51 protein-coding genes and 1 tRNA gene (2 of these 52 only partly in view) are annotated in these 57,671 nt (G+C 59.6%); 18 read left to right on the top strand and 34 right to left on the bottom strand.

From position 1 onward, the window contains the following. From ACZ5A6_RS01700 to ACZ5A6_RS01670, 7 genes are all read right to left on the bottom strand, one after another. A protein-coding gene (locus tag ACZ5A6_RS01700; protein WP_111804409.1) for a 3-phosphoshikimate 1-carboxyvinyltransferase crosses the window boundary here: on the bottom strand, positions 1-759 show its 5' portion. It extends 519 nt beyond the left edge of the window; only the first 759 of its 1,278 coding nucleotides appear in the window; its start codon is at positions 757-759; the stop codon falls past the left edge of the window. Between the two features lie 84 nt (positions 760-843). Beyond that, complete coding sequence (locus tag ACZ5A6_RS01695; protein ID WP_025592535.1) at positions 844-1,395, bottom strand: LemA family protein; 552 nt, start codon at positions 1,393-1,395, stop codon at positions 844-846. Positions 1,396-1,473: 78 nt separating this feature from the next. Further along, positions 1,474-2,436 (bottom strand): glycine--tRNA ligase subunit alpha, encoded by a 963-nt coding sequence (locus ACZ5A6_RS01690; RefSeq protein ID WP_013635520.1) that lies wholly within the window; start codon positions 2,434-2,436, stop codon positions 1,474-1,476. Between the two features lie 100 nt (positions 2,437-2,536). Beyond that, positions 2,537-2,731 carry an NfeD family protein gene (locus ACZ5A6_RS01685; protein ID WP_003515179.1) on the bottom strand — a complete coding sequence of 65 codons (195 nt, stop codon included), beginning with the start codon at positions 2,729-2,731 and terminating at the stop codon, positions 2,537-2,539. Between the two features lie 20 nt (positions 2,732-2,751). Further along, entirely contained in the window at positions 2,752-3,621 is an 870-nt protein-coding gene (locus ACZ5A6_RS01680; RefSeq protein WP_041694304.1) for a S49 family peptidase, read from the bottom strand. Between the two features lie 87 nt (positions 3,622-3,708). Beyond that, on the bottom strand, positions 3,709-4,509 hold the full coding sequence (locus ACZ5A6_RS01675) for a tRNA1(Val) (adenine(37)-N6)-methyltransferase (RefSeq protein WP_019564271.1): 801 nt from the start codon (positions 4,507-4,509) through the stop codon (positions 3,709-3,711). Positions 4,510-4,515: 6 nt separating this feature from the next. Then, positions 4,516-4,746, bottom strand: a complete 231-nt coding sequence (locus ACZ5A6_RS01670; RefSeq protein ID WP_003515173.1) for a putative signal transducing protein — start codon at positions 4,744-4,746, stop codon at positions 4,516-4,518. A gap of 111 nt (positions 4,747-4,857) precedes the next feature. Here ACZ5A6_RS01670 and ACZ5A6_RS01665 point away from each other — a divergent pair, with 111 nt between their 5' ends. The 4 genes from ACZ5A6_RS01665 (at position 4,858) to moaB (ending at position 9,373) form a co-directional block, all read left to right on the top strand. Beyond that, the gene (locus ACZ5A6_RS01665; RefSeq protein ID WP_013635517.1) at positions 4,858-5,874 is read left to right on the top strand and encodes a polyprenyl synthetase family protein; all 1,017 of its coding nucleotides are present in this window, start codon (positions 4,858-4,860) and stop codon (positions 5,872-5,874) included. Positions 5,875-6,065: 191 nt separating this feature from the next. Further along, entirely contained in the window at positions 6,066-7,910 is a 1,845-nt protein-coding gene (locus ACZ5A6_RS01660) for a tetratricopeptide repeat protein (RefSeq protein WP_013635516.1), read from the top strand. Between the two features lie 6 nt (positions 7,911-7,916). Continuing rightward, positions 7,917-8,801 carry a 4-(cytidine 5'-diphospho)-2-C-methyl-D-erythritol kinase gene (locus ACZ5A6_RS01655; protein ID WP_174061605.1) on the top strand — a complete coding sequence of 295 codons (885 nt, stop codon included), beginning with the start codon at positions 7,917-7,919 and terminating at the stop codon, positions 8,799-8,801. Between the two features lie 26 nt (positions 8,802-8,827). Then, on the top strand, positions 8,828-9,373 hold the full coding sequence (gene moaB / locus ACZ5A6_RS01650) for a molybdenum cofactor biosynthesis protein B (protein WP_003515169.1): 546 nt from the start codon (positions 8,828-8,830) through the stop codon (positions 9,371-9,373). 44 nt (positions 9,374-9,417) lie between these two features. Here the strand turns inward: moaB and ACZ5A6_RS01645 are convergent, their stop codons facing one another. The 5 genes from ACZ5A6_RS01645 to ACZ5A6_RS01625 form a co-directional block, all read right to left on the bottom strand. Then, positions 9,418-10,296, bottom strand: a complete 879-nt coding sequence (locus ACZ5A6_RS01645) for a dienelactone hydrolase family protein (protein ID WP_065661349.1) — start codon at positions 10,294-10,296, stop codon at positions 9,418-9,420. 110 nt (positions 10,297-10,406) lie between these two features. After that, positions 10,407-11,435 carry an alcohol dehydrogenase AdhP gene (adhP, locus tag ACZ5A6_RS01640; RefSeq protein WP_003515167.1) on the bottom strand — a complete coding sequence of 343 codons (1,029 nt, stop codon included), beginning with the start codon at positions 11,433-11,435 and terminating at the stop codon, positions 10,407-10,409. Between the two features lie 149 nt (positions 11,436-11,584). After that, the gene (locus ACZ5A6_RS01635) at positions 11,585-11,986 is read right to left on the bottom strand and encodes an MAPEG family protein (RefSeq protein WP_174061632.1); all 402 of its coding nucleotides are present in this window, start codon (positions 11,984-11,986) and stop codon (positions 11,585-11,587) included. Positions 11,987-12,100: 114 nt separating this feature from the next. Then, a complete protein-coding gene (gene guaB / locus ACZ5A6_RS01630) occupies positions 12,101-13,606 on the bottom strand; it encodes an IMP dehydrogenase (RefSeq protein ID WP_003515165.1) in 1,506 nt (501 codons plus the stop codon). Positions 13,607-13,890: 284 nt separating this feature from the next. After that, positions 13,891-14,892: an MBL fold metallo-hydrolase gene (locus tag ACZ5A6_RS01625; RefSeq protein WP_065658331.1), complete on the bottom strand. Its 1,002-nt coding sequence runs from the start codon at positions 14,890-14,892 to the stop codon at positions 13,891-13,893. Positions 14,893-15,085: 193 nt separating this feature from the next. Here ACZ5A6_RS01625 and ACZ5A6_RS01620 point away from each other — a divergent pair, with 193 nt between their 5' ends. Beyond that, positions 15,086-16,483: an MDR family MFS transporter gene (locus ACZ5A6_RS01620; protein WP_003515163.1), complete on the top strand. Its 1,398-nt coding sequence runs from the start codon at positions 15,086-15,088 to the stop codon at positions 16,481-16,483. On the opposite strand, the gene ACZ5A6_RS01615 is transcribed toward ACZ5A6_RS01620, so the two are convergent. From ACZ5A6_RS01615 to ACZ5A6_RS01605, 3 genes are all read right to left on the bottom strand, one after another. Further along, on the bottom strand, positions 16,484-17,224 hold the full coding sequence (locus tag ACZ5A6_RS01615; protein WP_003515161.1) for an RlmE family RNA methyltransferase: 741 nt from the start codon (positions 17,222-17,224) through the stop codon (positions 16,484-16,486). It abuts the gene before it with no gap. Then, positions 17,221-18,852, bottom strand: a complete 1,632-nt coding sequence (locus tag ACZ5A6_RS01610; protein WP_003515160.1) for a Ppx/GppA phosphatase family protein — start codon at positions 18,850-18,852, stop codon at positions 17,221-17,223. Before ACZ5A6_RS01610 ends, ACZ5A6_RS01615 begins: the two co-directional genes overlap by 4 nt. A gap of 166 nt (positions 18,853-19,018) precedes the next feature. Continuing rightward, a tRNA-His gene (locus ACZ5A6_RS01605) sits at positions 19,019-19,095 on the bottom strand. A gap of 361 nt (positions 19,096-19,456) precedes the next feature. On the opposite strand from ACZ5A6_RS01605, the gene ACZ5A6_RS01600 reads away from it, so the two are divergent. Both ACZ5A6_RS01600 and ACZ5A6_RS01595 read left to right on the top strand, forming a co-directional pair. Beyond that, positions 19,457-23,221, top strand: coding sequence for an ATP-binding protein (locus tag ACZ5A6_RS01600; RefSeq protein ID WP_464111032.1), 3,765 nt, complete (start codon positions 19,457-19,459; stop codon positions 23,219-23,221). Positions 23,222-23,306: 85 nt separating this feature from the next. Further along, positions 23,307-24,965, top strand: a complete 1,659-nt coding sequence (locus tag ACZ5A6_RS01595) for an ABC transporter permease (RefSeq protein WP_065703845.1) — start codon at positions 23,307-23,309, stop codon at positions 24,963-24,965. Between the two features lie 311 nt (positions 24,966-25,276). Here ACZ5A6_RS01595 and ACZ5A6_RS01590 read toward each other — a convergent pair whose 3' ends face one another. The 5 genes from ACZ5A6_RS01590 to ACZ5A6_RS01570 all read right to left on the bottom strand — a co-directional run bounded on the left by ACZ5A6_RS01590 (position 25,277) and on the right by ACZ5A6_RS01570 (position 31,016). Beyond that, positions 25,277-26,089 (bottom strand): ABC transporter permease, encoded by an 813-nt coding sequence (locus ACZ5A6_RS01590; protein ID WP_003515157.1) that lies wholly within the window; start codon positions 26,087-26,089, stop codon positions 25,277-25,279. 4 nt (positions 26,090-26,093) lie between these two features. Continuing rightward, positions 26,094-27,002 (bottom strand): ABC transporter permease subunit, encoded by a 909-nt coding sequence (locus ACZ5A6_RS01585; protein ID WP_003515156.1) that lies wholly within the window; start codon positions 27,000-27,002, stop codon positions 26,094-26,096. Between the two features lie 11 nt (positions 27,003-27,013). Beyond that, positions 27,014-28,171 carry an ABC transporter ATP-binding protein gene (locus tag ACZ5A6_RS01580; protein ID WP_174061607.1) on the bottom strand — a complete coding sequence of 386 codons (1,158 nt, stop codon included), beginning with the start codon at positions 28,169-28,171 and terminating at the stop codon, positions 27,014-27,016. Positions 28,172-28,351: 180 nt separating this feature from the next. Then, on the bottom strand, positions 28,352-29,449 hold the full coding sequence (locus tag ACZ5A6_RS01575; RefSeq protein ID WP_003515154.1) for a polyamine ABC transporter substrate-binding protein: 1,098 nt from the start codon (positions 29,447-29,449) through the stop codon (positions 28,352-28,354). 151 nt (positions 29,450-29,600) lie between these two features. Then, positions 29,601-31,016: a helix-turn-helix domain-containing protein gene (locus ACZ5A6_RS01570; protein WP_464111031.1), complete on the bottom strand. Its 1,416-nt coding sequence runs from the start codon at positions 31,014-31,016 to the stop codon at positions 29,601-29,603. Positions 31,017-31,270: 254 nt separating this feature from the next. Between ACZ5A6_RS01570 and aceA the strand changes: the two genes are divergently transcribed. Together aceA and ACZ5A6_RS01560 are read left to right on the top strand one after the other, a co-directional pair. Further along, complete coding sequence (gene aceA, locus ACZ5A6_RS01565) at positions 31,271-32,560, top strand: isocitrate lyase (protein WP_013635503.1); 1,290 nt, start codon at positions 31,271-31,273, stop codon at positions 32,558-32,560. Between the two features lie 83 nt (positions 32,561-32,643). Beyond that, a complete protein-coding gene (locus ACZ5A6_RS01560) occupies positions 32,644-32,901 on the top strand; it encodes an SMc00767 family acetate metabolism repressor (protein WP_003515151.1) in 258 nt (85 codons plus the stop codon). Positions 32,902-32,907: 6 nt separating this feature from the next. Here ACZ5A6_RS01560 and ACZ5A6_RS01555 read toward each other — a convergent pair whose 3' ends face one another. Then, positions 32,908-33,780: a LysR family transcriptional regulator gene (locus ACZ5A6_RS01555; RefSeq protein ID WP_174061609.1), complete on the bottom strand. Its 873-nt coding sequence runs from the start codon at positions 33,778-33,780 to the stop codon at positions 32,908-32,910. A gap of 83 nt (positions 33,781-33,863) precedes the next feature. Here ACZ5A6_RS01555 and ACZ5A6_RS01550 point away from each other — a divergent pair, with 83 nt between their 5' ends. Further along, the gene (locus tag ACZ5A6_RS01550) at positions 33,864-34,211 is read left to right on the top strand and encodes a hypothetical protein (RefSeq protein WP_162696114.1); all 348 of its coding nucleotides are present in this window, start codon (positions 33,864-33,866) and stop codon (positions 34,209-34,211) included. Positions 34,212-34,321: 110 nt separating this feature from the next. Here the strand turns inward: ACZ5A6_RS01550 and ACZ5A6_RS01545 are convergent, their stop codons facing one another. Then, positions 34,322-35,503: a BaiN/RdsA family NAD(P)/FAD-dependent oxidoreductase gene (locus ACZ5A6_RS01545; RefSeq protein ID WP_112153173.1), complete on the bottom strand. Its 1,182-nt coding sequence runs from the start codon at positions 35,501-35,503 to the stop codon at positions 34,322-34,324. 129 nt (positions 35,504-35,632) lie between these two features. Here ACZ5A6_RS01545 and ACZ5A6_RS01540 point away from each other — a divergent pair, with 129 nt between their 5' ends. The 7 genes from ACZ5A6_RS01540 (at position 35,633) to ACZ5A6_RS01510 (ending at position 44,567) form a co-directional block, all read left to right on the top strand. Then, complete coding sequence (locus tag ACZ5A6_RS01540; protein WP_013635499.1) at positions 35,633-37,069, top strand: glutamine synthetase family protein; 1,437 nt, start codon at positions 35,633-35,635, stop codon at positions 37,067-37,069. 10 nt (positions 37,070-37,079) lie between these two features. Beyond that, a complete protein-coding gene (locus ACZ5A6_RS01535; protein ID WP_174061610.1) occupies positions 37,080-38,366 on the top strand; it encodes an NAD(P)/FAD-dependent oxidoreductase in 1,287 nt (428 codons plus the stop codon). 26 nt (positions 38,367-38,392) lie between these two features. Further along, the gene (locus tag ACZ5A6_RS01530) at positions 38,393-38,743 is read left to right on the top strand and encodes a hypothetical protein (RefSeq protein ID WP_013635497.1); all 351 of its coding nucleotides are present in this window, start codon (positions 38,393-38,395) and stop codon (positions 38,741-38,743) included. A 137-nt stretch (positions 38,744-38,880) separates the two neighbouring features. Further along, positions 38,881-40,356 carry a glucose-6-phosphate dehydrogenase gene (gene zwf / locus ACZ5A6_RS01525; RefSeq protein WP_003515142.1) on the top strand — a complete coding sequence of 492 codons (1,476 nt, stop codon included), beginning with the start codon at positions 38,881-38,883 and terminating at the stop codon, positions 40,354-40,356. A gap of 10 nt (positions 40,357-40,366) precedes the next feature. After that, positions 40,367-41,065, top strand: a complete 699-nt coding sequence (pgl, locus tag ACZ5A6_RS01520) for a 6-phosphogluconolactonase (protein ID WP_003515141.1) — start codon at positions 40,367-40,369, stop codon at positions 41,063-41,065. A 123-nt stretch (positions 41,066-41,188) separates the two neighbouring features. Further along, on the top strand, positions 41,189-43,009 hold the full coding sequence (gene edd / locus ACZ5A6_RS01515) for a phosphogluconate dehydratase (RefSeq protein ID WP_003515140.1): 1,821 nt from the start codon (positions 41,189-41,191) through the stop codon (positions 43,007-43,009). 193 nt (positions 43,010-43,202) lie between these two features. Then, the gene (locus ACZ5A6_RS01510; RefSeq protein ID WP_464111030.1) at positions 43,203-44,567 is read left to right on the top strand and encodes a metallophosphoesterase; all 1,365 of its coding nucleotides are present in this window, start codon (positions 43,203-43,205) and stop codon (positions 44,565-44,567) included. A gap of 21 nt (positions 44,568-44,588) precedes the next feature. Here ACZ5A6_RS01510 and ACZ5A6_RS01505 read toward each other — a convergent pair whose 3' ends face one another. The 6 genes from ACZ5A6_RS01505 to ACZ5A6_RS01480 all read right to left on the bottom strand — a co-directional run bounded on the left by ACZ5A6_RS01505 (position 44,589) and on the right by ACZ5A6_RS01480 (position 51,644). Further along, positions 44,589-44,945, bottom strand: a complete 357-nt coding sequence (locus ACZ5A6_RS01505; RefSeq protein WP_034501827.1) for a hypothetical protein — start codon at positions 44,943-44,945, stop codon at positions 44,589-44,591. A gap of 253 nt (positions 44,946-45,198) precedes the next feature. Further along, a complete protein-coding gene (locus tag ACZ5A6_RS01500; protein ID WP_174061612.1) occupies positions 45,199-46,287 on the bottom strand; it encodes an ABC transporter ATP-binding protein in 1,089 nt (362 codons plus the stop codon). A gap of 21 nt (positions 46,288-46,308) precedes the next feature. Continuing rightward, positions 46,309-47,964, bottom strand: coding sequence for a beta-galactosidase BglA (gene bglA, locus ACZ5A6_RS01495; protein ID WP_174061613.1), 1,656 nt, complete (start codon positions 47,962-47,964; stop codon positions 46,309-46,311). 36 nt (positions 47,965-48,000) lie between these two features. Beyond that, positions 48,001-49,161, bottom strand: a complete 1,161-nt coding sequence (locus ACZ5A6_RS01490) for a carbohydrate ABC transporter permease (protein WP_003515133.1) — start codon at positions 49,159-49,161, stop codon at positions 48,001-48,003. 1 nt (position 49,162) lies between these two features. After that, positions 49,163-50,176 (bottom strand): carbohydrate ABC transporter permease, encoded by a 1,014-nt coding sequence (locus tag ACZ5A6_RS01485; protein WP_003515131.1) that lies wholly within the window; start codon positions 50,174-50,176, stop codon positions 49,163-49,165. A 106-nt stretch (positions 50,177-50,282) separates the two neighbouring features. Next, positions 50,283-51,644, bottom strand: a complete 1,362-nt coding sequence (locus ACZ5A6_RS01480; protein ID WP_038489846.1) for an ABC transporter substrate-binding protein — start codon at positions 51,642-51,644, stop codon at positions 50,283-50,285. 275 nt (positions 51,645-51,919) lie between these two features. On the opposite strand from ACZ5A6_RS01480, the gene ACZ5A6_RS01475 reads away from it, so the two are divergent. After that, on the top strand, positions 51,920-52,945 hold the full coding sequence (locus ACZ5A6_RS01475) for a LacI family DNA-binding transcriptional regulator (protein ID WP_464111029.1): 1,026 nt from the start codon (positions 51,920-51,922) through the stop codon (positions 52,943-52,945). 9 nt (positions 52,946-52,954) lie between these two features. Here ACZ5A6_RS01475 and folD read toward each other — a convergent pair whose 3' ends face one another. From folD to ACZ5A6_RS01445, 6 genes are all read right to left on the bottom strand, one after another. Further along, positions 52,955-53,854 (bottom strand): bifunctional methylenetetrahydrofolate dehydrogenase/methenyltetrahydrofolate cyclohydrolase FolD, encoded by a 900-nt coding sequence (gene folD, locus ACZ5A6_RS01470; RefSeq protein WP_174061615.1) that lies wholly within the window; start codon positions 53,852-53,854, stop codon positions 52,955-52,957. 77 nt (positions 53,855-53,931) lie between these two features. Beyond that, positions 53,932-55,707 (bottom strand): GumC domain-containing protein, encoded by a 1,776-nt coding sequence (locus tag ACZ5A6_RS01465; protein WP_174061616.1) that lies wholly within the window; start codon positions 55,705-55,707, stop codon positions 53,932-53,934. 113 nt (positions 55,708-55,820) lie between these two features. Further along, positions 55,821-56,495: a WecB/TagA/CpsF family glycosyltransferase gene (locus ACZ5A6_RS01460; RefSeq protein ID WP_111794998.1), complete on the bottom strand. Its 675-nt coding sequence runs from the start codon at positions 56,493-56,495 to the stop codon at positions 55,821-55,823. Between the two features lie 177 nt (positions 56,496-56,672). Continuing rightward, a complete protein-coding gene (locus ACZ5A6_RS01455) occupies positions 56,673-57,209 on the bottom strand; it encodes a hypothetical protein (RefSeq protein ID WP_003515123.1) in 537 nt (178 codons plus the stop codon). Next, positions 57,209-57,577 carry a hypothetical protein gene (locus ACZ5A6_RS01450; RefSeq protein ID WP_003515122.1) on the bottom strand — a complete coding sequence of 123 codons (369 nt, stop codon included), beginning with the start codon at positions 57,575-57,577 and terminating at the stop codon, positions 57,209-57,211. Before ACZ5A6_RS01450 ends, ACZ5A6_RS01455 begins: the two co-directional genes overlap by 1 nt. Positions 57,578-57,606: 29 nt before the next feature. Further along, on the bottom strand, positions 57,607-57,671 hold the 3' end of the coding sequence (locus ACZ5A6_RS01445) for a rod-binding protein (protein ID WP_003515121.1). 493 nt of this gene lie beyond the right edge of the window; only the last 65 of its 558 coding nucleotides appear in the window; the start codon falls outside the window, past its right edge; the stop codon is at positions 57,607-57,609.

Raw genomic sequence — 57,671 nt, 5'->3', positions numbered from 1 at the left:
CAGAAGTTCCGCGCCCCAGAGATACGTGGCGGCGGATGCATCCGGTTCGATGTGGAAATCGGTCGCGGTGTAGCCGGTCGGATGCACGCGCCAGATGGCGTTGCTGACCCGCTCCACCTTTGCGCCGAAGGCTTCCATGGCTGATGTTGTGAGATCGATATAACCCTTCGCGCCGATTTCCTCGCCCTTGAGGATGATATCGACAGGCTTGTCGCCGCAGGCGGCCGCCATCAGAAGTGCCGACACATACTGGCTGGAGAGGTTGGCATCGATGGTGACGCTGCCCTTCGGGAAACCCATGCCCTTGCCCCGCACGGTAACTGGCGGGCAGCCGGTCGGCGCATCCGCTTCGACGCCGAGGGCGCGCAGCGCTTCCACCAGCGGCATGATCGGGCGTTTGCGCATGTGCTCGTCGCCGTCGATGATGACGGCGCCATCCACCAGTGCTGCAGCCGCAGTCAGGAACCGCGTGGCTGTGCCGGCATTGCCGAGAAAAAGCGGCTTTTCCGGCTGTTGAAGCACGCCTGTACCCTCCACCACGAAGGTCGTGGCGTCGGGTTCTGTCACCTTAACGCCCATGGCGCGCAGGGCTTCGGCCATATAGAGCGTATCATCGCTCTTCAACGCGCCGGTTAGGCGGCTTTTTCCCTTGGCGAGGCCAGCCAGCAGAAGCGCGCGGTTGGTGATGGATTTGGAGCCGGGCGGCTCTACCTTGCCGGAAAGCGGGTGGCCGGGCGGGGTGATGGTCAGTTCGATCATGATCGTCGTCTTGTCAAAGAATGCGGCAGAGAGCCGGGATATAGGAATGTCGGCGGGAGGATTTGGACCCGGGGAACGGTGGCCTTAGAATTTCACGGTCGGCACGGCGCGGTCTGCCGGGTTGTCGATCTCGAAATAAGGTGCCTTGGCAAAACCGAACTGGCCGGCGATCAGATTGGATGGGAAGCTTTCCACCCTGACGTTCAGATCGCGCGCGGCGCCATTGTAGTAACGGCGCGACATCTGCAGTTCGCCCTCGATGGTTTCCAGCGAGCGCTGCAATTCCAGAAAGTTCGTGTTGGCTTTCAGATCAGGATAGGCTTCAGCCAGCGCAAAGAGCTTGCCGAGCGCCTGCGACAGCATGCCTTCCGCCTGGGCGCGGCCTTCGACATCGCCAGCCGGCACGGCTTGGGCCCGGTTGCGCATGGCAATCACCTCTTCGAAGGTGCTTTTTTCATGCGCCGCGTAGCCCTTCACGGTCTCGATGAGATTGGGAATGAGATCGGCGCGGCGTTTCAACTGCACGTCGATGCCCGACCACGCCTCTTCCTTCATCTGCCTCGCCTTGACGAGCCCGTTATAGATGAAGACGACATAGAGCGCGATTGCCGCGATGATTGCCAGCGTGATGAACATTCCCGACCCCTCCTCAAGAGGCGCGAGCGCCGCAACGGCACCCGCACGTTAGACTGTTGCCCCGCCCTACATAAAGGTTCAGGCGGCCCTGTTCCAGTTCAACCCGCCCGCATCCGTGAGCAGGAAGGCTTCGCCGCAGGCTTTTGCCAGCGTGCGCACGCGCAGGATATAGCTCTGGCGTTCCGTCACCGAGATCACGCCGCGCGCATCCAGCAGGTTAAAGACATGGCTTGCCTTGATGCACTGGTCATAGGCCGGGAACACGCATTTATGCAGGCGCTGATTGTCATCATCACCCGGCGCGCCCGCAGCGAGAAGCGCCAGGCATTCCTTTTCCGCGTCGATGAAATGGCGATGCAGCATGCCGGTGTCGGCAAATTCGAAATTATGGCGGGAGTATTCCTGCTCGGCCTGCAGGAAGACGTCACCATAGGAGATCTTCTCTTCACCCTCGCGGCCGTTGAAGTTGAGGTCGTAGACATTGTCGACGCCCTGAACATACATAGCCAGACGCTCCAGACCGTAGGTCAGTTCGCCAGCGACCGGCGAGCATTCGATGCCGCAGACCTGCTGGAAGTAGGTGAATTGCGACACTTCCATACCGTCGCACCAGCACTCCCAGCCGAGACCCCAGGCGCCGAGCGTCGGGCTTTCCCAGTCGTCTTCGACGAAGCGCACATCATGCAGCAGCGGATCGAGACCGATGGCCTTCAGCGAACCGAGATAGAGTTCCTGAAGGTTGGAAGGGTTGGGCTTCAGAATGACCTGATATTGGTAATAATGCTGCAAACGGTTGGGGTTTTCACCGTAGCGACCATCGGAAGGCCGGCGCGAGGGCTGCACATAGGCAGCCTTCCACGGCTTCGGGCCCAGCGCGCGCAGCGTCGTTGCCGGATGAAACGTACCGGCGCCCACTTCCATATCATAGGGCTGCAATACCGCGCAGCCCTTGTCGGCCCAGTAATTGTGCAGCGTCAGGATCAGCGCCTGAAAGGAACGCTTGGGGTTCATATGGTCTGGAATATCGGTCATTGCAGTCATCGCGGCGTTGTGAGGATAAGTAAGCACTGACTTACTTCGGATGCGGACTGGTGCCACGGCATGGCGAAGGGGTCAAGGATTTATGCGTGGAGACACCGGCTTACGTCTCATCCTCACGCTTCACGCGGTATTCGCCGGTTTCGGGATCCTTGATCAGCGTGCCGATGGCGCCGGTTTCGCGTTCCTTTTCGCGCTGCTTCGATTTTGCCGAAAGCTTTTCCGCATCGCGAACGAAGCGGCGGTAGAGGATGACGGATCCCACCACCAGAAGAACAATTGTAATAAGCTGCGCCATAAGGCCCTATTCCTGCGACATCATAGACCGAAACGCGACCACAATGCCTTTTCTTCGGCAACTTCCGCAAGTCCCGAGACGGCGCCTGCCGCAAGCCTTTCGGCATTGAGGCCGAGTGCCGCATTCACGCCCGGCACTTTTTTGCCGAACAGCGAGCGCCCGCCGGTGACGAGCTGTAGCTTGACCTTCGTCCCGTAACGGCGGCGCAGAACTTCCCTCATGTCGCCCAAGCCGTCGATCAGGCCGAGATCCAGGCCACGCATACCGGTCCAGAACAGGCCGGAGAAGACCGTCTCATCGCCCTTCAATTTTGCACCGCGGCGCATCTTGACCATATCGATGAAAACATTGTGGATTTCGACCTGAAGCGACTTCAGATATTCGATGTCGCCCTCTTTTTCCGGCTGGAAGGGATCGAGGATGACCTTGTTCTCGCCGGCCGTATAGACGCGGCGCTCCACCCCGATCTTCTTCAGCATTTCAGGGAAACCGAATCCGCCGGAAACGACGCCGATCGAACCGACGATGGAGGTGGGGTCGGCGATGATCTCGTCGCCGGCAAGCGCGATCATGTAGCCACCGGAGGCCGCCACATCCTCAACGAAGATCAGGACCTTCTTGTCCTTTTCCTCGGCAAGCTGGCGGATGCGATTATAGATCATTCGCGCCTGCACCGGCGAGCCACCGGGAGAATTCACGGAAATGGCGACAGCTGGCGCGTCCTTGACGGCAAAGGCCTTTTCCAGCAGCGGTGCATAGGAGGCAAGATTGAGGGCGGGGCGGAACTGGTTGCCGCCAGCCATGATGGCGCCATGCATGCGCACAACCGGGATGACGAGTTCTTTTTTGCGAAAGCGTTTCGGCACCAGATACTTCAGAAAACCCACAATTCACTCCTCGCAGCATTTGCCTGTTCGTCACGGATGTATGTATTGCCCTGCAAAACACAATGGTTTGCGGCCGGAGGAACGGCGAATTTATAGGCCAGGCCCGATTGCCTTTACATTACGGCGATAGGCGGTGCGGCCATTATTCAGGTCATCCACGATGGGCGTGAAGGCATGGCTGCCGGTCTCGTGCATGACGAGCGGCGCCCGGAACGACAGCCGCGCCCGTGACCCCTTGATCGCCGTTACGAGCATGCGCACCGCGTCCTCGCCGGGGCGTGGGTGGATGAGTGTGATCTCGATGCCGCCGAAACGGCTGCCACACGCGGCAATGATCTCCGCCACCGATTGCGGCCGTGCAATAAGGGAAAGCTGCCCGCCTGGAACCGTGATCGCACCTGCGGTCCTGATCCAGTCCTCGAACAGGCCCTCCGTCATGGCGTGGGCCTCAGCCTTCAGCGCATCGGGCGTGCGGCGGTCGCCTGCATCATTATAGGGCGGGTTCATGATGACGTGGTGAAAATGCCCGTCCGGCAGACCGGCCTCGACGCGCGCCTTGCCACGCAGCGTCACGTCGGCCTCACGCACGCTGACACGGGCGGAAAAAGCGGCATTTTCCGGCAATGCCAGGCTGCGGCGGGCAAATTCCACCATTTCCGGCGAACGTTCGAACAGGGTCACTTCGGCCTTTTCAAGCCGCGTGGCAACCGCGAAACCTGCCGCGCCCGCGCCCGCGCCGAGATCGGCTATGCGGCAGGCGCGCTCGTCCGCCACCATCGAGGCAAGAAGCATGGCGTCCATGCCGGCGCGGTGCCCCCTGCCCTTGGGCTGGAGAATGTGAAAACGGCCCCGGTGAAACGCATCCAAAGTTTCCGAAATCTCGCCGCCCACGTTCGTTTACGCCTCTTCGTTGCGCAATTCGTCGCCCAGACCGGCATCCACGAGAATGCGGCGGGCCTCACCGGCGCGGTCTTCCTCCACCAGGAACCGGCGGGGCAAAAGACCGAGCGAACCTTCCAGAATGCTCATTGCCTGATCGGCGACAAGGCAATGGATGCCAGCGTCCTTCATCAGGCTTTCGGCGAAGGATAACAGCACGGCATCGTTGGTACGAATCAGTTCACGCATGGATAAGCCCCAAATTCCCATTTTTTTGAATGGCTAGCGGCAATTCGCCCCTTGCCGCGACAGGCGCCAGTTTTTATTGTCGAACTCAAATTCGAACAGGAGTCCTGTCCCTTGGGCGTCGTCATACCGCTTGAAGAAAGCAAAAACAAACTCGCATCCGTCAAGCCGCTTGTCGACCTGACCCGTGCCGACATGGAACGGGTGAACCAGCTTATCCTTTCCAGAGCCGGTTCCGATGTCCAGATGATACCTGAGGTGGCCAACCATCTGATCTCGTCCGGAGGCAAACGCCTGCGGCCGATGCTGACGCTGGCCTCTGCCTCGATGTTCGGTTACGAGGGCGACCACCATATCAAGCTCGCCACCAGCGTGGAATTCATGCACACGGCGACGCTGCTGCATGACGACGTGGTGGATGAAAGCGATCTGCGCCGTGGCAAGTCCACCGCCCGCACCATCTGGGGCAACCAGGCAAGCGTTCTCGTCGGCGACTTCCTGCTCGGCCAGGCCTTCCGCATGATGGTGGACGTCGGCTCGCTGGATGCGCTCGACGTGCTGTCCACCGCCGCTTCCGTCATCGCCGAGGGCGAAGTGCTGCAGCTTTCGGTCGCCAAGAACATGGAAACGACCGAGGACGATTATCTGCAGGTGATTCGCGCCAAGACGGCCGCCCTTTTTGCAGCGGCCGCGGAAGTTGGCCCCATCGTCGCCAAAACCGACAAGGCAAGCCGCAGCGCGCTGAAATCCTACGGCATGAATCTCGGCCTCGCCTTCCAGCTCGTTGACGACGTGCTGGATTACGGCGGCAAATCCGCCGATCTCGGCAAGAATACGGGTGACGATTTCCGTGAGGGCAAGATAACCCTGCCGGTCATCCTGTCCTATCGCCGCGGCACGCAGGATGAGCGCGCCTTCTGGCGAAACGCCATCGAAAACGGTGAAAGCAGCGACGAGAACCTCGAAAAGGCGCTCGGTCTCATCGCCAAATACAACGGTCTTGGCGATACGATCGGCCGCGCCACGCATTACGGCACCATTGCCCGCGATGCGCTTGCACCGCTGCCGGAAAGCCCGTGGAAAAACGCGCTTCTGGAAGTCATCGACTTCTGCATCGAGCGTCTCAACTGACGCTGGAGGCCTCAGGCAAACGGCGGATGGACAAGACCGTCCGCCGCTGTTTCGGACTGGGTGTCCCGCAAGGGGAGATTGTGGCGCGGGCCATAATTTCTTGCGGGGTTGCTTCAAAAAAGCCATTCTATCGTGACCAAACAATGGAAACTGATTTTTCCGTGCTTCTGCACAAAGGCAAGGGTTCCCTCATGCGGCGTAAACCAGCACTTCGTCTTCTCTGCAGCGCGGCTCTTGCCGCCGCTCTCGCACTTGGCGCGGGTGCAAGCCCCGGCTTTGCGGAGACGAAAACGGAAGCCAAGGCCGTTACGTTCGATCCTGCCAAGGTAAATACCTTCTCCGGCGCATTCCTTGCCGCGCGCAATGCCGATGTCGATCAGGATTACCCCACCGCGATTTCGCTCTACAAGAAGGCGCTGGAATTCGATCCGGCCAATTCGGAAATCCGCCAGCGCCTGATGATCGCCGAACTGTTGAGCGGCAATTTCGAGGCTGGCGCCAAGATTGCCGATTCGATGAAGGACGATACCTCCGTCGAACGCGTGACGACCATCGTGCGCGGCCTCGACGCCATCAAGGACAAGGAATTCGTCAAAGCCGAGAAAATCCTGAAATATACCGGCCCGAACGATCTCGACCGCATGGTCAACACGCTTCTGACGGCATGGGCGCGCGCCGGTTCAGGCAAGCCCAAGGAAGCACTGGCCCTCGTCAACAATATGAAGGGTCCGGGCTGGATTTCGATTTTCCAGAAATACAATGCCGCGGCGATCGCCCTTGTCTCCGGCAACACAGATGCTGCCCGCAAGAGCCTCAATGAGGCCGTGACGGATCGTGAAGGCGGGGCAACCGCTTCCGACACCTATATGCGCGCGGTGATGGCGCTTGCACGGCTGGAGGCTTCAGCCGGCAACAAGCAGAAGGCGCTGGACGCAATTGCGGTCGGCGACACTTTTGCGCCGAACTATGCGCCTCTCAAAGCGCTTCGCCAATCCATCGAGAAGGGCGAGAAGCCGCCGCAGCAGATCACCAATGCCGTTGAAGGCGCGGCTTCCGTGATGTTTTCGATCGCGGGCGCGCTGAACCGCGAAGGTGCCGAAGAGATCGTCACGCTTTACCTTCAGACGTCGCGGGCGCTCGATCCGCAAAGCGCCGATACGCTGATCCTTCTCGGCGGACTTGCCGAGGCGATGAAACAGCCCGACCGCGCCATCGCCTTCTACCGCGACGTGCCGAAGGATTCGCCGATGCACCGCATCTCCGAGCTGCAGCTCGGGCTAACGCTGGCGCAGACGGGCAAGGTGGAGGAAGCGCGCAACCACCTGCAATCCCTGCTGCAATCCGATCCGAAGGATATCCGTTCTTACCTCGCCTATGGCAGCGTGCTTTCCGACGCCAAGGACTACAAGGCCATGGCCGAAAACTACGACAAGGCTGTCGAGGTGATCGGTGCCGTGCCTCAGAAGTCGGACTGGACCGTGTTCTTCCAGCGCGCCATCGCCCATGAGCGCCTGAAGGAATGGGACAAGGCCGAGCCGGACTTCAAGCGTGCGCTCGAACTCAACCCGGAACAGCCGCAGGTGCTGAACTATCTCGGCTATTCCTGGGTGGACAAGGGTATCAACCTCGACGAAGCGATGAAGATGATCAGCCGCGCGGTCGAGCTTCGGCCGAATGACGGCTATATCGTCGACTCGCTTGGCTGGGCGCATTTCCGGCTGGGCGCGTTTGACCAGGCTGTCACCGAACTGGAGCGGGCAATCGAGCTCAAGGCCGGCGATCAGACCATCAACGATCATCTGGGCGATGCCTACTGGCGTGTCGGTCGCAAGATCGAGGCCGTGTATCAGTGGAACCGCGCGCTGATTGGCGACAATGACGATCTGGACAAGGCCAAGGTGAAGGAAAAGATTGCCAACGGCCTGCCGCCGCTGGAAAAGGACGCCGAAAACACCGCCAAGAAGGAGGCCGCGCCGCAGCCGCCGGCTCCGCCAGCACCGGCCCCTGTTGCCCCTGCCCCGGACAAGAAATCCTGACGCGACATGCGCGCGGATGACATTACCGGGGCTGTCGAAACAACCGAGGCGGCCCCGGCCAAGATCAATCTGGCACTGCATGTAACCGGTCAGCGGGCAGATGGTTATCATCTGCTCGAGACGCTGGTGACCTTCACCGAAGCAGGCGACGCGATCCATGTTCGCGATGCCGATGCCGACACTTTCTCCATCTCCGGCCCGTTTGGCGATCTGCTGCGGGCAGGCGATGGCGGCAACAATCTCGTCGTCCGTGCCAGAGACCTTTTGCGTGATGCGCTTGTGGCGGCAGGTCAATCGGCACGCCCGGTTGCCATCCATCTCGAAAAGAACCTGCCAGTCGCCTCCGGCATTGGCGGCGGCTCAGCGGATGCGGCAGCGACACTGCGGGCGCTGTTGCGGCACTGGAATGCCGGGATTGTTCCTGAAAATCTCGCACCCATCGCGCTTGCGCTTGGCGCTGACGTGCCGATGTGCCTTGAAAGCCGCACACTCATCGCACGAGGTATCGGCGAGGATATCGAGCCGGTCTCCGATCTGCCGGAATTCTTTCTGGTGCTGGCCAACCCTCTGAAAGCGGTCTCGACGCCGGAGATTTTTCGGCGATTGCTCGACAAGGCCAACCCGCCCCTGCCGGAGCGCAAAGAAGGCGGCTGGATGGATTTTCTGGCGCAAAGCCGCAACGATCTGGAAGTCCCCGCCAAGGCGCTCCTGCCGGAGATCGGCGCAATCGCCGGCATGCTGTCGCAGGAAGGTGCTTCCCTTGTGCGCATGTCCGGTTCGGGTGCCACCTGTTTTGGACTATTTCATTCCTTCGAGGCCGCCCGAAAAGCGGAAACATCGCTTCGAAACAAGCGCCCCGGCTGGTATTTTCAGGCGACGCGGACCATCTGAAGACAACACAATTCGAGGATAAGGCCATGGCAGGCGAAAGACCCTTCATTCCCCTCGGCATCGCGGTTCTGACCGTTTCGGACAGCCGCACGCTTGAGAATGACAAGTCCGGCGACACGCTAGTCGCACGCATAGAGGAAGCCGGACACAAGGTCGCCGCCCGCACCATCGTGGCAGACGACAAGGCTGCTATTTTCAACACCGTGCGCGACTGGACGCTCAACGGGAGCGTAGATGTGGTCATCACCACCGGCGGCACCGGCTTTACAGGCCGCGACGTGACACCCGAGGCGCTGGAACCCCTGTTCGAAAAGCGCATGGACGGCTTTTCCGCCATCTTCCATCGCATTTCCTATGAAAAGATCGGCACCGCCACCATCCAGTCACGGGCGACCGGCGGCGTGGCAAACGCCACCTTCATCTTCGTGTTGCCCGGCTCTCCCGGCGCCTGCAAGGATGCCTGGGACGGTATTCTCAAAGCCCAGCTCGATTACCGCCACCTGCCCTGCAATTTCGTTGAGATCATGCCCCGGCTTGATGAGCATTTGAAACGCGGGGCTGGCGGCGTCTAGAGTGGAATTTCAGGGGTTGTCCGTCACAGCGGACCAAAACCCCATCACGCCAGATATTTTTTGAAGAACTCCGTTGTCCGGCCCCAGGCGAGATCGGCCGCGGCCTTGTCGTATCGCGCCGAGGACGTATCGTTGTTGAAGGCGTGGTTGACGCCGTCATAAACGAAGATTTCGAAGGTCTTGCCGTTTTCCTCCAGCGCCTTTTTATAGGCGTCGATACCGGCATTGATGCGCTCGTCCAGACCGGCATACTGTAACAGCAGGGGCGCCTTGATAGCAGGCACATCGGCCGCCGGCGGTTGCTGGCCGTAATAGGCGACGCCGGCATTCAGGCCTGCCGATTTGGTGGCGAACCGGTTGACCAGCCCGCCGCCCCAGCAGAAACCGACCGCACCAACCTTGCCGTTCGCACCCTGCCTCGCAGCGAGCCACACCCGACCGGCTTCGGCATTGGCGACTGTTGCGTCCATATCGAGGCCGCTGAACATCTCCCGTGCCTTATCTTCATCCGAAGGCGTGCCGCCCTGCGGCGACAGGAAATCAACCGCAAGCGCCCTGAACCCCGCAAGCGCCACGCGTCTTGCCACATCGCGGATATGGTCGTTCAGGCCCCGATTTTCATGGATGACGATAACCGAGCCAATGGGGCCGGAAACCGATTTCGGCGTGACGAGATAGCCCTTCATCTCGCCACCGGGGGCGGGATAGGTCACCTCTTCCGCAACGATACCCGCATCATCAGGCGCGACGATTGCCGCACGGGCGCTGTTGGCCGAAAGAAGCGGCGCGATTGCGGCAGCAGCTGCGCCGGACCCGGCAAGCAGGCTGAGCTTTTCCATGAATTTGCGGCGATCGAGGCTGAGATGGGTATATTCATCGTAAGCGTCGATCATGGCCTGCGTAATCTTCGGCTTGTCGTCCATCGCTCTCTTCTCCCTGAACGCGCAGATGCACAGGGAGGATAGCGCAGATCGTCGCCCGGTGAACAAGCGGCGGCACACTTTTGCGTGAGCGCCGCCGCTGGTCATCTGTCTCAGGCGGCAAGGTCCACGACGATACGGCCGTCGATCTTGCCCTCTTCCATGCGACGGAAGATGTCGTTGATGTTTTCGAGTTTGTCCCAGGAGAAGTGAGCGGCTACCTTGCCTTCACCAGCGAAGGAAAGCGCCTCCTCCAGATCCTGCCTTGTGCCGACGATGGAGCCACGCACCGTGATGCGCTTCAGCACCGTTTCGAAAACCGGAATGGAGATGAAGCCCGGCGGCAGGCCAACAAGTGCCATCGTGCCCTTGGAGCGCAGGAAACCGTAGGCCTGCTCCATGGCTTTGGGCGAAACCGCCGTCACGAGCGCGCCGTGGACGCCGCCGGTCGCCTTCTGCACCTGTTCCACCGCATCCGGCGCCCGACCGTTGACGGTGAAATCCGCGCCCAGTTTTTTCGCAAGCTCCAGCTTGTCGTCATAAATATCGGCGGCAACGACATGCATGCCCATGGCCTTGGCATATTGCACGGCCATATGACCAAGCCCGCCAATGCCCGATATGACCACCCATTCGCCGGGCCTCACTTCGGTTTCCTTGAGACCCTTGTAGACGGTGACACCGGCGCAGAGCACGGGTGCAGCGGGACCAAATTCCAGATTGTCGGGAAGTCGGCCAACGAATTTCGGATCGGCAAGCCCGTATTCCGCAAAGCTACCATTGACGGAATAACCCGAGTTCTTCTGACTTGGGCAAAGAGTTTCCCAGCCGGTACGGCACGGAATGCAACATCCGCAGGCGGTATAAAGCCACGGCGTGCCGGCGCGGTCGCCTTCCTTGATGCCGGTCACGCCAGCGCCGATCTTGGCGACGTAGCCGACGCCTTCATGGCCGGGGATGAATGGTGGATTGGGTTTGACCGGCCAATCGCCCGTTGCGGCGTGCAGGTCCGTGTGGCAAATGCCGGTCGCCTTGTAATTGATGAGAATTTCACCCGGGCCGGGATCAGGTATCGCCACTTCCTCGATGGTCAGCGGTTTGCCAAATGCGCGGACAACCGCGGCCTTCATTGTTTTAGCCATGACATACTCCCTAATCTCTGCTCGCCTGAAATTCTCGACGGCGAGGCAGAGACTACCGGGGATGGGGCGTCACGGAATTGACCCATCGCAAATCGCAGCATTTTAGAGGCGCGATTGTCTCACTTATGAAGCAACCTTACGGTGCCATCTCACTCCAGCGCCAACCAGATGGCGAGCCAGCCCCAGAGGCAGACGAGAAGCGCGAAACCAATCGCGAACAATGGCGCACGATAACGCAAACGGTTGCTGGTGACGTGAACGAAGGAGTGCGCACAACGGGAAATCACGAACAGCCAGGCCAGAACGACGGTAACGATATTGTCCGCGTCGGTAATATAAAGCAGCAGGCAGACGGGGTGGAAGAGAACCGGAAGCTCGAACTGGTTGGCAATGTTTCGGTTGACCAGATAGCTTTCGCGCCCTTCCTGTCCCGTATCGCGATATCTGAGCGCGGTGTCGCGGTCCGTCAGCGTGTATTTTTTGCGGCGGTAAAGCAGTAGGGCGTAAAGAACGAACACGAGAAATGCATGGGCTATCATCGGCCAGAACATTGCGGTCGTTGGTGACATGCTTTCTCCTCCAATCACAATAACGCTCCCCGATCCGGCATGAATCGGGGAGCGCCAAATACTGAGACTATGTTGTTGCGGATTCGGCTCGAAAGATCAAACCGCGCCGGGGTAGTTCGGGCTTTCGCGGGTGATCGTCACGTCATGGGCGTGGCTTTCGCGCAAGCCCGCGCTGGAAATGCGCACGAAGGTGGCGCGCTCCTGGAATTCCTTGATCGTGCCGCCGCCGACATAACCCATGGCAGCCTTCAGGCCACCGGCCAGCTGGTGCAGGACGCCGGAGACCGGACCCTTATAGGGAACCTGACCTTCGATACCTTCCGGAACGAGCTTCAGCGTGTCTCGCACTTCCGCCTGGAAATAACGGTCGGCGGAGCCGCGCGCCATAGCGCCAACGGAACCCATGCCGCGATAGGCCTTGAAGGAACGGCCCTGATAGAGGAACACTTCGCCCGGGCTTTCATCCGTGCCGGCCAAAAGCGAGCCGATCATGACGGCGGAGGCGCCGGCGGCAATAGCCTTCGCCAGATCGCCCGAGAACTTGATGCCGCCATCGGCGATGACAGGAATATCTGCAGCATTGGCCACTTCGACCGAGGCCATGATCGCAGCAAGCTGCGGAACGCCAACGCCGGCGACGATACGGGTGGTGCAGATGGAACCAGGGCCGATACCGACCTTGACGCCATCGGCGCCGGCATCGATCAGTGCCTTGGTGCCGTCAGCGGTTGCAACATTGCCGGCGATGATGCGAACGGAATTCGACATCTTCTTGACCACCGAAACCGCATCGAGCACGCGCTGCGAATGGCCATGCGCGGTATCGACGACCAGAAGGTCAACACCGGCATCGATGAGGCGTTCTGCGCGCTCGATGGCATCGGCACCGACGCTGATTGCGGCAGCGGCGCGAAGACGGCCCTGCGCATCCTTGGTGGCGTTGGGGTTGAGCTGCGACTTCTCCATATCCTTGACGGTGATGAGGCCGACGCAATTGCCCTTTCCATCCACCACCAGCAGCTTTTCAATGCGGTGCTTGTGCAACAGACGGCGCGCTTCCTGCTGATCGACGCTGCTTTCCTTGACCGTAACAAGGTTTTCGCGGGTCATCAGTTCATAGATCTTCTGTTGCGGATCGGATGCGAAACGCACGTCGCGGTTTGTCAGAATGCCGACGAGACGGCCATTCTTGTGGCCGCCTGCACCGCCGTTTTCAACCACCGGAATGCCGGAAATGCCGTGCGCCTTCATCAAAGCCTGTGCTTCTGCCAGCGTGGCATCCGGGCCGATGGTGACCGGGTTGACGACCATGCCGCTCTCGAACTTCTTTACCTGCCGGACTTCTTCGGCCTGTTCGATGGGGGTAAGGTTGCGGTGGATGACGCCGATGCCGCCGGCCTGCGCCATGGCGATGGCAAGGCGGCCTTCCGTGACCGTGTCCATGGCGGAAGAGAGGATCGGCAGGTTGAGATCGATATCACGGGCAATGCGGGTGGCGATATTCGTCTGTCCCGGCATAACCTCGGAATGTCCGGGTTGCAGCAACACATCGTCAAATGTGAGAGCGTCCAAACCAGTGGGTGTTTGAATGATGCGTGCCATGACCAAATTCCTTCATAATGAAAATGCGTGGCCGTCCCGGAACGAAAAGTTCACCCCGGCGCCCTGCAAGGATTGCTTGGAAGTTGGCGAGGGCTGGTAACACGTTCATGACAGGAAGGAAATAGAAAAAACCCGGAATGACCTTCCGGGCTTATTCTGTTGCTGCATTGCAGCAGGCGTTAAAGAGCGTCCTGTGGATCCCTGTTCCGCACGACGCGCTTTAACTGCTTGTTTTTACGCATGTCGTTATCGCAAAACCGCTTAACGCTTTTGCGCGATATGCATCAGATGTCGAACTGGTAGGACTTCGGCACGAAACGGTACCCCGTATCCAGCTTTTCCGCGTAACCGACAGCCGGGAAAGGCATGTGATAGCCGAGGAACGGCAGCCGGTCCGTGGCGATCATGTCGTAGACCTTCTTGCGGGTTGCAGCGGCCGCCGCCTTGTCCATGTCGAACTTCACTTCCCAATCAGGCTTTTGCAGCGACAGGACGAAATGGTTGGCCGTATCAGCCGTCAGGATCAGCTGCTTGCCTTCGGATTCGACACGGAAGATCATGTGGCCCGGCGAATGGCCAAACGCCGCAATGCCGGTGATGCCGGAAACCACGTCAGCACCGTCGCCGATGAAGGTCGCCTTTTCCGCCAGCGGTTTGACGTTGGCGATGACGCCCTTCTGGCCGCCTTCGGCAGGCGTGCCAACCCGCTTCTCGTCCGTCCAGAAATCATATTCCGCCTGGCCGAAAACATAACGCGCCTTGGAGAAGGCCGGCGCGCCCTTTTCCATCAATCCGCCAATGTGGTCTCCGTGCATATGGGTCAGCACCACCACGGTCACGTCGTCAGGAGAGTAACCGGCAGCCGCCATGCCTTCGATAAGACGGCCATTACCAGCGCCACGGCCGGACTCGCCGAAACCCGTGTCGAACAGCACGAGGTCCGTGCCGGTATTTACGAGAACCGGCGAGAAGGAATTGACGAATTGCTCCTTCGGCAGAAAATTGTCTTCCAGCAGCTTGCCGACGGTTTCCGCCGACTGATCGGTGCCGAAGGTCTCGCCCGGATTGGGCGCGGCGCGCGCGCCGTCCTTCACGACAAGCACTTCGAAATTACCAAGCTTGAAGCGATTGGTTTCAGGCGGCATGGCGTGTTTGATCTCCATGGAAGTTTGCGGCTGGTTCGTCTGCGCCGTTGCGGTGCGCGCCATCAATAGCGGCGCGCCGAGAACGCTTGCTCCCGCCACACCGATAAGGCCGCGTCTGCTCATGCTCAAGGATTGAGTCATCATTTTTCTCCCGATTCTCGCCAATGTCACTTTGCCCAACGGACAATAGAGCGAGAAAGTTGCAAGAAAACCGGCCTCACGCAGGTTTGATCGGAACTTCAGAAATTGATAATTAACGTGTTGGCAAGTCGGCCCATCAGGCGTAGGAGGAACTGCGATACCATTGTCGCAGCGGAGAGCCGCAGGCAGCCTCATGAACCGCATCATTCCCCTGATCCTGGCAGTCGCTCTCTTCATGGAGCAGATGGACTCCACCGTCATCGCAACGTCGCTTCCGGCCATTGCGGCCGATCTTCATGTGGGTCCGATCACGCTCAAGCTCGCACTCACGGCCTATATGGTGTCGCTGGCGATCTTCATTCCCATCAGCGGCTGGATGGCCGACAAATACGGCGCGAAGAAAATCTTCCGTTTCGCCATCGGCGTCTTCGTCGTCGGTTCGATCTGCTGCGCGGTCTCGTCATCGGTATTCGAATTCGTCGTTTCGCGCTTCCTGCAAGGCATGGGCGGGGCGATGATGACGCCCGTTGGCCGCCTCGTCCTCCTGCGGACGACGCAACGCAGCGAACTGGTTTCCGCCATGGCGCTTTTGACGATACCGGCGCTTGTCGGCCCTCTGACCGGCCCGCCGATCGGCGGCTTCATCACCACCTATTTTTCATGGCACTGGATTTTCCTCATCAACGTGCCCATCGGCGTCATCGGCATCTGGCTGTCGACGATCTTCCTGCCGGAAATCGAGACCACCAATCCGCCACCGATGGACGGCAAGGGTTTCGTGTTATCCGGTCTCGCAGCATCGGGCGTGGTTTTCGGCGTGTCGGTCGTCAGCCTTCCGGCACTGCCGCCCGCCATCGGCATCGCCTCGACGGTCATCGGTTTCATCTGCGGCTTTCTTTATGTGCGCCACGCGGCAAACCACCCTGCCCCCATTCTGGATTTCCGGATTTTCCGCAACCCGACATTCCGGGCGGCCACCGTTGGCGGCACCGCCTTCCGCATTTCCACGGGCGCCATTCCCTTCCTGATGCCGTTGATGTTGCAGATCGGTTTCGGGCTCAACCCGTTTCAATCAGGCATGATCACCTTTGCCGGGGCAATCGGCGCGATCACCACGAAATTCATGGCCAAGCGGGTCTTTGCCGCAACGGGGTTCAGATCAACGCTGATCGGAGCCGGCATCGTCGGCGCCTTCACGACGCTCGCCAACAGCTTCTTCACGCCGGAAACGCCCTACCCGCTGATCATGATCTGCCTCGTCACGGCGGGCTTTGCCCGTTCCTTCTTCTTTACCGGATCCAACGCGCTCAGCTATTCCGATATAGACGACAGCCAGGCAAGTCAGGCAACTTCGATGGCATCCGTGCTGCAACAGATCAGCCTTGCGCTCGGCGTGGCTTTCGCAGCCGCCATCCTGGAAGTCAGCAGCATGTTATCCGGCTCGCATCTGCAGCTTGCCGATTTCCACGTTGCCTTCACCATCGTGGCGCTGGTCTCGCTGTTTGCAATCGTGCCGATCATCCGCATGGACGCGCAAGCGGGCGCGGCCGTTTCCGGCCACCGCGGCAAGGTCTCGCAACCGGCAGAATGATTAGTCTTCGTCCGCCTCATCCACGTGCATAACGGACTGCGTTTCGGCTGTCCGGCCCTTGAAATGCTTGGCGAGCAGGAACATTTCGACCGATTCCGAGCGCGAGGACGCCGGCTTGATATGCAGGACCTGCTTGAAGTTCTTCTTCAGCATGTCGAGCAATGCCTTTTCCGTGCCGCCCTGGAAGGTCTTGGCGAGGAAATGGCCGCCTTCCGCCAGCACCTGAACCGCGAAATCGGCCGCGACTTCGCACAGATGCATGGTGCGGATGTGGTCCGTCTTCTGGTGGCCCGTGGTTGGTGCCGCCATGTCGGACAGCACCAGATCCGGCGTGCCGCCAACGGCCTCCATCAACTGGTCCGGTGCGGTCGGATCGAGGAAGTCGAGCTGCAGGATCTTCACGCCGGGGATGGGATCGATTTCGAGAAAATCGATAGCGGCGACGCGGATATCATCCTCGGTGGAATCGGTAACCTTAGAAGCGATCTGCGACCAGCTTCCGGGTGCCGCACCAAGGTCGATGATGCGGGTGGCACCCTTCAGGATCTGGTGCTTGTCGTTGATTTCCAGAAGCTTGAAGGCGGCGCGGGCGCGATAGCCTTCCAGCTTGGCGCGCTGCACATAGGGGTCGTTGATATGACGTTCCAGCCAGCGGCGCGATGAGGCCTTGAGCTTGGTCTTCTTGACCTTCTGACCGATCTTTCGGCCGGTGCGATTGGTGCTTGTGGGCGCCTTGCTCATGTCAAACCTTCCGTTCTGTCCTGCCGTGCCATCTGCATGCGCCTTATCCGGTTACGCCGCCATGCGCCGTCATCCGCCATCATATCCGTCAACAGGCCTTCGCGCAGCCCGCGATCGGCCACACGCATGCGCCGCGCCGGCCAGCGACGGCGAATGGCCTCGAGGATGGCGCAGCCGGCCAGAACCAGATCGGCCCTGTCAGGACCGATGCAGGCATTGGCGGCGCGGCCGGCAAAATCCCATGCCAGAAGCTTGTCCTGCATCGCCGTCACCTCGGTATCTGAAAGCCAGAGGCCATCCACCTTGCGGCGATCGTAGCGCGGCAGGTCGAGGTGAACGCCGGCAAGCGTCGTCACCGTACCCGAGGTTCCGATCAGGTGAAAATCCTCGTGATGCGCAAGCGGCGCCAGAGGCGGGCACTGGAAGGCATCCAGCAGCCCTTCGACTTCCCGCACCATGGCGGCAAACACATCCGGCGTCACATCGCGGCCGCCATGGCGTTCCGAGAGGGTAACAACGCCGACCGGCAACGATGTCCAGTGGGTGATGTGGTTGGCGAGCCGGTTGGAACGGTTTTCGCCGACCTTGATGACCGCGATTTCCGACGATCCGCCGCCTATATCGAACAGCACCACCGAACGGGCTTCACGCCCGACCAGGGAGGCGCAACCCGAAACGGCGAGACGCGCTTCCGTCTCGCGGCTGATGATCTCAAGCTTGAGCCCGGTTTCCCGGGTAACCCGCTCCAGAAACTCCTCGCCATTGGTTGCTGCCCGGCAAGCTTCGGTGGCGATGAGGCGCATACGCCTGATCGGGCGTCCAGCAAGTTTCGAGGAGCAGACCTTGAGAGCCTCCACCGCGCGATCCATGGCATCGTCTGAAAGACGGCCGGTCGATACCAGCCCCTCGCCCAGCCGGACGATGCGCGAAAAGGCATCGACGACCCGGAACTGGCCGGGCCGTGTCGGCTGCGCGATCAGCAGTCGGCAATTATTGGTTCCGAGATCGAGCGCCGCATACATGTCCGTTGCGAATTCGGAGCCATGCTCTTGATGGCGGGCGCCGTGACGGGCGGACATTTCGGATTGTTGCCGGTGCGGTTCCTGAGCCGTCCCATTGGCGCGACCGTTCTGCTTGCCGACATGTCGGGGCGCATGGGAGGGAACCAGCGGGCGACCCTGCGGATCGCGGCTGCGCGGATCACGGTGAGCCCGCTTGCGGTTACGCGACTTGCGACCACCGGCAGGCGGCACGGAGGATGGATTGGTGGCATCCGTTGCGACGACAGCCTCTGGCTGTTCACTGGCAGCAGGCGGCGTCTGATGGGAGGTGCCTTTGCCACGGGAACGCCGACGCCGCTTTCTTTTGCGCGGTTCGGCATCCGGCTCGAGAGCCGATACATAGGGGGAACCGGCCGGAACATCCGCGGCAACATCATGCGACAGCACAGCAACGTCACGGGGTTTACCGTCACGCCTGTTTTTCTTGCCACGACGGGATCGCTTCGCTTTCCCTTTGTTTGCCACCGACGCCCCTTGTTCCGACGGCTTTGGGCCGTTTCCGGGGTCGATCACTGTCTTGTCCATTTCGCCGCGCACAAGCGTAGAGGCTATGCTGCTGGCTTTCATAAGGTTTCGTTGGGCGGACAATACCAGCGCAAGAGATTTTAGCCAAATGGTTTTTGGAAGGGAGGAAACCGCACCGTCGACGCGCAGCAAAGACATGCGTTTGCGATAACCCAAATCGGGTTTGAAATCGCTGCAATGATTTTCAGGAATTTTAGGAAATTGGAGATGGTACGGTTGGGGGGTCTCGAACCTCCGACCTCAGGTGCCACAAACCTGCGCTCTAACCAACTGAGCTACAACCGCACATCAAACGCCGAACCGGCGCCACGGGGGGTGACATAAAAGGTGTTTTCGCTATTTGCAAGTCCTTCAGCGAATTTTGCGAAAAAAGGCTTGGAAAGGCAAGCCGTTTTCACGGCGCCAGAGCTGGCAACAGTCGATAGCCGGGTATACCGCTTGCAATCTGGAACGGGGCCAGAACGGGTCTCGCCGGGCCTGTTCATGTTAACTCTATTTGGCGATTCATTCAGGCGGCGGTGGACCGCGCCGCCCTGTGAAGTTATTTAAAATTCTGTTAACGTGGTGCCTCAGCGGATTTACGTTTCAGCTTCATGAGGAAGCCGAAAGCCTCGCAAGGTCCGGTAGTGCCAGAATAGGTTTCGACATGCCCGCCGTCCAGTATCCCTTTATCGATATCGCAGTGCATGAACGGGTGCGCGAAGGTTTTGGGCGCGGCGAGGCGATGGCTTTGTTCTCGCTCGATCTTCAGAGCGCGCTCTGGGCCAATGGGCGCGGTGCAGCGCTGTTCGGCACGCCGATGGTCTATGATTTTCTGGAACAGGGACCCAAACGGCAGGACGTGACCTTCCGGCAGCTGGCCGCGACGGCGGCGCGTCTTTCGAAGACGGGCGACAGCCTGCCGTTTACCATTCGTATCAATGCGGGCTTCCGCAGCCTTGCCGTTACCGCCAAGGCGGAAATCATCGAGGCCGAACCGGGCCAGCCTGCTATTCTGTTTTCCGCCCTCACCGATCAGGCCGCACCTGACACGGCGGAATGCGCAAGGCGCATGATTGAAGGCTTTGACGATCCCGATATCCATATCGCTGTCATCAATGGCGATAACGAGGTCGTTGCCGCTTCGGCCAAGTTTGCGTCGCTCGGCATCACGCCGCATACGGCAAAGACGCTGGTTAGGATGGCCGCAGGCCAGGCTGGCCACCTCGTCAAACGGCCCGTGCCGACCGGCAAGGGTTACATGCCCGCCGCCGCCGGCCAGATCACGACATCGCCAGAACTCAATCTGTTGTTCGTGGTAGAAACCGCGCTCGGGACGCTCGATCCCGTTAACGGCTTTGCCGAAGACAAGCCGCAGGAAACCCCGGCCGCCGCCCAACCGGCTTTGCCGGTCGCCGAGACCGCGCCTGTTGCCGCAACGGCTGCCTCATTCGATTCCGTGCTCGACGCCGTCGCCGGGATAGAAGATGTGGAGGACGTGCCGGAACTGCCTTCCGACGTCGAAGACGAAGTGACTGTGGAACAGGATGAGGAAACCGTCCTGCCATTGCTTGCAGCAAAAGAAGAAACGGATGCTCCGGCGGATGTCCCGCTGGAGGATGCCGATACGGCTGCAAATGCGGCTATGACGGACGATATTGCCGATCTCTTCGAACTGGATGCGGATGAGGCAAAGGTTCCGGCAGCTGGTCAGGCTTCCAGCGAAGACCATACCGAACAGGCCCCGGACGTGGAGCGCGCAGAGGCGGAAGATGAGGTCGCTGAAACAATAGCGGCGCAGGACGCTGCACCCGTTGAAGAGGATGCCCCAGCGGCCGTGGAACAGACCGACGAACCCCAGCCTTTTGTCTTCAACGCCGGTGCGCGTGCATCCCGTTTCGTCTGGAAAATCGATGCCGAGGGCCGCTTCAGCTCGATCTCGCACGAATTTGCAGAAGCTGTGGGCGCGAAGGCGGCAGCTGTCGAAGGCATGAGTTTTGCCGATGTGGCGGCACTGTTCAATCTCGATCCGGAAGGCAAGATTCGCGAGCTTCTCGGCCGCCGTGATACCTGGTCTGGCAAGACGATCTATTGGCCGGTTGAAGGCACGTCTCTGATGGTGCCGATCGATCTCGCCGCCCTTCCCACCTATACGCGCTCGCGCGAATTTGACGGTTTCCGTGGTTTCGGCATCGTGCGGCTGGCCGATGCCGCAGAGGATCCGCACGCCACCGGCCTCACCTTCCTGCACGGCGAAGACATCCTTCAAACCGAGGTTTTGCCGCAGCCGACTGCCGAGGATGAAGACGAGGAATTGCTGGCTTTTCTCGATGAGCTCGATGAGGAAACCCCGGCCGCTGAAGATGCGCCAGCCGAGATTTCGGACGAAGAGCGGCCCCACGATTACAGCCCGCCGGAATTCGAAGTGCCGGCCTTGGCAATCGTACCGACCCCGGAACCAGAGCCGGAGCCGGAGCCGGAGCCGGAGCCAACCTACTCCGACAAGGTCGTCCATCTGGAAGAGCGCCGCTGGCGCTCCCGCGAGGGCCTGACCGCAGGCGAGCAGGCCGCCTTCCGCGAAATCGGCCGGACGCTGGCACCCGTAGATGCCGTTTCAGACGAAGGCCCGAAGGCGGAAGAAGACGCTCCTTCTACCGATCCGGCTGCACAGCATATCCAAGACGATATCGACGCGGTAACACAGGTGGACCTGCCGCCCGTGCTGGAAGAAGACGTTAATGCCGCAGAACCGGCTGAGGAAGACGATCTCTTCGCGGACTATGTTCGCGGCGAACGCCCTGCGGCCACGACCAAGCCTGCCGATGAAATCCACATCGAAGAAAAGACAGTCGCCTTCACTGAGGTGGTACCGGCGGCCGATATCGCCGCTGCGATGGTTAGCCCACCGCTGCGCCCCGCCGATGCGCTGAGCGCCGAAACGCTGGACCAGATGCCCGTGGCACTGCTGGTGCATGCCGGTGACAGGCTGATCCATGCCAATCCGGATTTCCTGCGGCTGACGGGCTACGGCTCTCTTGATGAATTGGACGAGGTCGGTGGACTGGAAGCCCTGCTGCAACGGCAGGAGCTTGAGGATATGCCTGATAACGAAGGCGGCATGGTCGTCGTCAGCGCCGAAAATGACATCATTCCGGTCAAGGCACGGCTGCAATCCATCCGCTGGGAAGACACCAAGGCGCTGATGCTGTCGCTGGTTCCGCTGGAAGAAAAGCAGGCACCGGTTACAGCAGCCAACGAGAATACGTCAGCGGCGGAAACCGCGAATGCCGACGCAGGCAGCGTTTCCGTATTGCAGGGCGAAGTCGAAGAACTGCATTCCATTCTTGAAACGGCAACGGATGGCGTGGTGCTTTTGGGAGACGACGGCGAAATCCGTTCGCTCAATCGCTCCGCCAGTGCGCTGTTCAACTATGACAATGGCGAAATCGCAGGAAAGCCCTTCGTCACCCTGTTTGCGCATGAGAGCCAGCGCGCGGTGCTGGACTATCTTTCCGGCCTTGCCAATAACGGTGTCGCCAGCGTGCTGAACGATGGCCGCGAGGTGATCGGCCGCGAGGCATCCGGCGGTTTTCTGCCGCTGTTCATGACGATCGGGCGACTCAAATCCTCGCACGGCTATTGCGTGGTCATCCGTGACATCACCCAGTGGAAGCGCACGGAAGAAGAGTTACGCAACGCCAAGCGCGCGGCGGAAACCGCCAATGCGCACAAGACCGATTTTCTTGCGCGTGTCAGCCACGAAATCCGCACGCCTCTCAACGCCATCATCGGCTTTGCGGACATGATGGCGACCGAGCGTTTCGGGCCAATCGGTCATCCGCGTTATGTGGAGTATTCCAATGATATCGGACGTTCGGGCCGGCATGTGCTCGATATCGTCAACGACCTCCTCGACATCTCCAAGATCGAAGCCGGGCAGATGGATGTCGATTTCATCGCGGTTCCGCTGAACGAGACGGTGGCCGAGGCGGTCTCGCTGGTGCAACCGCAGGCCAACAATCAGCGTGTCATCATCCGCACGGCGCTTTCGCAATCCGTTCCACAGATCGTTGCCGACCTGCGCTCGATCAAGCAGATCGTGCTCAACATCCTGTCGAACGCCATCCGCTTCACGCCATCAGGCGGCCAGATCGTGGTTTCCACCGCCTATGAGGCCAATGGCAGCGTCGCGCTGCGTATCCGCGATACCGGCATCGGCATGACCCGGGCTGAGCTGGAACAGGCCATGAAGCCGTTCCGGCAGGTGGCGTCATCGGGCAAGCGCGTGCGCGGCGATGGCACCGGGCTCGGCCTTCCCTTGACCAAGGCGATGGTGGACGCCAACCGCGCGAACTTCTCCATCACCTCGACACCGAACGAGGGAACGCTGGTGGAAATTACCTTTCCGTCGCAGCGGGTTCTTGCCAACTGAGGCCATGCGGGCGTAGCAATGCGGGAACCGCCGGCTAAACGGACAGCCGGTTGAGGCTTTCGCAGGACAGCAGGCTGGCTTTTCCATGACGGTTTCCATTCCGGCAACAAGACGCGTTTCATTGTTGCCCATCACGGCGGTCATCGTCGCAGCCATCGCCGCCATGCCTGTTCTGGCGGTCTTCTGGCTGGCGCTGACCGGCAGCACGGAAGGATGGCAACACCTTCTAGCCAATGTTCTGCCGCGCGCCGGGTTTCGAACCTTCCTGCTGCTGGCGATGACGGCCGCAACGACGGCATTCTTCGGCATTGTCTGCGCCTGGCTCGTCACCACATTCGAATTCCCTTTGCGGCGGGTATTGTCGGCGGCACTTGTCCTGCCGCTCGCCATTCCTTCGTATCTGGCAGCCTATGCTTTCGGCGAGTTCCTGGATTTCACCGGCCCGGTACAAAGCGCCCTTCGCGCCGTCTTCGGCTATCACAGCATCCGCGACTACTGGTTTCCGGACGTACGCTCGCTTGGCGGCGCCGTGGTGGTTCTGAGTTCGGTGCTTTACCCTTATGTCTATCTCTCGGCCCGCGCCGCCTTTTCCATGCAGGGACGGTTTGCGGCCGAAGCTGCGCGCACGCTTGGTGCGAAACCGCTTGGCGTATTCTTTTCCGTTCAATTGCCGATGGCGCGGCCGGCGATCGCCATCGGTCTTTCGCTGGTCCTGATGGAAACGCTGAACGATATTGGCGCTGTCGAATATCTCGGTGTCCAGACGCTGACTTTCACGATTTACGAGACCTGGCTCAATCGCGGCAATCTTGCCAATGCCACACAGATCGCCGCCGTCATTCTGCTCATCGTTGGCGCGTTGATCTTCATCGAACGCAACGCCCGCGAAAAACAGCGCTTTGCCGCTCCAAAAGCCACGACCATGGCGCAACGCCACCGGTTGAAAAGCCTTCGCGGCTGGCGGCGCTGGTCTGCAAGCCTCTTCTGCGTCGCTCCTGTGGCGAGTGGTTTCCTCATTCCCGTCATCGTTCTTGGCGGTTACGCCGCAAAAAGGCTGGATGCGCTGTTTGCGCCGAAGCTGCTGAAAGCACTCGGTCACAGTCTCGAGGTCTCGCTTTCCGCCGCCTTCGTCACCCTGATTGCGGCTTTCGTATTTTCCTATGCCATCCGCACCGAGCGCTCGCGCACGTCAAAGGTGGCCGCGCGACTTGGCTCCATGGGATATGGCGTGCCGGGAACGGTGCTCGCCATCGGCGTGCTCATTCCCCTGGCCGGTCTCGACAATCACGTCGACGGGTTTGTCCGCTCCCATTTCGGATTTTCGAGCGGCCTGCTGCTGTCAGGCACTGCCTTTGCCATCATCTACGCCCATTCGGTGCGCTTCATGACCATGGCGGAGGGAACGCTTGATGCCGGGTTCCAGAAGCTCTCGCCGCATATCGACATGGCCTCGCGAACGCTTGGGCGCAACCGGTTGCAGACACTGTTCAAGGTGCTGCTGCCGAATATGCGGCCTGCGGCGCTGACAGCCTTTCTTCTGGTACTGATCGAATCCATGAAGGAGCTGCCGGCGACGATCCTGCTGCGGCCCTTCGGCTTCAACACACTCGCCACGCTGGTCTATGAAGACGCGTCCCGCTCAAGGGTGCAGGATGCCGCCGTGCCGGCGATCATCATCATCATTGCCGGGCTTATCCCCGTGCTTCTCGTGTCGAAATCGATGGATCATCCGGAAAACCGCTGAAGGCAACGCGCATGGCGGCAAAAAGAAAGGCGGCCTCTCGGCCGCCTGTATTAGTTGTGCTTTTTTAACGAGAGAAAGGGGGACAACCTCGCCATATGGAAATTATCAATCCCGGCTATCTAAAGTTTGACAGCCCTGCGTTGGGATTTACTTTCCGCCAACTCCTATTAACAAGCGGTTAAAACCAAAATCGATCAATTACCGACGATAATTCCTATTTTGAGACCGTAAAAGTCGAAAACTAAATTACAGGTTTCTAATTTTATCGACGCCTCAACAGTAACGCGTAGAAATCGGAGAGGAATATTCGATCAGTTGCGCGCGGCTGCGTGTTCGTCCTTCATCCGCTGGAGTTCCGTGCGTTTGGAGGCGATGGAAGCGACAATCACGCCGATTGTGACAAGCCCGATAAGGATCGTGCAGATGGCGTTGATCTCAGGTGTGACGCCAAGACGAACCTGCGAATAAATCTTGATCGGCAGCGTCGTCGCACCCGGACCAGTGGCGAAACTTGCGATCACGAGATCATCGAGCGACAGCGTAAACGCCAGCATCCAGCCGGCGATGACGGCCGGGAAGATCAGCGGCAGGGTAATTTTGAAGAAGGTCTTGACCGGCGGGCAACCGAGATCGAGCGCTGCTTCCTCGAGGCTGCGATCAAAGGTCAACAGGCGCGACTGCACGACGATTGCCACATAACACATGGTGAAGGTGGTGTGGGCGATGACCACCGTCCAGAAGCCGCGATCCACCCCAACGGCCACGAACAGCAAAAGCAGCGACAGACCGGTAATGACCTCCGGCATAACGAGCGGCGCATAGATCATGCCCGAAAACAGCACGCGTCCCGGAAAGCGCGCAAAGCGCGTCAGAGACAGCGCCGCCAGCGTTCCGAGGATGGTGCCGATGGTGGCACTCAAAATACCGACACGAAGCGTCACCCAGGCTGCATCCATCAGCCCCTGGTTAGACCACATGGACTTGTACCATTGCAGCGAAAATCCGCCCCAGACGGTGACCAGCTTCGAGGCATTGAAGGAATAAACGATCAGGATGATTATTGGGATGTAGAGAAAGGCAAAACCGAGGGTCAGGACGGTGATGTCGAATTTTCCGCGTTTCATGGCCTCACCCGACTTTCTTCTGCTGGTTCTGGAAGATGGCGATGGGCACCACCAGCAACAGTAGAAGCAGCACCGCAACGGCGGATGCCAGGGGCCAGTCGCGGTTGCCGAAGAATTCAGTCCAGAGCGTCTTGCCGATCATCAGCGTCTGCGCACCGCCAAGCAGATCGGGAATGACGAATTCGCCGGTTATCGGGATGAAACAGATCATCGACCCGGCCACCACGCCCGGCAGCGACAGCGGGAAGGTAATCTTCCAGAAGGCTTTCCAGGGCGGGCAACCCAGATCGGCCGCCGCTTCCAGAAGCGTATTGTCGAATTTTTCCAGCGCCGAATAAAGCGGCAGCACCATGAACGGCAGATAGGAATAGACGATGCCGATGAAGATCGCCGTCTCGGTGCGGAAGATATTGACCTGCTGGTCCGGCCCCAGAAAACCGAGCCATTGGAACAGCACCGTCAGCAGACCTTCGGGCTTCAGAATACCGATCCAGGCGTAAACGCGGATAAGGAACGAGGTCCAGAACGGCAGGATGACCAGCATCACCAGCGTCGGGCGGATGGATGACGGCGAACGCGCCATGGCAAGAGCCATGGGATAACCGATCAACAACAGCAGGAAGGTGGAGATGAATGCGATGCGCAGCGACGAGAGATAGGCGTCGATGTAGAGCGGGTCTTCCGTCAGAAACAGGTAGTTTTCGAAATCCAGTTGCGAGAAGAACGCGCCAAGCTTCGAAAACCCTTCGAAGACCGGCGTATAGGGCGGCATGGATATCGCCGTATCCGAAAGCGATATTTTGAAAATGATGAAAAAGGGCGCTGCGAAAAACAGCATCAGCCAGAAATAGGGAACCGCGACGACCAGCCATCGCCAGGGACTTTGCCGGTTTTCAGGAGTGGTGATCGCCATAAAAGCCTCCCTCAGTGCGTTAGCACAAGACCGGAATCCTGTTTCCAGTTCAACCACACCATATCGCCGAAGGTGATCGGGCGATCCACGAGACGCGAGACATTCGCCTGCGCTGCACGGATGACACGGCCATCGGCAAGCTTGACGATGAACACCGAGAAGTCACCGAGATAGCCGATATCCCAGACTTCGCCATAAGCGGAATTGACGGCGCTGTCGGTGGGTTGATCGAGCGAGATGCGGACCTTTTCCGGGCGGATGGCGAAAGCCACCCGGCTTCCGGTGACAGCGGCGCATTCCTGCTCCACCGCAACTGCCAGCCCGTCGCAATCGAGCGTCACCAGTCCCGGCTTGCCGATATCGGACGCGTTAGTGACGACATTGGCGTCGAAAATATTGATGTCGCCGATGAAATCCGCCACGTAACGGCTGTTCGGCGCCTCGTAGATCTCGGCAGGCGTTGCCACCTGCACCACAATGCCCTTGTCCATGACCGCGATCCGATCCGACACCGTCATTGCCTCTTCCTGGTCATGGGTGACGATCAGGAAGGTGAGGCCGAGATTGGTCTGGATGTCCATCAGCTCGAATTGGGTTTCCTCGCGCAGCTTCTTGTCGAGCGCACCGAGCGGTTCATCCAGCAAAAGCACCTTCGGCCGCTTGGCAAGCGAGCGGGCAAGCGCCACGCGCTGCCGCTGGCCGCCCGAAAGCTGGCTCGGCTTGCGCTTGGCAAACTCGCTGAGCTTGACGAGCCGCAGCATTTCCTCGACCCGCGAGGATATTTCTGCCTTGGGCAGACCGTCCTGCTCCAGACCGAAGGCAATGTTCTTCTCCACCGACATATGCGGGAAAAGGGCGTAGGACTGAAACATCATATTGGTCGGGCGCTTGTAGGGCGGCACGCCGGAAATATCCTTGCCCTGAAGGAGAATACGCCCATTGGTCGGTTCCTCGAAACCGGCCAGCATGCGCATCAGCGTGGTCTTGCCGCAGCCGGAAGGACCGAGCAGCGAAAAGAACTCCCGCTCGTAAATATCGAGCGTCAGATTATCGACGGCGACGAAATCGCCAAACCGCTTGGTGACGTTTTCAAAACGGATGAAGGGAACCGCATCGGGATTGTCCCAAGGGCTAAATTTGCGTTTGACCGGCCCCAGAGTTTTCGCCATTCACCCTACCCTCAAATCCCGTTGAATTTTGTAGATTTGAGCATCGGATTTCCCGAAAACCGCGTCACACTTTTCGGTCCGATGCCATGAGGCGGGCAGCGCCGGCAGGTTGCGTGACCTGCCGGCAAGGTATCAGAGAAACAGGCCCGCCGGCCGTTTCTCAACCAGCGCGCGGAGCTATCAGCTACCGGTCTTTATCTGCGTCCAGACACGGTTCAAGACGCGCTGTTCCTTCGGTCCGTAGGGTGAGATGGTGAAGAGCTTCTTCATCGTCTCGGCATTGGGGTAGACCGCCGGGTTCTTGGCAACCGACGGATCCATCAGTGCCTGCGAGGCAAGGTTGCCGTTCGCATACTGAACATAGTTGGACGCCTTGGCGATGACTTCCGGGCGCATCAGGTAGTTTATGAAGGTGTGAGCTTCCTCGACATTCTTGGCATCCGCCGGGATGGCAAGGTTGTCGAACCACATATAGGTGCCTTCCTTCGGGATGACGTAGTTCACCTCGACGCCGTTCTTGGCTTCTTCGGCACGCTTTTTCGCCTGAAGAATGTCACCCGACCAGCCGATCGTGATGCAGCTGTCGCCATTTGCCAGCTCGTCGATATAGGCGGAGGAGTTGAAGGTCTTCACGAAGGGACGGATCTTCGAATAGACGGCACCGCCCGCTTCCAGATCGGCCGTTTCCTTGCTGTCCGGGTTCTTGCCGAGGTAATTCATCGCGATGGCGAAGGTCTCGTCCGATGCATCGAGAATATTGATGCCACAGGATTTCAGCTTTTCGGCATTTTCCGGCTTGAAGAGAATATCCCAGCTGTCGACCGGAACATCACCGAGAGCTGCCTTCACCTTGGCGACGTTATAGCCGATGCCTGTTGTGCCCCACATGTAGTTCACGGCATACTCGTTGCCGGGGTCGTATTTCGCCAGACGCTCGGAGACATCCGGCCACATGTTCTTCAGATTCGGCAACTTGGACTTGTCGAGTTTCTGGAAAACACCGGCATTGATCTGGCGGGCAAGGAAGGGGCCTGTCGGCACCACCACGTCGTAGCCGGAGCTGCCGGCCAGAAGCTTCGTTTCCACGAGTTCGTTGCTGTCGAATACATCGTAAACGACCTTTATGCCGGTTTCCTTGGTGAAATCGGTGAGGATCGATTCGTCGATATAATCCGACCAGTTAAAGACGTGAACGACCTTCTCCTGGGCCATTGCCGAGCCTGCAGCAACGAGCGCCGTCGTGAGAGCCAAAGTGAAACGGAGCGAACGGTTTTTCATGATTTCTCCTGTTAACGCATCCTCGTGACGGAAGCGTGATCCCCTTTTTTAGTGAGACTAGAAAGGAAAACAAAAGGGAGCAAGGGGGAAATGTGCAGCACAGCATTTTCAACCGAATGTGTTCCACCGGAAAAAAAGTAATGCGAAACCTCTACTGGAAGTCGAAAACACTAAGACCGGTCACCATTTCGTCCAGGCCGAGCGGCCTCGTCAGCGGGGCCTCCGCCCGCGACAGACAGCCCTGCCTTTCACACAGCCGGCACGAGGGACCAATGGCAATGGTCGGCCCACCTGCGCCGGCAGCCCCATAAACCGTCTCCCCGGCCTGGGCGAGATCGCAGCCCAGAAGCACGGCCGTTCGCCGCACCCTTTCGCCAAAACCGGCCTGCGGGCCTTCAAGCGTGCACGAAACAGTCAGGAAGGCGTCACCGTCAGGCATCTCCACCGGCTCCACCAGCACCTGCCCCGGCTGGGCAAAAGCTGCGTGGATATTAAGACGCGGACAGAGGCCACCAAACCGTGCCCTCGGGAAACCACCGGCGCCCGCAAGACGGAAACGGTTGCCGGCATTGTCAGTCTCCATCAAAAAGAACGGGATTGCCGCGGCCGTCGGCCTTTGCAGGCTGACGAGCCTGTTGGCGGCCTGCTCGAACGACACATTGAAGCGTGATCGCAGGACATCGAGATCGTATTTCGCGCGCTGGGCGGCACTCAAAAACGCACCATAGGGCATCATCAGGGCATGGGCGGCATAACGCGCCAGCTCGAAGCGGGCGATGCGCCGTGCCTCCTCCCCCTTCAGGCCAAGCGTCTCCAGCTCAGCGCCAATCTCCTCTCGAAGCGCCAGAAGACAGGTTTCCATCGCCATTTCCCTGAGCTGATCCGGCTGCGACAGGCGCTCGGACAAAAACAGCCGCATGGAATGGCGGTCATAACGCCGCCGCAGATTGGGCATGGCATGGACCGGCAGAGTTCTGACCACGATACCGTGGTTTTTCTGAAGCCATGCGCGAAGGCCCGCGGCGAGATCTTCGCCCGCCGACAATTGCCTGTGCAGTTCTTCTGCCGCCGTATCGATGGAATGGACATAGGCCGGCCGGTTTTCAAAGACGTGCCGCACCTCGTCGATCGGCAGACGGGTGGAGGAAAGCACCGTCTCATGTCCTTCGCGCGCCAGAAGATCCGAGAGGTCGGAAAGGCGCTGCGCCTGTTCCCGATAGGCCCTATACAGCTTGACGACGCCACTTGCCGCATTGGGCGCGGCATCTGCCACCTCGATCAGCTCCTGCGGCGACGGCACCTCGCCCACCAAGAGCGGATCGGCGAAGACCTCGCGCAATTGCCCGGCGGAACCGGCACTCTCGCCTTGCAGGTCGTCCAGATCCACCTTGTAGACTGAAGCGAGCTTCAAGAGCAGCTGCACGGTCAGCGGCCGCTGATTGCGCTCGATGAGATTGAGGTAGGAAGGCGAGATCGCCAGCGCCTCGGCCATGGCCGTCTGCGTCAGCGCCAGACCGTTGCGAATACGACGTACGCGCGGGCCAGCAAAAATCTTGTTTTCCGACACAGCATCAACCTCACATCGAAAGACTCATACAAGTCTGTTACAAATTCGCCGGGCATGAGGCTTTTACAAAATTTACAATTTTACAGCTCCACCCTGTCATGCATACTACAGCATAACCTCTTTCAAGTCACTGTTTTTATGTTTGTTCTGGCGCTCAAACTCATGAAAATGTAAATGTAGTCACATCGAACGGCGCTTCACACAGTTGAAGACAGCACGTTTCTTAAACCGCATTTGTCATGGGAGAGAGAAGTATGACGGATTTTTACAAACTTGTTCCGGGCGCACCGCAGGGACGCTTCGACGGCATTGAGCGCACTTATACCGCCGCCGACGTGGAGCGGTTGCGCGGCTCCGTTGAAATCCGCCATTCGCTGGCCGAGATGGGTGCCAACCGGCTGTGGAAGCTGATCAACGAAGAGAATTTCATCAATGCGCTCGGCGCGCTTTCCGGCAACCAGGCCATGCAGATGGTTCGCGCCGGGCTGAAGGCGATCTATCTTTCCGGCTGGCAGGTTGCGGCAGATGCCAACACGGCCTCCGCCATGTATCCGGACCAATCGCTCTACCCCGCCAATGCGGCGCCAGAGCTTGCAAAGCGCATCAACCGCACCTTGCAACGGGCAGACCAGATCGAGACGGCAGAGGGCAAGGGCCTTTCGGTCGACACGTGGTTCGCGCCGATCGTTGCGGATGCGGAAGCCGGGTTCGGGGGACCACTCAACGCCTTCGAGATCATGAAGGCATTCATCGAGGCCGGTGCAGCCGGTGTTCACTATGAAGACCAACTGGCATCTGAAAAGAAGTGCGGCCATCTCGGCGGCAAGGTTCTGATCCCCACGGCGGCGCATATTCGCAACCTGACGGCGGCGCGACTTGCAGCCGACGTCATGGGCGTGCCGACGCTGGTCATCGCCCGCACCGATGCGGAGGCAGCCAAGCTTTTGACCTCTGACATTGACGAGCGCGACCAGCCCTTCGTCGACTACGATGCCGGCCGCACCGTAGAGGGCTTCTATCAGGTTAAGAACGGTCTTGAACCCTGCATCGCCCGTGCGGTGGCCTATGCGCCCTATTGCGATCTGATCTGGTGCGAGACCTCCAAGCCAGATCTCGAGCAGGCGCGCAGGTTTGCCGAGGGCGTGCACAAGGTGCATCCCGGCAAGAAGCTCGCTTACAATTGCTCGCCGTCGTTCAACTGGAAAAAGCACCTCGACGACGCGACTATTGCCAAGTTCCAGCGCGAACTCGGGGCGATGGGCTACAAGTTCCAGTTCATCACGTTGGCCGGCTTCCACCAGCTGAATTACGGCATGTTCGAACTGGCGCGCGGCTACAAGGAGCGGCAGATGGCGGCCTATTCCGAGCTTCAGGAAGCGGAATTCGCGGCCGAGGTTAACGGCTACACCGCCACCAAACACCAGCGCGAAGTCGGCACCGGCTACTTCGACGCCGTGTCGCTGGCAATCTCGGGCGGCACGTCTTCGACCACCGCCATGAAGGAATCCACCGAGCACGACCAGTTCCGCCCGGCGGCGGAATAAACTGGAAAACTGCCCTTCCCTTGAACGGGAAGGGCTTGCAAATCGCATCAAGAACCCCAACCAATAAAGAGAGGAGAAATGCCATGAATGCCCATAACCCCATCAAGACCCACGTCAAGGAACGCGCCGAGGAGCAGTCCTCCGCCATGACGCAGGATCAACAAGTCGCCATCCGCATGCTGGCCAACGATCTGCACCGCCTCAATCAGGCCGTCATGAAGGCAGTTGAGGCCGGTGTTTCCGTTGAACTCGTCCGCTCAGCCCGCCATCACGGCGGGGGCGGCAACTGGGGCGATCTTCTGATCCCGGTCATCGTTGCGCAGGGAAGTGCTGCTGCGTGACACCGCTCATACCGGACGGCTTTTTCGTCCGGCGTACAAATCGGAATGTCGCTTGATGAGACGCGTCATCCGGTCCGCCACCGTCCGTATATCGCGGCGGTGGCGATCGTCATTGTTCATGACGATCCACTGATTGTGACGAAGCGCTTCGATTTCGTCACCCTCACGCATCAGCCGCGCATCGGCATCGCCCACGAAACACGGCAGCACGGCAACCCCTGCTCCCGCCAGTGCCAGATCGAGCAGTGCCGTCGGCCTGTTGACGGTCACCACGATATTGTCCCGCCGGTTTTCATGCGGCCAGCGCAGGTAGGCGGAAATGGCGTTTTCTTCCGCCACCGCCAACCACCGGTCTGAAACGGAGCTGGCGGCGTTGCGCAACCTGTAGGGCGCATAGGCCACCTCCCCCGTCTTGACGGCAGCGAGGTTGCGTTCCTCGGGCTCGAAAGCGCGAATGCCGATGTCGTTTTCGCGGTGCGCCAAAGACGCCCTCTGTTCGGCGATGAAAAGATCGATGCGGAAATCGTCGCGATCCGTGCAGATGGCGGAAAAGTTCCCGGTCAGCAGCCAGGCATTCCAGGTACCGACGGCGATACGTACGACGGAAGAGGCTGATGACGCCTTCTGCCAGCCCTCTATATCCTTGGCCGCATTTTCCATGGCCTGAAGACGGTCGAACAAGGCGCGGCCATCCGCGGTCAGGGCATATCCCGTCTGGCTGCGCTGGAACAGCGCCTTGCCAATGCGCTCCTCCAATTCGACCATGCGTCGCCCGATAGTCGCAGGGCTCAAACCCGTCAGCGCCGCAGCACCCGTCAGGCCGCCGCTGCGTGACACATCGAGGAAAAGTTGGTATGAATCCCAAGTGACGTTTTTCATTTATGAAAAACGTAGCGCATTTTCTTGCGCAGATAAAACAAAAAACGGCGTGCATCATGGCCCTCCGCAACATGGAGAGTGACATGCACGTATTTTATTCAGCATTGGCCATCATCGAAAACCAGACGCCGCGCACGCGGCGGGAAGCCATCCGGCAGGAAGAGAAATTCTATGCCGATATGGCCGAGGCATCCTGGCCGTGGCGGCTGTTTACCGCGGTTGCTGCAAGGGCGAAAGCGAAGAGCCTGACCTTAATAAAAAAGGGCGATCAGGGCAGCCACGGCACCGGCTGCGATTGCAGTCAGGCGAAAGGCCAACTGCCTGCTCTCGCTTTCGGCGCGGGCGATGGCAATGGCGCGAGGGCGGCGATGTGCGGATCTGTTCATGCGCGGGCTCCTGACGAAAAACTCAACCGACCCATGCCCTGTTAAGAGCCTCCAGCATGACATCATGTACAGCGGAACCACAACGAGATTCGGCTTTGCTGGCATTCTGTCAGGATGACTCCGTGCCTGTTAACAAGGTGTTAATACGAGCGGTTTCAGGCGAATTCACCTGCTGCCTGACCGGAGGCCCAGGCCCACTGGAAATTATAACCGCCCAGCCAGCCGGTCACGTCAACACATTCGCCGATGAAATAGAGCCCGGCCAAGGTTTTCGCTGCCATGCTGCGGGAATCGAGGCCGGTCGTATCCACGCCGCCAAGTGTGACTTCCGCTGTGCGATACCCCTCGGAACCGGCTGGCTTGATCTGCCAGTCCTGCACCTCATTTGCCAGGGTCGCCAGAGCCTTGTCTGACATATCGGCAAGGTTGCCGGTCAGCCCCGATTTTTCGACGACATGTTGCGCCAGCCGTTTCGGCAGGATTTCCGCAAGAGCGGTCTGGGCCGACTGGCGGCCGTTCTTCTGTTTCGCTTCCTTTAGCAAGGCGACGATATCGCGCGCAGGCTCCAGTTTCAGGCGGATCGTATCGCCCTCCCGCCAATAGGAGGAGATTTGCAGGATTGAGGGGCCGCTCAGGCCCCGATGGGTAAACAGCAGTGCTTCGTTGAAAGCCGTTTTGCCATGGGAAATTTCGGCTGGCACGGCAACACCGGCAAGGGGGCTCAGCCTTTCCAGTGCCGCAGGATCAAGCGTCAGCGGCACGAGGCCGGGGCGCGTCTCGATGAGCGACAGGCCGAATTGCTCGGCGATCTGGTAGGCAAAACCCGTCGCACCCATTTTCGGGATCGACTTGCCGCCCGTTGCGACCACAAGGCTTTCCGCCTCGATGACGCCGCCGGAGGTCGTCACGCGAAACCGGCCGCCATCATATGCGACATCAGAAACAGCGGTTTCGAGCCTCAATTTCACCTTTGCAGCCTGCATTTCGCCAAGCAGCATGCGGATGATGTCCTTGGCGCTATCGTCGCAAAACAGCTGCCCAAGCGTCTTTTCATGCCAGGCGATACGATGTTTTTCGACCAGAGCGATGAAATCGCGCGGCGTGTAACGGGCAAGTGCGGATTTGGCGAAATGCGGGTTGGCGGAGAGATAATTCTTCGGCCCGGCGTGGATGTTGGTGAAATTGCAGCGGCCGCCGCCGGAGATGCGGATTTTCTCGCCCGGCGCCTTGGCATGGTCGAGGATGATGACGGAGCGGCCGCGCTGGCCGGCGCGGATGGCGCACATCATGCCGGCAGCCCCCGCCCCCAAAATCAGCACGTCACATTTGTCTGCCATAGTTGTTTTCCGTTTGCTTCTCCCTTTCCTCTTTTCGAAGTGTCGCCCGTTGTCAATGGCGCTTTCCCCCTCGCCAATTGCCAAACTCCGGTTATGATGGCGCCAGTCGAAACACAGACCCGGTGATACATGCCCCCGAAGAAAACCATGCTCCGCCCGAAGAAACAGGCAACCATGGCAAAGAAACCTCCCCTCGACCTTTCCTCTACCCGTGGCGTTTCCTCCTGGCGCGAAGCTTCGCAATGGTTGAGGGCGCGCGGTATCGAGGATATTGAATGCATAACACCCGATCTTGCCGGGGTTGCGCGTGGCAAGATGATGCCGACGGCGAAATTTACGGGCGACACCTCGCTTGCCCTGCCCTCCGCCCTCTATCGCCACACGATCTCGGGCGAATATCCGGATGAGACGGCAAACTTCCGCTATGAGCCGCGCGACAGCGACCTGAAGCTTGTGCCTGATCTTTCCACGCTGTCCGTGGTGCCATGGGAAAGCGACCCGACCGCGCAGGTGATCTGCGATGTCGTGGATGCCGAGGGTAATTTCGTTCCCTATACGCCGCGCAACGTGCTGAAAAACGTGCTTTCGCTTTACACAGAGAAAGGCTGGAAGCCGGTCGTCGCGCCGGAAATCGAATTCTACCTGGTCGCCATGAATGACGACCCTGACTATCCGCTGCATCCGCCGAAGGGCCGCTCCGGACGCTCCATTGTCGGTGGGCAGAGCTATTCCATCGCCGGCATCAACGAGTTCGACGAACTGATCGACGATATCTATCACTTCTCCGAAAAACAGGGCCTCGAGATCGATACCCTGATCCACGAGGAAGGCCCGGCCCAGCTTGAAATCAACCTGCGCCATGGCGATCCGATCGAACTTGCCGACCAGGTGTTCCTGTTTAAGCGCACTATCCGTGAAGCAGCATTGAAGCATGGCATCTACGCCACCTTCATGGCCAAGCCCATGCAGGGCCAGCCGGGTTCGGCCATGCATATCCACCAGTCGGTGGTGGAGATCGACAGCGGCCGCAATATCTTCTCCAACAAGGACGGCGGCCCATCCAAGGAGTTCTTCGCCTTCGTCGGCGGCATGCAGCGTTATGTTCCGAACGCGCTGGTGATGCTTGCTCCTTACGTGAATTCCTACCGTCGTCTGACACCTGACATGGCTTGCCCGGTCAACAATGCCTGGGGTTACGACAATCGCACGACGGCTTTCCGCGTGCCGATTTCCAGCCCGCAGGCAAGGCGTGTCGAAAACCGCCTGCCGAGTTCGGATGCCAATCCCTATCTCGCGCTTGCAGCTTCGCTTGCCTGCGGCTGGCTCGGCATCGTCAACAATATCGAGCCGACCGAACCGACCGCCGATACGGCCAATGAAGGCTCCATCGACCTGCCGCGCGGGCTGCTGGAAGCCGTGGCGCTGCTGGAAGGCGAAGAACAGTTCGAGCGGGTGTTCGGCCATGAATTCGTCGGCCTTTATGCGGGCCTGAAGCGCGGGGAATTCGAGACATTCATGCAGGTCATCAGCCCATGGGAGCGGGAATTCCTGCTTCTCAACGTGTGAGGTCTGAAGCATGACGTGGCAAAGCCCGATAGCGCCGGGGATTTCCTGGTATCAGGCAAGCGCCCAGGAGCGGCCGCAATATCCGGCGCTCGACGGGTCGAAAGCAGTGGACGTCGCGGTCGTCGGCGGCGGCTATACCGGGCTTCAGGCCGCCTTTAATCTTGCCGCCAACGGTGTCTCCGTCGCCTTGATCGAGGCGCATCGTTTCGGCGACGGCGCATCCGGCCGCAACGGCGGGCAATTTGGCACCGGGCAGCGCTCGTTTCCCGACGAGATGGAAGACGAGATCGGCTTCGAGCAGTCCAAGGTACTGTTCGATATCGCCGAGGATGCCAAGCACTACGTCCTCAACTTCGCCCGCGATCAAGGCATCGACATGGAGTATCTGCCGGGACAGCTCTATGTTGCGCACAAGGCTGCTTACGAAGACGATTACCGCAAAAGCGTCGATGCGATGAACAATCGCTACGGCTATCCGCATATTTCCTACATGGAGCGGGCGGACGCACGCAGACGTGTCGGCTCCAGCCATTATTTCGGCGGCACGCGCGATACCGGCACCGGCCATATCCATCCGCTGAAGCTGCTGGTCGGGCTTGCGAAAGCCGCAAAAGAGGCGGGCGCCGGCATCCATGAAATGACGCCCGCCAAATCCATACGCCAGGCGGGCGGCAAGACCATCATCGAAACGCCCTCCGGCACGCTGACCGCAACGCGGGTGCTGATTGCGACCAATGCTTATATCGGCAATCTGGAACCGGTAACGGCGGCCCATATCATGCCCATCCGCTCCTTCATCGGCGCGACCGCACCGCTTGACGCTTATCCCGACATTATTCCCGGCAAGGAAGCCGTGGCCGATTCCCGTTTCGTGGTGCGCTATTTCCGCAAGACGATCGACAACCGGCTGCTGTTCGGCGGGCGCGAGGCCTATACGGCCGATACGCCGCGCGACATTTCCAGCCATATTCGCCGGCAGATCGCGGAAATCTATCCCGAACTCGGAAATGTCGAGATCACCCATTCCTGGGGCGGCTCCGTCGGCATCACCCTGCCAAGGCGGGTGTTCGTGCGGGAAGTCATGCCAGGGGTCACCTCCATCGGCGGTTATTCCGGACACGGGGTGATGCTGTCGAACTATTGCGGCAAGCTCTATGCCGATCTCGTTCTCGGCAGACAGGATATGCTGGCGCCATTCGCGCGGTTGAAGGTTCCGTCGTTCCCCGGCGGTGCATCGCTGCGGGCGCCGCTGCTTTTCCTGGCGCTCTCATGGTACGCGTTGCGAGACAGGTTTTAGGAAATCCGCCCACCTCTGGAGATCTGATGGAAAGACCTAGCGACAGGCTTGTAACGATTGCGACCGGTTACGGGATGGCGGAAACCGCCGTGACCTGTTCGTTTCTGCGCGCCTATGGCATCCACACCACCGTGCCCTCGGCCCATATCGTTTCCGTGAACTGGCATTTGACGGTCGCTTTCGGAGGCATGGAAATCCGGGTGCCGGAGTGGCAGCGGCATGAGGCGAGACTGCTGCTGGACAGTATAGATGCCTCGCACAAGGTCGATGAGCCATCACCGCGATCATGGATGGGGAAAATCGCAGCAATCGTCGTTTTTTTCTTTTTTTCCGTTCCGCCGCCGGCCAAAGGCTTGTTCAAGAACCCTGCTTTCTAGCCGGCATCACTCAATGACAATCGGTACGGGTTTTCGACCCGTGAAACCAAAATTCATAATTTCACATAACTGAGACTGGCATTTTTAAATCGATTAGATTATGGATGCCCCAACCCTTGAAGATCGAGAGTATCGATATGAGCAGTCAGATCATTCCTGTTGAAGCTTTTGATTGTGTCGTTTTCGGCGGCACAGGCGATTTGGCAGAGCGCAAGCTTTTGCCGGCCCTTTATCACCGTCAGGTCGAAGGCCAGTTCACGGAGCCGACCCGTATCATCGGCGCGTCGCGTTCGGTCATGAGCCATGAGGAATATCGCAAATTCGCGCAGGACGCGCTGAAGGAGCATCTGAAGGCGGGCGAATATGATGATGCGCAGGTTGCGCTGTTCCTCAACCGGCTTTTCTACGTTCCCGTCGACGCAAAATCCGGCAACGGATGGGACGTGTTGAAGAAGCTGCTCGATGAGGGCAAGGAGCGCATACGCGCCTTCTATCTCGCTGTTGCGCCCGGCATTTTCGGCGATATCGCCGACAAGATCCGCGAACACAAGCTTATCACCCGCTCGACCCGCATCGTCGTCGAAAAGCCGATCGGCCGCGACCTTGCCTCGGCGCAGGAACTCAACGACACCATCGGCCACGTCTTCAAGGAAGAACAGATCTTCCGCATCGACCACTATCTTGGCAAGGAGACGGTGCAGAACCTGATGGCACTGCGTTTTGCCAACGCGCTTTACGAGCCGCTTTGGAATTCCGCCCATATCGACCACGTGCAGATCACGGTCGCAGAAGCTGTCGGCCTTGAGGGTCGCGCCGGATATTACGATACGGCCGGTGCGTTGCGCGACATGGTGCAGAACCACATTCTGCAATTGCTTTGCCTCGTTGCCATGGAGCCGCCCGCTTCCATGAACGCGGAAGCCGTGCGTGACGAAAAGCTCAAGGTCCTGCGCTCGCTGAAGCCGATCAACACCAGCAATGTCGAAAAGCTGACGGTTCGCGGCCAGTACCGCGCCGGCGCTTCCGCAGGCGGCCCGGTGAAAGGTTATCTGGAGGAGCTGGAGGGCGGCGTTTCCAACACGGAAACCTTCGTCGCCATCAAGGCCGAAATCGCCAACTGGCGCTGGGCCGGCGTTCCTTTCTACATTCGCACGGGAAAACGCCTTGCGACCCGCGTTTCGGAAATCGTCGTCACGTTCAAGCAGATCCCGCATTCGATCTTCGACGATGCGGCCGGCAAGATCGAAGCCAACAAGCTGGTCATTCGCCTCCAACCGGACGAAGGCGTCAAGCAGTCGCTGCTCATCAAGGATCCCGGCCCGGGCGGCATGCGTCTGCGTCAGGTCTCGCTGGACATGAGCTTTGCCGAAGCCTTCAATGTGCGCAGCCCCGATGCCTATGAGCGGCTTTTGATGGATACCATCCGCTCCAACCAGACACTCTTCATGCGCCGCGACGAAGTGGAAGCGGCATGGGACTGGGTCGATCCGATCCTCAAGAGCTGGGAAGAGCTGGGACAGGGCGTACAGGGTTATACTGCCGGAACCTGGGGTCCGAGCGGCTCGATCGCACTGATCGAGCGCGACGGCCGCACCTGGCACGACGCTGACTGAGGGCGCGGGTATGAGCGAAACAATCCATGTCTTCGACACAGCCGCTGAACTGGCGAAAACCCTGGCGGCGGATGTCGCCGCGCGTCTCGACGCGGCAACGAAAGAATACGGAACGGCAAGCATTGCCGTTTCGGGCGGTTCAACGCCCAAGCTGTTCTTCCAGGCGCTTTCCCATCATGATCTCGACTGGAGCAACATCAGCGTGACGCTGGTGGACGAACGGTTCGTGCCGCCAGAAAGCGAGCGCTCGAACCACCGGCTGGTCAGCGAGAACCTGTTGCAGGACAAGGCGAAGGCGGCCTATTTCGTGCCGCTGTTCCAGCCCGCGGCCTCGCCTGAGGATGCAGCGACGCTTGCGACCGTCAAGACCGAAGCGATCTGCGATCCTTTCGATGTCGTCGTGCTGGGCATGGGAACGGATGGGCATACGGCATCGTTCTTTCCCGGTGGCGACAATCTCTACGAAGCGCTCGACCTTGACGAACCGCGCGGCGTTTTGACCATGGCGGCGGAAACCGCGGGGGAAGAACGGTTGACGTTCAACTTCTCCAGCCTTCACGATGCAGGTTTTCTGGTGCTCCACATCGAAGGTGCAGCAAAAAAGGCGACGCTTGAAAAAGCACAGTCGGGCGAGGATGAGGACGAAATGCCGATCCGCGCCGTGCTGAACCGGGCAGAAACCGCCGTGGATATTTACTGGGCGCCATGACTGGATGCGGTTGCCGCGCAAGCGGCCCCGCGACAGCGCCCGACGACACAAGACGAAAACACGATAACCGGTCCTTCATCTCCCGGAACGCCGGTTCTCGACCAACGAACAGGATGAACGCTCATGTCCGCCGATTCCCGCATTCAGGCCATTACCGCCCGCATCGTCGAACGCTCCAAGCCTTACCGCGAGACCTATCTAGAGCGGCTGCGGCTGCAGGTTTCGAAGGGCGTTCATCGCTCCACTCTCTCCTGCGGTAACCTCGCGCATGGATTTGCTGTCTGTTCCCCCGCCGACAAGGACCTCCTTGCCGGCGACCGGGTTGGTAATCTCGGCATCATCACCGCCTATAACGACATGCTGTCGGCGCACCAGCCCTACGAGACCTTTCCGGCAATCATCCGCGAGGCCGCAGCGCAAGCCGGCGGCGTGGCGCAGGTCGCGGGTGCCGTGCCTGCCATGTGCGACGGCGTAACCCAGGGCCAGCCGGGCATGGAGCTCTCGCTATTCTCCCGTGATGCCATCGCCATGGCTGCCGGCATCGGCCTGTCGCATAACATGTTCGACGCCGCCGTCTATCTCGGTGTCTGCGACAAGATCGTTCCCGGCCTCGTCATCGCAGCGCTTTCCTTCGGTCACCTGCCCTCCATCTTCATCCCCGCCGGGCCTATGACCACCGGCCTGCCGAACGACGAGAAATCCCGTATTCGCCAGCTTTATGCAGAGGGCAAGGTTGGGCGCGCCGAGCTGCTGGAGGCGGAGTCCAAATCCTATCATGGTCCCGGCACCTGCACTTTCTACGGCACGGCAAATTCCAACCAGATGCTGATGGAGATCATGGGTTTCCACATGCCCGGCTCTTCCTTCATCAATCCCGGCACGCCGCTGCGCGACGCGCTGACACGCGAGGCCGCCAAACGGGCACTCGCCATCACCGCGCAGGGCAACGAGTTCACGCCTGCGGGCGAAATGATCGACGAGCGCTCTATCGTCAACGGCGTCGTTGGCCTGCACGCGACGGGCGGCTCGACCAACCACACCATGCATCTGATCGCCATGGCGCGCGCAGCCGGCATCATCCTCACCTGGCAGGATATTTCCGACCTGTCGGATACCGTGCCGCTGCTTGCCCGCGTTTATCCCAACGGTCTTGCGGATGTGAACCATTTCCACGCCGCAGGCGGCATGGGCTTCCTCATCAAGCAGCTTTTGAAACAAGGCTTCGTGCATGACGATGTCCGCACCGTCTTCGGACAGGGGCTCGAAGCTTACACCGTGGATGCAAAGCTTGACGAAAACGGCGCAGTGACCCGCGAGCCTTCTCCCGAGCAGAGCCACGATCCCAAGGTTCTCGCCAGCATTGAAACGCCGTTCCAGCCGACCGGCGGTTTGAAGATGCTGACCGGCAATCTCGGCAAATCGGTCATCAAGATCTCCGCCGTCAAGCCCGAACGCCATATCATCGAGGCGCCCGCGATCGTCTTTAACGACCAGCAGGAGCTTCAGGATGCCTTCAAGGACGGCAAGCTCAACCGCGATTTCATCGCTGTCGTCCGCTTCCAGGGTCCGAAGGCCAACGGCATGCCGGAACTGCACCGCCTGACACCGCCACTTGGCGTACTGCAGGATCGCGGCTTCAAGGTGGCGCTGGTAACGGACGGACGCATGTCCGGCGCTTCCGGCAAGGTGCCGGCCGCCATCCATGTCACGCCGGAAGCTTCCGAATGCGGCCCGATCTCGCTCATCCGCGATGGCGACATCATCCGTCTCGACGCCATTTCCGGAACGCTTGAAGTGCTTGTTCCAGCCGCAGAGCTGGCAAAGCGCGAACCGGCGCGCGCCGACCTTTCCGCCAACGAATGGGGCATGGGCCGCGAACTTTTCGCCCCGTTCCGCCGTAATGTCGGCCCTGCCGACCAGGGCGCCAGCGTTCTGTTCCATTGATCGTCCGGAGGCGAAGGCCGGATTCGGCCTCGCCTCCGCACCCTCTTGGCATGACCCGCATAACCCGCGCTGAAACCGCTTTATTTCCCGTCTCTTAAACGCCAAACTTGTCATGCGGCTGTGATGATCGCCCTATAGGGGCTTCTCAGCCAGCCGCGGGACGATGACGCATTTCAAGATGATGGGGCCAGACATGACGATTTTCTCAAGCAAACGCCGTGACGTGCTGAAGCTTATGGCTGGCACCGCCATACTGCCGCTGATGGTGGTGGCAACGCCGGCGGAGGCGCAGGATGTGGCCCTGCGTGCAATCGTGATTTCCGACCTGCATTCGGCCTATGAGCGCATCGGGCAGCTCCTAGCAGCCATAGAAATGCGCATCGCGGCTGAAAAGACGCCCCACATTATTCTTCTGAACGGCGACCTGTTCGAAACCGGCAATGCGGTGGCGACACGGTCGTCCGGCGAAATCGAGTGGACGTTCCTCTCGGCGCTCGCCAGGCTCGCGCCCACCGTCATCAATATCGGCAACCATGAACCGGATATCGATAACGACCTCGCCAATTTCGTCAGTCGTGCCCGCGCGCTCGGCATCAACGTGCTGTCCAACATCATCGACAAGCGCAGCGGCGCACCCTATGCACCGGCCAGTGTGGAGGTAAGTATGGGCGGACGGCCGGTCGTCGTTGCGGGCCTTGCCACCAACGCGATCAATACCTATCCGAAGGCGACGCGTGAGATGCTGGATATTCCACAGCCTGTGGAATGGGCCAAGGCGAATCTGCCGGCAATCGTCAAGCCGGAGGCCATCAACATCGTTCTCAGCCACGCCGGTGTTGTTGCCGACCGCGATATCCTGCAATTGCTGCCTGATGGCACCCTGCTGATCGGCGGCCACGATCACCTGAACTTCGTGCATGAACAGGGTGCGACGCGCTATGTCCACACGGGTTCATGGTGCACCTCCATGGCCATTGCGACGATCGAAGCTGCTGGCAAGGCGCCGACGATCGAGACCGTCGCCATCGACAGCGACACCCCCTCCTCCCCGGCGCTCAAAGGCCTGATCGAACAGACGCTCGACAAACATCTGACGGCAGAAGAAAAGGCGGTTGTCGGCAAAACGGAAAAGGCGATGACAGTTGACGAGGCAGGACGCCGTGTGGCGCAACTGATTACCGCAAAAACCGGCGCGGATGTCAACTTCATCGGCCACACCTCCTTCGGCGCTGGTTTGCCAAGGGGCGATATCCGCCGCTACGATTTCAACGCCTCTCTGCGTTTCGACGGCAAGCTGATGGTAACGGAAGTGGATGGCGAAACGCTTGCGCAAATCCTCAAGCGCTGCAATCAGGACGGCGACATTCCGCTTGCTGACCGCACCGGCGATTATCTTTACGCCATGCCGGAAAAACCGGTCACAAGAGAGCGATACAAACTGGTCTGCAACGACTGGTCCGCCACCAACCAGAAATCCTATTTCGGCCGCAGCGATCTTGCCTTTGCGGAAGTGCCGGATGTGAAGCTGAAGCAGACGGTTCTGGGTGGGCTTTCCTGAAGCCGGAGATTCTCCAGCCCCTCAGAAAGACCGGATATCGAGCTTCCGGTCCTTATGCGCCGGATGCGTGCTGAACACGAAAATGCGGTCGAGTTCCTTTTGCGTCAACATGCGCAGGAAACGGACGTGGATCGTATTGTTGGCGTTGACGCGCAACATAACGCAGCCGATCTTGGTGATGCGGGCGTCGGGAATATCCAGATAGAACTGGTTCGGAAGATTGTATTTCGTCAGCAGCGCCAGCACGGCCTCGGTCTGGGAAATGCGAATGACGTCGCAACGGCGAGCGGCCATATGCATGACGGCCTTCTCGGTATATTCGATGCGCGCCGCATTCATGGTGTCTTCCATGCGAAACCGGCCTTCGCGGTCGTACATGAAGGATTCTTCCTTGGTCAGGTAACTGTTCTTGATAACACCCGCACTGCTCTGCACGCCCTGACCTCCATGCTCTTTCAACGTCTCCAAGATTAAAACGTAGTCTTTAACAATTCATATCAGCGTCACCTTAAACAGACCGAAGAAGGAACATTTTTGGCATTTTTCCACAGCGGCAAAATATCATGAAAAAACCCCGGAACGGGACGTTCCGGGGCATGTTTCCTGAAGCTCACGGCCATTGTTTCCGCAACTATCTGCGGTAGTTCTTGCCCTCGGCATCAAAGAGGTGGAGCTTTGCCTGCGGTGCTGCAAAACGCAGGGTCTGACCCTTGGCGACGGATACGATGCCCGGCACCTTGACGATGATCGGCTCCTGCCCCTTCGGCGCTTCGAGATAAAGCAGGGTCACTTCACCGAGAGCCTCGACAATCGCGACTGTTCCCTCGAAAAGATAATCGTCGCCGGTGACGATGCTCAAATCCTCCGGCCGGACACCGAAGCTCGCGACCTTGCCCTGCTCGGTTGCAGGCGTGGGAACGACGATGTTCAGCGTCTTGCCTCCGGCAAGTTCGATCGAAGTCCGCTCCCCGGTTACGGCAATTTTTGCCGCAATGATGTTCATGGCGGGCGAGCCGATGAACCGCGCCACGAAGAGGTTGGCGGGGTTTTCGTAAAGTTCCAGCGGCGGGCCGACCTGTTCCACACGACCCGCATTCAAAACGACGATACGGTCGGCCAGCGTCATCGCCTCCACCTGATCGTGGGTGACGTAGATCATCGTCGTGTCTGCCATCTGCTCATTGAGCTTGGCGATCTCGATGCGGGTTGCGACGCGCAGCGCGGCATCGAGGTTCGACAGGGGTTCGTCGAACAGGAACACCTTGGGATTGCGGCAAATGGCACGGCCGATGGCGACGCGCTGGCGCTGGCCGCCCGAAAGAGCCTTGGGCAAACGCTCCAGATATTGCGTCAGCTGCAGGATTTCGGCGGCGGCGCGGACGCGGCGGTCGATCTCCTGCTTGTTTTCCTTGGCGATCTTCATGCCGAAGGCCATGTTGTCGTAAACAGTCATATGCGGATAAAGCGCATAGGACTGGAACACCATGGCAATGCCGCGACGCGAGGGCGGGATTTCATTGACCAGCTGGCCGTCGATAAACATCTCACCGCCGGTGATTTCCTCCAGACCCGCAATCATGCGCAGCAACGTCGATTTCCCGCAGCCGGACGGCCCGACGAAAACGATGAATTCGCCCTGTTCGATCTCCAGATCGATGCCGTGCAGGACTTTTACCTGCCCGTATGATTTGCGGATATCCTTGAGAACGAGACTTGTCATGGGTTGTTCCTCCCTGCTCTATCAGGCGTAACGGGCGAAGAAAGCGCCCCATGCCGGAAGTTCTACGCTTCTGCCGTCCACACCGCTTGCAAAGCCGTGGCCTTCGAGAACCTCCCAGTTCCCTTCCGGCAGCGTCGCCTTTGCCGGTGTCGCGGACAGATTGAAGAGGCACAGAACGGTTTCGTTGCCGAGCGTGCGGGTGTAGCTCAGCACATCGCCCTCCACTGGCTGGAATTCGATGCCGCCCTTGGCAAAAGCGGGATGCTTTTTGCGGAAGGAAAGGAAGCGGCGGTAATGCTCCAGCACGGATGCCTCATTGCCCTGCTGGGCGCTGACGGCGCGCTGCTTGTGTTCGGCCGGAATGGGCAGCCAGGTCTTGTCCGAGGTCGAAAAGCCGGCCTGCGCATGGCCCGCATCCCACACCATCGGTGTGCGGCAACCGTCGCGGCCCTTAAATTCCGGCCAGAACTGGATGCCGTAGGGGTCCTGCAAATCCTCAAAAGCAATATCGGCTTCAGTAAGGCCCAGCTCTTCACCCTCATAGATGCAGACGGAGCCGCGCTGCGTCATCAACAACGCCGAGAGCACCTTGGCGAAAGCATCCTTATCCTCGACATGCTCGCCCCAGCGGCTGACATGGCGAACGACATCGTGGTTGGAGAAAGCCCAGCAGGCCCAGCCTTCCGGTGCGGCCCTGGCAAAATCCGCCTGCACATCGGCAACACGCTGCGGCGTGAGCGCATCCGGCGCCAGGAATTCGAAGGCGTAGCACATCTGCATCTTGTCGTCGCCGGAGGTGTATTCACCGACGATTTCGAGTCCGCGCTGGCTGTCGCCGACTTCTCCGACGGCGGCGATATCCGGAAACTCGTCCAGCACGGCGCGGAAGCGTTTCAGGAAGGCGATGTTTTCGGGGCGGTTCTTGTCGTAGAGATGTTCCTGGAAATTGTAGGGATTGACCGCAGGTGCCGTGGACGCGTTGCGGCGCTCCGGCGCCAGCGCCGGGTTGTCGCGCAATTCCAGATCATGGAAATAGAAGTTGATGGTATCGAGGCGGAAACCATCGACGCCGCGCTTCAGCCAGAAGCGGGTGATATTGAGCAGTTCTTCCTGCACTTCCGGATTATGCAGGTTGAGATCCGGCTGCGAGGTCAGGAAGTTGTGCATGTAATATTGCATGCGGGTGGGGTCCCACTGCCAGCCGGAGCCGCCGAAGATCGACAGCCAGTTGTTGGGCGGCGTGCCATCCGGCTTGCTGTCCGACCAGACATACCAGTCCGATTTCGGATTGTTGCGGCTGGCGCGGCTTTCCACGAACCACGGATGCTGGTCAGACGTGTGCGACATGACGAGGTCGATCATGACGCGGATGCCCAGACGGTGCGCTTCCGCGATCAACCCGTCGAAATCGGCAAGCGTGCCGAACATCGGATCGACATCGACATAATTCGAGACGTCATAACCGAAATCCTTCATTGGCGAGGTGAAGAAGGGCGAAATCCAGATTGCGTCGGCACCGAGACCGGCAATATGCGCCAACCGGTCGGTGATGCCCTTGAGATCGCCGATGCCGTCGCCATTGGAGTCCTGATAGGAGCGCGGGTAGATCTGATAGATCACGGCGCCGCGCCACCAATCCTTGTTGGGCGTCAAAGCGGAAGTCACCGGAGCGGTCATAGTCTCATCCTGTCTGGTATGGGCGTTCATGGATAATCAGCCTCCCTTGACGGAGCCTGAGAGCAGGCCACGCACGAGATAACGTTGAAGGGCAAAGAAGACGCCGAGCGGCACGACAATGGTAACGAAGGCCGAGGCGGTGAGGATTTCCCAGTTGCCGCCGCGCGAACCGAGCAGCGCGTTCAAAGCACCGGTCAGCACCAGCTCATCCTTCTGCGTGCCGAGGAAGACCATGGCGACGAGCAGGTCGTTCCAGGTCCACAGGAACTGGAAGATGGCGAATGAGGCGAGCGCCGGGAAGGACAGCGGCAGGATGATCTTGACGAAGATTTCGAAATCGCTCGCGCCGTCGACACGCGCACTTTCGATGATCTCTTTCGGCAGGCCGGAAATGTAGTTGCGCAACAGGTAGATGGCGAGCGGCAGACCGAAGGCGGTGTGCGCCAGCCAGATGCCGGCATAGGTCTTGGACGGTACGCCGAAGATATTGCCGATTTCGTTGTAGAGTTTCAGGAGCGGTATCAGCGACATCTGCAACGGTACGACGATTAGGCCCACCACCATCGCAATCAGAAAATTGCGGCCGGAAAAGCTCATCCATGACAGCGCATAGGCGGCAAAGGCGGCGATGAGGATCGGAATGACGGTTGCCGGCACGGCGACTGTCAGCGAGTTGACGAAGGACTGGCCGATGCCTTCCGAGGTCAGGACGGTTCGATAATTGTCGAGTGTGAAGACCGGCGGTGTCGCGACGGAAATATAGACGCGCTTGCCGCGAGAGCCCTCGAAGCTTGAGGCCTTGCTGTATTCATAGGTGCCATCGGTGTTGACGAGCAGCGTTTCCCCGTCGCCGATATCTGCCGCTTCACCGGCTTTGAAGGCCGTCGGCTCCTGCACGCGAACGCCGAAGGCTGCAACCTTGCCCCCCTGTCCGCTTTCAAAAACATTACCTGATATGACGTAGCGGTTCCCGTCCTGCTTCTGCACGGCAGCGTCGGCAAGGCGAACCGCCGCGGTCTGCTCGGAACTGGAAAAGGCCGTCCACCAGCCCGACACGGTGATCTGGTCCTTGTCGCGCAGGGAACTTACGAGAATACCGAGTGTGGGCAGAAGCCAGAGAAGCACGACGACCAGCACGCTGGCATGGACGATGAGGCGCGGCAGGCCGACGCGGCGCAGACGTTTTACGATATCCATCTCAGCGGCCCTCCATCTCGCGGTTCGCCTGGCGGATGTTCCAGACCATGATCGGGGTGACGGCCGCCATGATGACGAGCGCTATGACCGCACTTCGGCCACTGTCACCACCGCCGCGGAACATCCAGTCGAACATGAGGTTGGCGAGAACCATGGTGTTCCACTGACCGTTGGTCATGGTCAGCACGATGTCGAAAACCTTGAGAACGAGAATGGTGATGGTTGTCCAGACGACGGCGATGGTGCCCCAGATTTGCGGGACCATGATCTTCCAGAAGATCTGCCAGCCATTGGCGCCATCGATGACGGCCGCTTCGATTGTCTCTTCCGGAATGCCGCGCAGCGCTGCCGACAGGATGACCATGGCAAAGCCGGTCTGAATCCAGATGAGGATGACCATCAGAAAAAAGTTGTTCCAGAAGGGCATGGAAATCCACACCTCCGGGCTGCCGCCGAAAAACTCGACGACGGCGTTGAGGAGGCCGATCTGCACCTGACCTTCGGCGCGATACTCGTAGATGAATTTCCAGATGACGGAGGCACCGACGAAGGAGATAGCCATCGGCATGAAGACGATGGATTTGGCGATGTTGCCCCACCAGATGCGGTCGGTCATGACGGCAATAACGAGGCCGAAGAAGGTGCAGGCGGCCGGCACCACGGCCAGCCAGAGGATGTTGTTGAAGATCGATTGCCTGAAGCCGGCATCGAAAAATGCCCAGCGATAATTGGCAAGACCTACGAATTCGGCGCCTGTCCGGTCATAGAACGAGAGGATGAGCGTGGCGATGACGGGATAGACCAGATAGACGAGAAGAAGGAGAAGGGCGGGGCCGATGAACAGCCAGGGCCTGACCGACGCGCGGCGGTTGAGGTTGCGGGATGCCTGCAACACGTCTCCCGAGCGGACGGGAAAAATTACCTGCAACAGTTTGTCGGATAGCCAATAATAGGCAGCGCAGGCAAAAACGCCGGCCACCATGACGCCGATGGCAGAAACGAGTTGTTGAGCCATGTTCCCTCCCTTGATCCTCTCCGCGCCGCGCTGATTTTATGCGGTCGACGGCCGTTCCGTTGGCAAAGGCCCGGCGGCATCACCGCCGGGTCAAGCTCTGTTGAGGTTACTTCAGGCCGTCCCAGGCCTTCTGGATATCGGCCGCGACCTGATCGGCCGACTTGCCGCCGACGAAATCGATCATGCCGGTCCAGAATGCACCCGCGCCGATCTTGCCCGGCATCAGGTCGGAACCGTCAAAGCCGAAGGTGGTTGCGGAGGTGAGGATTTCACCCTGGCGCTTCATCTGCTCATTGGCATAGGTATCGACATTCACACCCTTATACGGCGTCAGGAAGCTGGACTGTGCCATCCAGACTTCGTGGGCAATGGGGGTTTTCAGGAAGTCGACGAAAGCCTTGGCGGCGGGCGCTTCCTTGGTGATGGTGACGAGCGTGCCGGCGCCCAGAACCGGCTTGCCGAGTTCCGGCTTTGCGGCATAGGTCGGCATATAGAAGAAATCCACATCCGTTCCGACCTTGGTACCATCAGGGAAGAAGGACGGCACGAAGGACGCTTGATGGTGGAGGTAGCACTTCGGCGGAATGTCGAAGAGACCCTTCGGGCTGTCGCGGAAGTCGGTGGAGGCCACAGCCGCAACGCCGCCGCTGACATATTTTTCGTTCTTGGCGAATTTGCCGAATTCATTGATTGCCGCAACGACGGCCGGATCGGTGAACTTCACCTCGTTCGTCGTCCATTTCTGATAGACGTCGAGTGGCTGCGTGCGCAGCATCAGGTCTTCCACCCAGTCCGTTGCCGGCCAGCCGGTTGCACCGCCGGAACCGAGGCCGATGCACCAGGGTGTGCCGCCATCGGCAACGATCTGGTCCGTCAGCTTGAACAGGTCTTCCATGCTCTCGGGCACTTTATAGCCCGCTTCCTCGAAGTTCTCAGGCACGTACCAGACGAGCGACTTCACGTCGGCCTTGAAGGGAAATGCAAAGTAAGCCTTGTTGCCGTCCTTGCCCTTGTAGCTGCCGAGATCAACCCAGGACTGGCCAGCGCCGTAATTGTCCTTGACCCAGCTTGCGGTCTCATCGCCGAGCGGAACCAGAAAACCCTTGGCGGCGAGATCGGCCAGAAGACCGGGCTGCGGCAGGATGGCGATGTTGGGCGGAGAACCTGCCTGCGTATCGATGACGATCTGCTGTTCGTAGTTTTCCGAGGAGGAATAGCGGACGTTCACGCCGGTCGCGTCGGAGAAATAGGCCAGCACCGTCTGGAACAGCGCCTCGTCCTCACCGCGCCAGGGCCCGAAAATCGTCAGCGTCTGACCTTTCAGGTCGGCATGGGCCGCCTTGAAGTCTTCGTAGCTTTTCCAGTTGAACTTGGCATCCTGACCGGGCGCGAATTTCAGATCGGCGGCAAAGGCCGAACCCGACAGCAGCACTATAGAAGCCGCCGTCGCCAAAAAGGTCTTCTGCATGTGATTTACCTCCCATCACATAAAAGGCTCAAAGCATCTCCCATAAATCAAAGCGCTTTGGCTGCCTATTCATCTCATTGTCATTGAGAAGGAGTCAAGAGGCTCTTTCGCTGGACATGCCGCATTGTCGTATGAATAGTCATACTTACTTAGAAAGGCGGCTATCGTTTTCGATTGAGAAAACCGGCAGGGACTGGTAAAAAACTAAAGCGCTTTGGGAGTTAGAGGAGAGGCTTTTGCCATTTCCGATGCGCGCGCATGGAGGAAAAACAAACATGAACCTGAAACAGTTGTCGCAACTGCTGGGGATTTCTCAGACAACCGTCAGCAGAGCGCTCAACGGATATCCCGAGGTGAGCGCAGAGACGCGCCGCCGCGTCATGGACGCCGCCGAAAAGACCGGATATCGCCCGAATGCCGCGGCGCAACGGTTGGCGACTGGCAAGGTCGGCTCCATCGGACTGGTCATGCCGGTTGGCGAGCACCACCGCTCGGATGTGCATTTCGGCGAATTCCTGAGCGGTCTAGGCGAAGAAGCGGCTCGCAGCGGATTTCACCTCCTCATCACGCCCACGGAGCCGGAAAAGGAACGGGAAGCCCTGCGGGGGCTGGCGGCGAGCGGCAGCGTCGACGGCATCTACCTCGCCTATATGAAGAAGAACGACGCCCGCATCGCCATGATGCAATCGCTTTCCCTGCCCTTCCTCGTCCATGGCCGCTCCATCGGCGTGGAAGAGGATTATCCCTTTCTCGACGTGGACAATGAGGCCGCATTTCGCGATGCGACCCAGCTGCTGCTTCAGCTTGGCCACAAGCGGATCGGGCTTCTTAACGGGCCGGAGGGCTACGACTTCACCTTCCGCCGCTGTCTCGGGGTGGAAAAGGCGCTGACGGCAAATGGGCTGACATTGCGCCCGGAAAATACAAGACACAGCAGCATGACCGACGAGGAGGGTTATCTCGGCATGGAAGCGCTGTTGTCACAGCCGGAACGACCAACCGCCATTGTATGCGCCAGTACCGCATTGGCACTCGGCGTGATCCGCTCGCTCAACCAGCGCGGCCTGAAACCGGGCAAGGATATTTCGCTGATTGCCCATGACGATGTGTTGCCGCTGTTGAAGCCCGACAATTTCTCGGTGCCTCTCACCACCACCCGCTCATCCCTGCGGGCGGCGGGGGTGCGTGTCGGGCAGCGCCTGATCAACCGGATCAAGCTTAACCAGACCGAACCTCATCAGGAGCTCTGGAAGGCGGAACTTGTCGTCCGCGCCTCCACAGGACCGGCTCCGAAAGAGTAACTACCGATTTCAGAACTTCGGTGCGGTTTTTCCAAGCGCGCGATAGGCGGCGATGACGGTGTTGGCCATCAGCATGGCAATCGTCATCGGGCCTACGCCGCCCGGAACGGGGGTGATGGCAGCAGCGACTGCGCTTGCCTCATCATAGGCGACGTCACCGACCAGTTTCGATTTGCCTTCACCCTTTTCCGGAGCGGGAATGCGGTTGATGCCGACATCGATGACGGTCGCGCCGGACTTCACCCAATCGCCCTTCACCATTGCCGCGCGACCCACCGCCGCCACGAGAATATCGGCCGTCTTGCAGACGGTGGCGAGATTCTTGGTGCGCGAATGCGCCATCGTCACCGTGGCGTTGGCATTCAGGAGAAGCTGGCCCATCGGCTTGCCGAAGAGGTTGGAGCGGCCGATGACCACGGCGTTCAGGCCGGAAAGATCTTCGCCGTGAATGCTGCGCACCAGAAGCATGGCGCCGGCTGGCGTGCAGGAGATGAGGCCGGTTGCGAGATCGCCGGTCGCCAGCTTGCCGGCGTTCAGCACGCTCAGGCCATCCACATCCTTCTCGGGCAGGATCGACTGGATGATCTCATCGGAATTGAAGTGTTTCGGCAAAGGAAGCTGTACCAGAATGCCGTGGATGGAGGGATCGGCGTTCAGTTCGCCGACCAACTTCAGAAGCTGATCTTGAGTTGTTTCTTCCGGCAGCGTGTGCTGAACGGAATTGAAACCGCATTGCTTGGCTGTCTTGCTTTTGGAATTCACGTAAGCGTGGCTGGCCGGATCGTTGCCGACGATGACAACCGCGAGACCGGGCTTCACACCCTGTTCCGCCTCAAGCGTTTCTGCCGATTTGCGGACCGCCTCCGTTACCGAAGCCGCCTTTGCCTTTCCGTCAATCACAACTGCCATGCGTCCTGCTCCTGCTGGATTACGTTGGCCCCGTATGGTGCCGACTTTGCAGGAATGCAAGCAAAAATGCAGCTTCGTCAGGCAGTTTTGCGGTAGTCGTCGCGATGCTCGGCGTAATCGGCGAGGCGCTCCCTCAAGAGCGCCAACTCGCGTCTCAATTCCGCCAATTCCTCGGCTTCGGCCTGCTCGTGATCGAAATGCCCGGCAAGGGCTTCACTGAGCAATGGCGGCAGCTCCGGTGTCGTCTGGGGGGTATTCCTGACGGTGCGGTTGCCCATCAGAACCTGCCGCACACGCTCGTCCAGCGGAATGTCATCGGTATCGAATCCGCTATCGTTCGCCGCCCCGGCGTAATAGTCCGCGAACTCAGCCTCCGGCTCGAATTCGCTGTCCGCGGCCAGTTCTTCCAGATCATGGAACACATCCGGCTCGATCGGCTCGAACTCGGGAAACTGCCCCGATTGCTCAGGCGCTTTTTCGGAGGGCAGAACGTGCGCATCATCAAAGACGAGTGCCTCTTCCTCGTCATGGCGACGGTAGCTCAGGAGATACAGGCTGCCCAGCAGGCCGAGCAACGCGCCACCGCCTGCCAGTATCGCGGCTTGTGTGAGGTCGCGCGACAATTCGCCCGGTGCTGCCTTCCTGGTGAGGCGGGTCTCAACGGCGGTTGTGGTGGATGAGGACATGTCCCGACGCTCGCTCGCCTCAAGATAGGCATTTCGCGCCGTTTCCAGTTCACCCTGCAATCTGGAGAATTCACCGGGCGTGACACCAAGGCTGCTCAGGCGGTCGAGATGTTTCGTTCGTTCGGCGTTCGCGGTTGCAACTTCCTGTGCGACGCGCTTCTCATCGGCGCGCAAGCCATCGACCAGCTGACGTAATGCGGGAGCGACAAGCGCCTGCACGGCATCTACGGCATTCTGGGCGGCGATGCGGCGGGGATGTTTCGGGCCGTAATCGACCGAGACGCCTGAAAGCGCCATGCTGGCAGTTGCATGTCTTTGCCTGATGTCCTCAAGCACAGAGAAAGCAGCGCCTGACGGCAGGGGCTTTGACAATACGTCATTCGGCTTGAGGCCGGTGGCCACCGCCAGATCCGTCTGAAGCGACTGCTGCTGCTGGGTCGTCCCCGCAAGGCTGTCATTGAGGTCGCGCAATTGCTGCTCGAGTTGCTGCACTTCCGCCAGGACGGCCTCGCCGTGGCGCATCTGGAAACCGTTCAAGGCGGCTTCCGCCTCGTCCAACCGGGTGCGCGCCCGCTCCGTCTCGCGCATGGCGGGCGTCATGGTGCCGGCCTTGCCATCCGCCATGACACGCATCGAAAGATAATCCGTAAGCCGCATCGCGGTTTCCGGCGTCGCTGCCTTCGAGGTTACGATCAGCGTGTTTTCATCCGGCGTCAGTTCCAGACGGATCGCCTCGCCCACAGCACCGTTCAATGCTTCACGCGGGGAAAGCGAACGGGTATCCGCCCCGGTCAAAAGGTCGAAAAGCAGGCCAAGTTCGCCCTGATTGCGAACGCCGACCATGTCGGCGGGCTTCAATTTGAGGTCGCCCGTTATACGGTCCAGACCGGAAGGAGAAAGCAGGGTGCGGCGGGCCATGGCAAGAAAGCGTGCCGCATCGGGTGCGTCGTAGCCGGTCTGGGTAACCTCGACATGCGCCTGCGAAACATATCCGCGAAAACCGGAATCGATGAGCAGCAGCGGAAGTGCAGCCCCCACAACGGTGGCGGCGGCTACGCAACCAGCTGTCAGAAGCCGCAGACAATGTTTGCGAAATTGCGACGCAGGCACGGCAACACCATCCTCATCAGGGCGCGTCGCCATCATATCGGGACTGTGATCAACCATCTGAAGCCGTCTGCCACGCTCGGCGCCGCCCGCAACAGGCGGCTTTCAAAACCTTACGGGAGGTTAAAGGATCGTGGCAAACAAATGGTTAACGCGGGCCTTGCCGACCCGCCTCAGCCCTTGCCGAGCGCGATGTGCCAGGGCTCGGCGCAAAGGCTGTAAAGCCAGCTCATATGCAGCTTGCGAAAGATTTCGGGCATGCCAGCCACTTCGGACGCCAGCACCTTGAACAGGGGACCGACCGCGATGACGAGACGCGCATCGTCGCGATTGATGCTGCGATGCAGCCATTTCTCCTGGTTTTCCGCAAGCATGCCCGCCAGCACGACATCCACCTTCACGCCCGAAGTATCCCGATTCAGCATCACGAAATCATGCCAGGGCGCATGTGCGCGCAGCTTGGCGAGGACCTCTCCGACCTGTGCTGCATCATCCCCCGCAACGCCGATACGTTTCGGCACCGCCATATAGGTCAGAAGTGCCATGACGAAGGCAACGCCATCAATGGTCTCGGGCAGAGGCTTGCCGTTTTCGGCCCGTGCGGCGGCATTCATACCCCTGCCCTGCGGCAGAAGCAGACAGCTTTCCAGAATCTGCCTGTAAGCAATGTCCTTGAGGGACAGCCTGGCATTCTGGATGGTAAGAAACGAGAGCATCGTGTGGCCATCACAAGCCGAAGCCTGGCTGCTGACCATTTCCAGCGCCCCATTCCAGTCCAGATCACAGACGCGCAGTCCGTGAATATTCCGTTGCGATCCCGTCCGCGCAAAATCTGCCGCGAAATTCATGCCAGCCCCCGAATGCCAAATCCACCGCCGCCAATCCGGCGCATGGTTTGCGGGACGGCAGCTCATGGGTCTGTTTATACAGGTGCTGGTTGAATTTACCCTGAAGGCAACCGATCGAATATTCCGGAAAATAGAAAGGGGCGATTAACCAGACCGGTGGCCTGCACCGCGCCGCCGTCAGTGGCTTGGGGCCGCTTCTTTTCCGGTGTCGACTTTCTCGCCTTCGACAAGCTTGACCGAACGGGGCGAGCCGTTGCCCTTTTGCTCGCGAATATCGGCCTTCGACAGATAATCGAGCTGTTCGATCAGGACGTCCCCGACCACCTCGTCGCCGAGTTTCTTGTTCAGCCCCTCTCGGATGCGCTGCTTGAAGACATCAGGGTCAAAGGTGGAGATATTGGCGATGTTGACCATGGAAGAACCCGCCAGAAGCGTGAAGAGTTCGTCGGTCATCAATTGCGTTGCGGGCAGTTCGATCTTCGCCATCTTGTCCTTGTCGACACGCAAGGAAATGCGGCTGAGGAAATAACCGTTCACACCACCGTCATTGATGACGGGAATGGTGATGCTTTCGCCTTTGACCAGCTGCAGACTTGCCTTTTTCGCCCCCGCCTCATCTCCCGACGAGGGGGCCGTCGCCATCTGGACGGAGAAATACACCGCGCCGAGCGTGACGGCGCAAACCCAGACGCCGGTGAGAAGAAGCTTCAACATCAGGAGGCTGCGCCGTACATGAATTGTTCCTGGGAATACGTGCCGTCCGTATCGGCTTCCTGAATCGCGGTCTTGAGAAGATCCGCAACAGCGCGAACCGCATTCAGATGCGCCTCGACGCGGCTGGCATTGGTCGCGAGCTTGGACTTGATGCCCTGCACCTGATCGAGATGTCCGGCGGCGATTTCCTCATGGGGCGTATCGCGGAACAACATCGTCAACTCATAGAGGCAACGGCTTTTATGGGCATTGGAGACTTTGAAATCGAACTGGGGGTCCTTACCGATATTGTCATTCTCATTGTCGATGATCATTTCAAGACGGCCGAGAACGGATTTGATGCGGTGGTCGTTCGACATAAGGTCCATGCTTGTCTCCTCGTTATGATTTATCATGCTCAAGCCTCGTCCGTTTTATCATTGGAAACGCCGAGGACCTGCCTTTCGAACTCCGCCACCATCC

The sequence above is a fragment of the Agrobacterium sp. 6Ca8 genome, from assembly GCF_055382765.1.
This window is presented reverse-complemented; position numbering and strand designations above follow the sequence as displayed.

Bases quoted from the DNA above. Each gene is read 5' to 3' on its own strand.
- ACZ5A6_RS01695 (WP_025592535.1), bottom strand. From the start codon at position 1,395: ATGTTCATCACGCTGGCAATCATCGCGGCAATCGCGCTCTATGTCGTC.
- ACZ5A6_RS01690 (WP_013635520.1), bottom strand. From the start codon at position 2,436: ATGACTGCAATGACCGATATTCCAGACCATATGAACCCCAAGCGTTCC.
- ACZ5A6_RS01685 (WP_003515179.1), bottom strand. From the start codon at position 2,731: ATGGCGCAGCTTATTACAATTGTTCTTCTGGTGGTGGGATCCGTCATC.
- ACZ5A6_RS01670 (WP_003515173.1), bottom strand. From the start codon at position 4,746: ATGCGTGAACTGATTCGTACCAACGATGCCGTGCTGTTATCCTTCGCC.
- ACZ5A6_RS01660 (WP_013635516.1), top strand. From the start codon at position 6,066: ATGCGGCGTAAACCAGCACTTCGTCTTCTCTGCAGCGCGGCTCTTGCC.
- ACZ5A6_RS01655 (WP_174061605.1), top strand. From the start codon at position 7,917: ATGCGCGCGGATGACATTACCGGGGCTGTCGAAACAACCGAGGCGGCC.
- moaB (WP_003515169.1), top strand. From the start codon at position 8,828: ATGGCAGGCGAAAGACCCTTCATTCCCCTCGGCATCGCGGTTCTGACC.
- ACZ5A6_RS01645 (WP_065661349.1), bottom strand. From the start codon at position 10,296: ATGGACGACAAGCCGAAGATTACGCAGGCCATGATCGACGCTTACGAT.
- adhP (WP_003515167.1), bottom strand. From the start codon at position 11,435: ATGGCTAAAACAATGAAGGCCGCGGTTGTCCGCGCATTTGGCAAACCG.
- ACZ5A6_RS01635 (WP_174061632.1), bottom strand. From the start codon at position 11,986: ATGTTCTGGCCGATGATAGCCCATGCATTTCTCGTGTTCGTTCTTTAC.
- guaB (WP_003515165.1), bottom strand. From the start codon at position 13,606: ATGGCACGCATCATTCAAACACCCACTGGTTTGGACGCTCTCACATTT.
- ACZ5A6_RS01625 (WP_065658331.1), bottom strand. From the start codon at position 14,892: ATGACTCAATCCTTGAGCATGAGCAGACGCGGCCTTATCGGTGTGGCG.
- ACZ5A6_RS01620 (WP_003515163.1), top strand. From the start codon at position 15,086: ATGAACCGCATCATTCCCCTGATCCTGGCAGTCGCTCTCTTCATGGAG.
- ACZ5A6_RS01615 (WP_003515161.1), bottom strand. From the start codon at position 17,224: ATGAGCAAGGCGCCCACAAGCACCAATCGCACCGGCCGAAAGATCGGT.
- ACZ5A6_RS01610 (WP_003515160.1), bottom strand. From the start codon at position 18,852: ATGAAAGCCAGCAGCATAGCCTCTACGCTTGTGCGCGGCGAAATGGAC.
- ACZ5A6_RS01600 (WP_464111032.1), top strand. From the start codon at position 19,457: ATGCCCGCCGTCCAGTATCCCTTTATCGATATCGCAGTGCATGAACGG.
- ACZ5A6_RS01595 (WP_065703845.1), top strand. From the start codon at position 23,307: ATGACGGTTTCCATTCCGGCAACAAGACGCGTTTCATTGTTGCCCATC.
- ACZ5A6_RS01590 (WP_003515157.1), bottom strand. From the start codon at position 26,089: ATGAAACGCGGAAAATTCGACATCACCGTCCTGACCCTCGGTTTTGCC.
- ACZ5A6_RS01585 (WP_003515156.1), bottom strand. From the start codon at position 27,002: ATGGCGATCACCACTCCTGAAAACCGGCAAAGTCCCTGGCGATGGCTG.
- ACZ5A6_RS01580 (WP_174061607.1), bottom strand. From the start codon at position 28,171: ATGGCGAAAACTCTGGGGCCGGTCAAACGCAAATTTAGCCCTTGGGAC.
- ACZ5A6_RS01575 (WP_003515154.1), bottom strand. From the start codon at position 29,449: ATGAAAAACCGTTCGCTCCGTTTCACTTTGGCTCTCACGACGGCGCTC.
- aceA (WP_013635503.1), top strand. From the start codon at position 31,271: ATGACGGATTTTTACAAACTTGTTCCGGGCGCACCGCAGGGACGCTTC.
- ACZ5A6_RS01560 (WP_003515151.1), top strand. From the start codon at position 32,644: ATGAATGCCCATAACCCCATCAAGACCCACGTCAAGGAACGCGCCGAG.
- ACZ5A6_RS01555 (WP_174061609.1), bottom strand. From the start codon at position 33,780: ATGAAAAACGTCACTTGGGATTCATACCAACTTTTCCTCGATGTGTCA.
- ACZ5A6_RS01550 (WP_162696114.1), top strand. From the start codon at position 33,864: ATGCACGTATTTTATTCAGCATTGGCCATCATCGAAAACCAGACGCCG.
- ACZ5A6_RS01545 (WP_112153173.1), bottom strand. From the start codon at position 35,503: ATGGCAGACAAATGTGACGTGCTGATTTTGGGGGCGGGGGCTGCCGGC.
- ACZ5A6_RS01540 (WP_013635499.1), top strand. From the start codon at position 35,633: ATGCCCCCGAAGAAAACCATGCTCCGCCCGAAGAAACAGGCAACCATG.
- ACZ5A6_RS01535 (WP_174061610.1), top strand. From the start codon at position 37,080: ATGACGTGGCAAAGCCCGATAGCGCCGGGGATTTCCTGGTATCAGGCA.
- ACZ5A6_RS01530 (WP_013635497.1), top strand. From the start codon at position 38,393: ATGGAAAGACCTAGCGACAGGCTTGTAACGATTGCGACCGGTTACGGG.
- zwf (WP_003515142.1), top strand. From the start codon at position 38,881: ATGAGCAGTCAGATCATTCCTGTTGAAGCTTTTGATTGTGTCGTTTTC.
- pgl (WP_003515141.1), top strand. From the start codon at position 40,367: ATGAGCGAAACAATCCATGTCTTCGACACAGCCGCTGAACTGGCGAAA.
- edd (WP_003515140.1), top strand. From the start codon at position 41,189: ATGTCCGCCGATTCCCGCATTCAGGCCATTACCGCCCGCATCGTCGAA.
- ACZ5A6_RS01510 (WP_464111030.1), top strand. From the start codon at position 43,203: ATGACGATTTTCTCAAGCAAACGCCGTGACGTGCTGAAGCTTATGGCT.
- ACZ5A6_RS01505 (WP_034501827.1), bottom strand. From the start codon at position 44,945: ATGTACGACCGCGAAGGCCGGTTTCGCATGGAAGACACCATGAATGCG.
- ACZ5A6_RS01500 (WP_174061612.1), bottom strand. From the start codon at position 46,287: ATGACAAGTCTCGTTCTCAAGGATATCCGCAAATCATACGGGCAGGTA.
- bglA (WP_174061613.1), bottom strand. From the start codon at position 47,964: ATGACCGCTCCGGTGACTTCCGCTTTGACGCCCAACAAGGATTGGTGG.
- ACZ5A6_RS01490 (WP_003515133.1), bottom strand. From the start codon at position 49,161: ATGGATATCGTAAAACGTCTGCGCCGCGTCGGCCTGCCGCGCCTCATC.
- ACZ5A6_RS01485 (WP_003515131.1), bottom strand. From the start codon at position 50,176: ATGGCTCAACAACTCGTTTCTGCCATCGGCGTCATGGTGGCCGGCGTT.
- ACZ5A6_RS01480 (WP_038489846.1), bottom strand. From the start codon at position 51,644: ATGCAGAAGACCTTTTTGGCGACGGCGGCTTCTATAGTGCTGCTGTCG.
- ACZ5A6_RS01475 (WP_464111029.1), top strand. From the start codon at position 51,920: ATGAACCTGAAACAGTTGTCGCAACTGCTGGGGATTTCTCAGACAACC.
- folD (WP_174061615.1), bottom strand. From the start codon at position 53,854: ATGGCAGTTGTGATTGACGGAAAGGCAAAGGCGGCTTCGGTAACGGAG.
- ACZ5A6_RS01465 (WP_174061616.1), bottom strand. From the start codon at position 55,707: ATGGTTGATCACAGTCCCGATATGATGGCGACGCGCCCTGATGAGGAT.
- ACZ5A6_RS01460 (WP_111794998.1), bottom strand. From the start codon at position 56,495: ATGAATTTCGCGGCAGATTTTGCGCGGACGGGATCGCAACGGAATATT.
- ACZ5A6_RS01455 (WP_003515123.1), bottom strand. From the start codon at position 57,209: ATGTTGAAGCTTCTTCTCACCGGCGTCTGGGTTTGCGCCGTCACGCTC.
- ACZ5A6_RS01450 (WP_003515122.1), bottom strand. From the start codon at position 57,577: ATGGACCTTATGTCGAACGACCACCGCATCAAATCCGTTCTCGGCCGT.